Origin of the sequence: Pseudomonas sp. 22072, assembly GCF_052046095.1 — a bacterium.
Taxonomy (GTDB): Bacteria; Pseudomonadota; Gammaproteobacteria; order Pseudomonadales; family Pseudomonadaceae; genus Aquipseudomonas; species Aquipseudomonas paracarnis.
Genome location: NZ_JBQEQE010000033.1, coordinates 1 through 48,536 on the forward strand (window position 1 = coordinate 1; position 48,536 = coordinate 48,536).

The following is a 48,536-nucleotide window of genomic DNA, read 5'->3' on the forward strand; positions in this document are numbered from 1 at the left end:
ACCACCACGGTTTCACCGACACTGGCTTGCTCACGCAAGCGCGCTTCGATTTCCCCCAGTTCGATACGGAAACCGCGGATCTTCACCTGATGGTCGACACGCCCCAGGTAATCCACCACGCCATCCGGACGCCCGCGGGTCAGGTCACCACTGCGATACACGCGACTGCCGGGCTTGCCGAACGGGTCCGGCACGAAACGCTCGGCAGTCAGTGCCGGGCGCTCCAGATAACCCCGGGCCACGCCCTCGCCGCCCAGGTACAACTCGCCGGCTACGCCGATGGGCTGCAGGTTCAGTTGCGCATCCAACACGTAGCCACTTCGGTTGCCCAACAAGGTGCCGATGGGCGCGTAGACAGCTCCGCAAGGGTCGCCCTTGCGTGCCTTCCACAGCAGCGGCGTGACCACGGTTTCGGTCGGGCCGTAGCCGTTGAACAGGTATTCAGGCTTCAGCGCGCGCCACGCCAGGTCATAGCTGGCTTGAGCAACGGCATCACCACCGAAGCAGTACACCCGCACTGCCGGCGGGTTGCCGTCGCGCTCGGCATGTTCGGCCAACTGTTGCAGGTACACCGGTGGGAACACCGCCATGGTCACGTTATGGCGATGCATCTGCTCGTAGGTGTATTCCGGCAGCCACAGGCTGTCGTCACGGATCAACACGCTGGCGCCGTTGATCAGCGGGTGCATCCAGCCTTCGTGGGAGCCGTCGAAAGCGAACGACATGAAGTGCAGCTCGCAATCGGCCGGCGAGGTTTCATAGCGCTCGCCGGTAGCGATGATATGCGCCACCAGCGGGCCGTGTGACACCGCCACGCCCTTGGGCAAACCGGTGGAGCCGGAGGTGTAGATCACGTAGGCAAGGTTGTCGCCGTCCAGCGCCACAGTCGGGGCCGTATCGCTGTAACCGGCCCACTCTTCGGTGCGATCAATCGCGAGGGTATCCAGACCCTCGGGGACTGGCAGTTGGTGCAACGCCCGGCTGTGAGTCAGCAGCAGTTGCGCACGGCTGTCTTGCATCATGTACAGCAGGCGATCACGTGGGTATTCGATATCCAGCGGCACATACACACCACCGGCTTTCATCACCGCCAGGAACGCCACCATGATCTCGGCACTGCGCGGCATGGCGATGGCCACCCGCACTTCCGCGCCGACGCCACGGGCGATCAGGGCACGGGCCAGGCGATTGGCCTGGCGATCCAGTTCACCGTAAGTCAGGGTTTGAGTATCGAATTTAACCGCCACTGCGTCCGGGGTTTGCCGGGCGCGATCGCCGACCAATTCATGCACCAGGCGCTCGGCTGAGAAGCCGGCGTCGGCCTGGTTCCACAGCTCAAGAATCTGCTGTTGCTCATCCTCGCCCAGCAAGCTCAATTGGCTGATGGGTTGCTGTGGGTCGATCACCATTGCCCGCAAGAGGTTCTGCCAATGCCCGGCCATGCGCTCGATGGTCGCCACAGCGAACAGATCGGTGGCATAACTCAGAGAGGCACGCAGGGCCGTCTGGCTTTCTTCCACATCCAGCGCCAAGTCGAACTGGGCCACGCCTTCGTCCAGATCCAGGACTTCGACGTGCAGGTCGGCCAGGCGATGCAGATGGCTGTCGGCAGCGCTCACACGGTGGTTGAACAACACTTGGAACAACGGGCTAAGGCTAAGGCTGCGCTCCGGTTGCAATGCCTGCACAAGCTGTTCGAACGGCAGGTCCTGGTGAGCCTGGGCCTCCAGGGAGCGCTGACGCACCTGGTGCAGCAGTTGCTCGGTGCTCATTTGCCCGTGGATATCGGCCTTGAGCACTTGGGTGTTGACGAAGAAGCCGATCAACCCCTCGGTTTCCAAGCGGTTGCGGTTGGCAATCGGCACGCCCACGCGCACATCTTCCTGGCCGCTGTAGCGATGCAGCAACGCCTGGTAAGACGCCAGCAGCAGCATCGGCAGCGTGACGCCAGCGTGCTGCGCCAGTGCGCGCAAACTGCCCAACAACTCCGGATGCAACTCGATACCCAAGCGTGCGCCGCGATGGCTTGGCTGTGCCGGGCGCGGCTGGTCGAACGGCAACTCCAGCACCGGTTGCTCGCCGCTCAACTGCTCGCGCCAGTAGGCCAGTTGACGCGCCTGCTCCCCCGCCTCCATCCAACCGCGCTGCCACACGGCATAATCGGCGTACTGGATCGGCAGCGCCGGCAATTGCACGTCCTGGCCTTGGCTGTTAGCGGCATACGCCTGCACCAACTCCTCGACCATCAACTGCATCGACCAGCCGTCAGAAACGATGTGATGCTGCACCAGTACCAGCACGTGGTCGTCCTCGGCCAGGCGCAGCAAGGTGACCCGCAGCAGCGGCCCACGCAGCAGGTCGAAAGGCTGGGCGATCACCTGCGCGACCCGCGCCTTGAGGCCGGCATAGTCGCTGTCGACCTGCTCGATATCGACCCGGCCCTGGGCGTCAATGACTTGAACCGCGCCGGTGGCGTCCTGACGGAAATACGTGCGCAGGCTTTCATGGCGAGCCAGCAAGCTATCAAAGCTCTCTTGCAGCGCGGTCAGGTCCAACGGCCCCTGCAAACGCAAGGCGCTGGGGATGTGATACGCGGCGCCGGCCGGGTCCAGTTGCCAGAGGAACCACTGGCGCTCCTGGGCATAAGACAGCGGCAGAGGCTGCGTGCGGTCGGCCTTGATCAACGCCGGCGCGGTGACGCCCTCCTCGCCCAAGGCCCGCACGAAATCACCCAGTAGCGGCTGTTCGAACAAGGCCTTGAGTGGGACTTCCAGCGCCAGGGCCTGACGCACCCGTGACACCACCCGCGTGGCCAGCAATGAATGCCCGCCCAACTCGAAGAAATGATCGTCGAGGCCCACCCGGGGCAATTCCAGTACCTCGGCCCAGATCGCCGCTACCTGCTGCTCACGCGGGGTGACGGGCGCTACATGGCCCTTGAGCGACAGGCTGGCATCCGGTTTGGGCAATGCCTTGCGGTCGAGCTTGCCGTTGGGGGTCAGCGGCAGGCTGTCGAGGAACAGCCACTGCGCGGGCACCATGTAGTCCGGCAAGCGCTCGCGCAGCGCGGTTTTATAGACCTGCGCCGCCTGCGGCGCGGCGCTGACCAGGTAAGCGATCAGCCGGTCGTTATCGGCTAGCACCACGGCTTCGCGTACGCCGTCGAACTCACGCAAGCAGGCTTCAATTTCACCCAGCTCGATACGGAAACCCCGGACCTTGACCTGATGGTCGACGCGGCCGATGTATTCCACCAGGCCGTCGGCCCGATAGCGTGCCAGGTCACCAGTACGGTACAGGCGTTCGCCCGGAACCCCAAACGGGTTGGGCACGAAGCGTTCAGCGGTCAGCGCCGGCTGCCCGTGGTAACCCCGCGCCAAGCCGACACCGCCGATCAGCAGCTCACCGGACACACCTTGGGGGCATGGCGTGAGACCGGCATTGAGGATGAACAAGCCGGTATTGGCGATGGGCCGTCCAACGAACGGCAATGCCTGGTGCAAACGATGAGCCGCCGACCAGATGGTGGTTTCCGTCGGGCCATAGAGGTTCCACAGTGGGCCTTGCAGGTCGAGCATGCGCTGGGCCAAATCGACGGGCAGCGCTTCGCCACCGCACAGGCAGGCGATGCCACGCAGTGAATGAGCCCGTGGGCTGTCGAGCAACATGCGCCAGGTCGAAGGCGTGGCTTGCAGCACATTCGCCGCCTGACGCTGGGCCAGATCGAGGATCGCCTCGGGGTCGAGGGCCGTTGCCTGGGTGCTCAGCACCACGGTACCGCCGACACTCAGCGGCACATACAGCTCCAGGGCGAAGATGTCGAACGAGAAGGTGGTCAGCGACAACAGCCGCGCATCCTGGCCGATACTCAACGTGCCGGCCATGCCGCTGGTGAAGCTGCACAGCGCCTTGTGACGAACCATCACCCCTTTGGGCTTGCCAGTGGAGCCAGAGGTGTAGATCACGTAGGCCAGATGCTCCGGTGTCACGGCAACCTGGGGATTGTGCTGCGCTGTGCCGGCCTCCTCCACCATCAGCACCTGCACGCCGTGCGGCTGAGCCAGGTGCCCCAGCAGGTGCGGTTGGGTCAGCAATACCCGGGCGCGGCTGTCTTCAAGCATGTAGGCCAGGCGCTCTGCCGGGAATTGCGGGTCGAGCGGCACATAGGCGCCACCGGCCTTGAGGGTCGCGAGCAAGCCAACCACCATGTCCAGGGAACGCTCCACGTGTACTGCAACCAGCACGTCCGGGCCGACGCCCATGTCGATCAGACGATGGGCGAGCCGATTGGCGCGACGGTTGAGTTCGCCGTAGCTCAGGCGCTCATCATTGAAATGCAGCGCGATGGCGTCGGGTTGCGCCGCGGCCTGGGCCTCAAACAACTGGTGTACACAGCGTTCGCGTGGGTAGTCGGTGTCGCTGCGGTTCCAGTCGTGCACCATGTGCTGCCATTGCGACGGGCTGAGCATCGCCAGGTCGTCCAAGGCCACCGAGGCATCCTGCAGGACCGCGCGCAGCAGGTTTTGCCAATGCTCGGCCAGGCGTTCCACGGTCGCCGCGTCAAACAGATCCGTGGCGTAAGTCAGCGAGGCCCAGAGACCGTCCGCCGACTCCTCGGTTTCCAGGTTCAGGTCGAATTGCGTGCTGTGACCGGCCCAATCCACGGGCTGCAAATCCAGGCCGGGCAATTGCACCGGGGCTGAACGCAGGCTGTCCTGATGGTTGAACATCACCTGGAACAGCGGGTTATGGCTCAGGCTGCGCTCGGGCTGCAACACTTGCACGAGCTGCTCGAACGGCAGGTCCTGATGGGCCTGCGCCTCCAGGGCACGCTGCTTGACCTGGGCCAGCAACTGGTCGAACGGCATCTGCCCGTGCACGTCAGCTTGCAGCACCTGGGTGTTGACGAAAAAGCCCAGCAGTCGCTCGGTTTCGAAGCGATTACGGTTGGCGACCGGTACGCCGACACGCACCTGTGCCTGGCCGCTGTAGCGGTGCAGCAAGGTCTGGAACGAGGCCAGCAACAGCATGAACAGCGTCACGTCCTGACGCTGGGCCAGGGCCTTGAGTTCAGTCAGCAGCGCACGCTCCAGATGAATCTGGCGGCGCGCGCCACGATGGCTCTGCACTGCGGGGCGTGGATAGTCCAGCGGCAGGTCCAGCAACGAATGTTCGTGCCCCAGACGAGCGCACCAGTAATCGAGCTGGCGTTGTTGTTCCCCAGCCGCCATCCAGTCGCGCTGCCACTGGGCGTAGTCGGCGTACTGGATCGGCAAGGCCGGCAACCCTGCGTCGCCTTGGTACAGCGCCACCCACTCGTCGATCATCACTTGCATCGACCAGCCGTCAGAGATGATGTGGTGCTGGGTGATGACCAGCACATGGTGATCAGGCGCGACGATCAGCAACTTGACGCGCATCAGCGGGCCGTTGCGCAGGTCGAACGGGCGCTGGATCTCTTCGGTGACAGCCTGCTCGATAGCGCCGGCGTCGACCTCTTGTTGTTCAACCGGCACTGCCAGGCTTGGGTGGATGACTTGCACGGCGTGCTCGCCCGACTCCACGAAGGTGGTGCGCAGTGGTTCATGGCGCTGCACCAGGGCCTCGACGGCGCGCTCCAGCGCCGCGATGTGGAGTTCACCGCGCAGGTGCAAGGCGCTGGGCACATGATAGGCCGCGCTGGTGGGATCCAATTGCCAGAGAAACCACTGCCGCTCCTGGGCAAAGGACAACGCCAGCGGCTGCTCACGGCCAACCGCCTGCATCACAGGCGCGGTATCGGCCTGCACGCCTGCGCACGCCGCTGCGAAAGCGGCCAGCGTCGGCTGTTCGAACAGGGCCCGCAACGGCACTTCCAGCTTGAGATCGTGGCGCACCCGGGAGATCACTTGGGTGGCCAGCAAGGAGTGGCCGCCGCGTTCGAAGAAGTGATCTTCCAGGCCAACCTGCTCGACCTGCAACACTGCTTGCCAGATCGCCGCCAACTGGATTTGCAATGGACTTTGCGGCGCCACGTAGGCGGCGCTGGCCTGGTTCAGGTCGGGTGTGGGCAGCGCACGGCGGTCGAGCTTGCCGTTGTGGTTCAACGGCAAGGCATCGAGGACCACCCAATGGCCCGGCACCATGTAGTCCGGCAACGTCTGGCGCAAGCGCGCCGCCAGTGCCTGTGCCTCCAGCGCTTGGCCTTCGGCGGGCACCACGTACGCCACCAACTGCACGCCGGTCGCGCTCGGCTGCGCAAGCACGGCGGCTTCTCGCACATTTGGCAAGGCTTGCAGGCTGGCTTCGATTTCGCCCATTTCGATACGCAGGCCACGAATCTTCACTTGATGGTCGATACGCCCGACGTACTCCAGCGCACCCGCCGGGTTGTACCGGGCCAGGTCGCCACTGCGATAAAGCCGCGCACCGGGCATGGCGGAAAACGGGTCCGGCAAGAAGCGCTCGGCGGTCAGCGCCGGGCGGTCGAAATAGCGTTGCGCCAAGCCAACCTCGGCACCAATGCACAGCTCGCCCACGCCATCGGTGGCCAACAGCTCGAAACCGCTGTCGAGTACATACAGGCCGCGCCCGGCAATCGCCTGCCCGATTGGAACGCCGTAGGCGTCGTTGGCATCGGCCAATTGGCACTCATGCACGCTGGAGACCACCGTGGCTTCGGTCGGCCCGTAGGTGTTGACCAGGCGCACATTGCCCAAGCCCGCGGCGTACCACGCACGCACGCCCTCCACTGACATGGCTTCACCCCCCACATGTACCTGGCGCAGCTTGCCCAGGGAGCGACGGTGCTCGGCGCACTCTTGCGCCAACAGGTACCAGTAGGCGGCGGGCAGATCGGCCAGGGTCACGCCCTGCTCGACAATCTCTTGTGCCAGTTGCCCGGCATCCCAGAGTTCATCGCCACGCATGATCAACGCCGCGCCCGCACACAGGGGCGGGAAGCACTGTTCGACAAAACCATCGAAACTGAAGGTCGCAAACTGCAACACGCGGTCCTCGGCGCTCAGTCGGCTGTACAGCGTGGCGCTGTCACAGAACTGGCCAAGGGCGGCATGGTCGATGGCCACGCCCTTGGGCTGGCCGGTGGAGCCAGAGGTGTAGATCACATAGGCCAGGTCAGCCGCCGCCGCGTGATTAGGCGGATTGGTCGTCGGGTAGCCGGTCAGTTCGTCGCCACTGGCGCTGAAATCCATGCGGGTCAGGCCGCGGGGCAAAGGCAAGTCGGCGAGCAAGCCGGTTTCGCTGAGCAGCACGTCCAGGCGGCTGTCGGCGAGCATGTAGGCCAAACGTTCCGCCGGGTATTCAGGGTCCAGCGGTACGTAGGCCGCCCCGCTTTTGAGCACTGCCAGCAGGCTGACGATCAATTGCGGGCCACGCCGCGAAGCCAGGCCCACCCGTTGACCGGGGCCGACACCAAGCGCCAACAGGCGATGGGCCAGGCGGTTGGCGCGCTGGTTCAACTGGGCGTAGCTCAAGCTGGCGTCACTGGCCTGCACAGCCAGGGCGTCTGGCGTCGCCTCGGCCTGGGCTGCGATACGCTGATGCACGCGCTCGTTGGCCTGGGGCGCTGCGGCTGAGCGGCTCAGAGCGAGCATCTGCCGTTGCACAGGGGCGTCGAGAAGGCGCAGGTTGCCCAGCGGCATGTGAGCGTCTGCGAGCAATTGCGCCAGCAGGTGTTGCAGGTTGGCGCTCAACTGCGCCACGTGCGCCTCGCTGAATTGGGCACGGTCATAGCTGAACTCCAGGCGCAGGCAGGCGCCCAGTTCGATGCCCAGGGTCAATGGATAGTGCGTGCGCTCATGGTGGTACAGGTGACCGAAGGTCAGGCCGGCCGGTGCGCCTTGCTTGAGCGCCTCGGCGACCGGGAAGTTTTCGAACACCAGCAAGGTGTCGAACAGCGCGCCTTGCTGGCCGGCCCAGCCCTGGATGTCGTAGAGCGGCACATGTTCATGGTCGCGCAGGCTGAGGTTGAGCACTTGCAGTTCGCTGAGCCACGCCGCCGCCGACTGGGCTGGCGAGGCTGCGCTGATGATCGGCAAGGTGTTGATGAACAGGCCCAGTTGCTGCTCGATCCCCGGCAGCGGTGCGGAACGCCCGGCTACGGTGGCACCAAAAGCAACGCAGTCCTGGCCGGTGTAACGCTGCAGCAGTAGGCTCCAGGCGCCTTGCAACACGGTATTGAGGGTGACTTTTTGCTCGCGTGCAAAGTCGCCCAGGCGGCGGGTAAAGTCGCTGTCCAGTGCCACGTGATGGTCAGCCATGCCAACCGCGTCCACCGGCTTGCGCAACGCTTGCGCCAGCAGGGTCGGCGCCGGCAATGCCGCCAGGGCGTTTTTCCAGAACGCTTCGCCCGAGGATTGTTGTTGCAGCCAGGCGAGGTAATCGCGGAACTGCCCGAGCGGCGCCGACACTGCCTGCCCCGCATAGTGAGCGATGACTTCACCGAGCAACTGCGCGTTACTCCAGCCGTCCATGAGGATGTGGTGGCTGGTGAAGATAAAGTGCCAGGCCGCACCGGCACCGCGCACCAGCGTCAGGCGAAACAGCGGCGCGGCATTCAGGGCAAAACCGCGTTCGCGTTCGGCCTGGGCCAGGGTGTCGAAATCGGCGTCGGGGTCTTCGATCACTTGCAGTTGCAGGTCGACCTGGCGCTGGATCAGCTGATGAGCACTGTCCAGGCCCAGCCAATGGAAGCTACTGCGCAGGATGTCGTGACGATCCAGTGCAGCCTGCCAGGCACGCCCGAAAGCGAGCAAATCGAGGCCCTCGATGTCCAGGCGCAACTGGTTGATGTAGGCCTGGGCCTCGGGTTCCAACAGGGTGTGGAACAGCATGCCTTGCTGCATCGGCGACAGCGGATAAAGGTCGGCAATCGCCGGCCCGGCCACGGGCAAGGCATCCAGTTGCTGCTGGGTGAGGCGTGCCAGCGGGAAATCCGACGGGCTCACCTGGCCTGCCGGCGTGGCACAACAATGCTCGATCAGCACCCTGAGTTCAGTTGCGTACTCGTCCGCCAGACCTTGAACAGTTGCCGCCTCGAACATCTCCCGGCTGAACCCCCATTGCAACGACAGCTCGCCGCCATATACCTGACCTTCCAGCGTCAGCCAGTTGGCCAGCGGCGCCTCTGGATCCTGGGCCTGGCCACTGCCCTGACTGGCCGGCACGAACAGTGCCGACTCGTTGAACTGACGGTCGAACTGGCCCAGGTAGTTGAAGGTGATGCGCGGCGCGGTAAGGTTCGCAAGGCTTTCCTGCGCGTGTGGCGCGCCCAGGTAGCGCAGCAGGCCGTAGCCCAGGCCTTTGTCGGGCACGGCGCGCAGTTGTTCCTTCACCGCCTTGATCGCCTCGGGCAACTCGCCTTCGGCGTGCAGACGCACCGGGTACAGGCTGGTGAACCAGCCGACGGTGCGGCTCAGGTCGATGTCGTCAAACAGATCTTCACGGCCGTGACCTTCCAATTGAATGAGCGCAGCAGGTTGCTCGCTCCAACGGCTGATCACCCGCGCCAGGGCGGTCAACAGCAGGTCGTTGACCTGGGTGCGATAGGCCGCTGGCGCGTCTTGCAGCAGTCGGCGGGTGTGCTCGACGTCGAGGCGTGTTTCCAGCTTGGCACCCAGGCGGTTTTGCAGGCCGCCTTCGGGGTGATCACACGGCAGCTCGGCGCCGATGGATTGGGCTTGCCAGTACGGCAGTTGCTCCTCGACGGTCTGCGCGTGGCGGTGCAACTGTTGCGCCCAGCGCTGGTAGGCACTGGTTTTTGCCGGCAGCACCTGTTCGCGGTAGGCCTGTTGCAGGTCTTCGAGCAGGATGCGCCAGGACACACCATCCACCACCAAGTGATGGATCACCAACAGCACACGCTGGCTGCCATCGGCCATGCTCACCAACGCGGCGCGCAGCAGTGGACCTTGGGCAAGGTCAAGGCTGCGCTGGGCTTCATCACACAGCGCCGCCAGTTCAGCGTCGGTGCCGGCCTGGCATTGCCACAACAGCGGTTCGCTGACATAGGCAGCATGGCTCTGCTGCCAGCCGCCAGCCTGCTGCACAAAGCGCAGGCGCAAAGCGTCGTGATGCTGGATCAACCGCGCCAGCGCGGCCTCCAACCGTGCAGGCTCAAGCACCTCACCGGGCACCAGTAACAAGGATTGATTCCAGTGATGCCGCGCCGGGATCGGCTGGTCGAAAAAACTGTGTTGGACGGGCGTCAGCATCACCTCGCCACTGACCGGGCCCTGGTCGATCAGGCTGACCTGCTCAAAGCGCGCCACCAGAGCCAGGCTGCGGATGTTCTGGTACTGGAACAGGTCACGCGGGCTCAGGCGAATGCCGGCCTGACGGGCGCGGCTGACCACCTGGATAGAGATGATCGAATCGCCGCCCAGCTCGAAGAAGTTATCGTCCTGGCCGACCTGCTCAACGCCCAGCACGTCGCTCCAGATGGCAGCCAGGGCTGTTTGCAGGTCGCCTTGGGGGGCGACAAATGCCTGCTGCTGCGCCGCATCCGGCACTGGCAACGCCTTGCGGTCGAGCTTGCCGTTGGCGGTCACCGGCAGCTTGGGCAGCGCAATGAAATGCGTCGGCACCATGTATTCCGGCAAGCTGCTGAGCAACCATTCCTTGAGGCCCGTTGGCGCCTCGCCTGCGTGTACAAGATAGGCGACCAACTGCTTGCCGCCCTGTACCAGTACCACGGCTTCGCGCACGTGTGGATGCTGCATAAGGCGTGCTTCGATTTCGCCCAGCTCGATACGCAAGCCGCGCAACTTGACCTGATGATCGAGACGGCCGAGGTATTCGATTACCCCATCGGCACGTTGGCGCACGCGGTCACCGGTGCGATACAGGCGTTCGCCTGTCACAAAGGGGCTGGGTACAAAACGTTCGGCGGTGAGCGCCGGGCGCCGATGGTAACTGCGCGCCAGGCCGACGCCGCCCAGGTAGAGTTCGCCACTGACGCCGGCCGGCACCGGGTTGAGTTGCGCGTCCAGCACGTAGGTGCCGAGATTGGCGATGGGGCGGCCGATGGGCACGCTATCGGCGCCTTCGTCAATGCAGGTCCAGTGCGTGACGTCGATGGCCGCCTCGGTCGGGCCATAGAGGTTGTACAGCGCCGCAGCGGGCAACTTGGCGAACACTTGCTGTTGCGCGTCCAGGGGCAAGGCTTCGCCGCTGCACACAATGCGCGTGAGGCTTGCGCACGCCTGTACGCCCGGCTCATGGATAAACGCCTGCAACATCGACGGCACGAAGTGCAAGGTGGTGATGGCGTGTCGGCCAATGGTGTCAATCAGGCGCGTCGGTTCACGGTGTTCGCCAGGCGCTGCGACCACCAGGCGGGCGCCGGTCATCAGCGGCCAGAAGAACTCCCACACCGACACGTCAAAGCTGAACGGGGTTTTCTGCAACACCGCGTCATTGGCGCCCAGGCCATACGCCTGTTGCATCCAGCTCAAGCGGTTGACCAAGGCGCGATGGCTATTGCCGGCGCCTTTGGGCTTGCCGGTGGAGCCCGAGGTGTAGATCACGTAGGCCAGGTTGAGGGCATGCAAGGCCACGTTCGGTGAATCGCTGCTGTAGCCGTCGAGCCATAGCGCCGGCTGGTCCAGGGCAATTACCTGGATACCGGCGACGGGCAGCGACGCCAGCAGGCTTTGCTGGCTGAGCAGCAACTGAATGCCACTGTCTTCGATCATGTAGGCCAGGCGTTCCCGGGGGTACTCAGGGTCGAGGGGCACGTAGGCGCCACCGGCCTTGAGAATCGCCAGCAGGCCAACCACCATTTCGATGGAGCGCTCGATGCAGATACCTACCAGCACGTCGGGCCCTATGCCCTGCTCGCCCAGGGCATGGGCCAACTGGTTGGCGCGCGCATCCAGTTGGGCGTAGGTCAAGGTGGTGGTACCGAACACCAGTGCCGGTGCATCGGGACTGCGCCGTGCCTGGTCTTCGATCAGGTGATGAATCCCGCGCTCGGTCGGGTACGCCTCGGCGGTCTGGTTCCAGGTGTGGACCAGCCGTTGCTGTTCAGCCGCGTCAAGCATGGGCAATTCGCCAATGCGCTGTTCGCCATCGAGCACCATGGCTTGCAACAGACTGACCCAATGCCGGGCCATGCGCTCGATGGTGGGCGTATCGAACAAGTCATTGGCGTAGGTCAGCGCGGCATGCAGGGTGCCGGACTTTTCATAGGTGTCCAGTGTCAGATCGAACTGGGTGGTGCGGCCTTGCCATTCCACCAGGGCCAATTCCAGCCCCGATGCGGTGCTGACCGAGGCGATGTCGGCGACTACCGGCTGATGGTTATACATCACCTGGAACAGCGGCGTGTGGCTCAGGCTGCGCTCGATTTTCAGCGCTTCCACCAGCCGTTCGAAGGGCAACTCCTGATGGGCCTGGGCGCCCAGAGCATGCTCCTTGATACCTTGCAGCAACTCGGCAACCCGCGTTTGCCCGGTCAGTTCGGTGCGCAACACCTGGGTGTTGACGAAGAAACCGATCAGGCCCTCGACTTCGGTGCGATTGCGATTGGCAATCGGCACACCGACACGGATATCGCTTTGGCCGGTATAGCGGTGCAACAGCACATTGAAGGCGCCGAGCAGCAGCATGAACAGAGTGACGTTATGTTTTTGCGCGCAGCTGCGCAGTTGCGCGGCCAGTGCCGGCTCAATCGCGAAGTTATGCCGTGTGCCCTGGTAGCTGGGCATGGCCGGGCGCGGGTGGTCGGTGGGCAGCTCCAGAACCGGATGCTCATCGCCCAGGCGAGCCTGCCAATATTCCAATTGGCGCGCCTGCTCGCCCGCTTCCAGCCAGCGGCGCTGCCACAGGGCGTAATCACTGTACTGGATGGGCAGCGCCGGCAGTTGGGGCGCTTCGTTGCGCTCATGGGCGTCATAGCAGCGGATGAACTCGTCGATCAGCACATTCATCGACCAACCGTCGGAGACGATGTGGTGCAGGGTCAGCAGCAGCACGTGTTCCTGCTCGGCAAGCTTGAGCAGTTGCACGCGCAGCAGCGGCCCATGCTCCAGGTCGAACGGCAACAGCGATTGCCGGGTGGCGGCGGCGTTGACGGCCTGCTCCCGCGCATCGACGGCCAAGGCCGTGAAGTCCAGGTGCTCGACGGTTACCGACGGCTCCACCGCCACCTGCGCCAGCCGCTCATCGGCCTGACGCTGGAACACCGTGCGCAGGGTTTCGTGCCGCGCCACCAGGCTGGCGAACGCTTGCTGCAGCGCTGGCAGGCTCAGCGCGCCGCTCAAACGCACTGCGCCGGGCAAATTGTAGGCGCCGCTGGCCGGGTCCAACTGCCATAGAAACCACATGCGCTGCTGCGCGTAGGACAGCGCCTGGCGGTCCTCCACCTCCACCCCTGCCGGAATCGGAAACCTTGAAAAATCCACGCCTTCTTTCTGCAAGGCTTGCAGGAACAGTTGGCGCTTTTCCAGGGGCAGCCCGATAAACCGGCGAGCAAGTTTCAAGGAGTCTTCAGCATTCATTTCTTGGAATCCGGGGCAATAGGCGGGAAGCACAAAGGCACGTCGTCCCTATAAAACGAACCGGGCGGGGAAAAATTAGCGGGGGAATGGGGGGCGCCGCACAGGCTGTCATCGGGGGTTACATCAATCTCCGCGAAGCCGCACGAAGCTGAGCTAGCATTGACGAACACCACTTTTTGCAACTACATTTAGTTACACGCAGGGAACGCCGTGTCCAAGAATGAAAAGCTGCTCGCCAAACTGCTCAATGAGCACATGGCATTTACCTGGTCTGAGCTCGTCACGTTATTACGCCGATTGGGATACACACAGATTGAAGGGGCCGGAAGCCGGGTCAAGTTCGACATGGGCGACCCCAGTGCAATGATCACCCTGCACAAGCCTCACCCCGGCAACGAACTGAAACACTACATTCGGCGCCAGATCATCGAACAATTGAAATCAGGAGAACTGATTCAGTGAACAACCAACTGAAACACAAAGGCTACATCGGCTCCATCGAAGCCAGCCTCGAGGACAACTGCCTGTTTGGTAAAATCCTGTTCATCAAGGCATTGGTGAGCTATGAAGGCAAAACTGTGGCTGAACTGGACGCAGCCTTCCGTGGCGCGGTGGATGATTATCTCGCTACCTGCCAGAGCCTGGGGCACACGCCGGAGAAACCGTGCAAAGGTTCATTCAACGTACGCGTCGGGCATGACTTGCATTTGGCCGCTGCCCTGGCGGCAAACCGTAAGAAAGTGACATTGAATGATCTCACGCGTCAGGCGCTGAACGAATTTCTGCAGCATCACTACCCAGAGCCATGCCCGACGATTGGCTGACTATCCCAACCGCCGGTAACCCACTACCGCCGAGCCCGCTACCACCGCCCCCGCCGCCAGCGCCACCCAAAACCCGCTGGTGGCGCCAAAGTGGTCGATCATCCACCCCGAACTGGCGGCGCCAATGGCCACGCCGATGCTCAGGCCGGTGATCAGCCAGGTCATGCCTTCGGTAAGGCGGCTGGCCGGGACGATCTGCTCCACCATGGCCATCGACACAATCAAGGTGGGCGCGAAGAACAGCCCGGAGATAAAGATTGCAGCGGCCAAGCCGGGAATATTGCTCACCAACAGCAAGGGCAAGGTGGTCAACGCCGTGGCTACGCCGCAGTACAGGAACTGGCGTGGCAACGGTGCCTTGAGTTTGAGGGCACCGAAGGCCAACCCCGCCAGGCACGAACCAATGGCATACACCGACAGCACGATACTCGCCGCCGCCGGCTGGCCTTGATGCTGGGCGAAAGCCACGCTGACCACATCCACCACGCCGACGATCACGCCCATGGCCAGCAGCAAAATCATCAGGATTAATACCGACGGCGAAGCAATCAGCCAGCGACCGTGTGCTCCCTGATGCGCGTGTACCGGTGGCTCGGTTTGCCGTTGCAGCACAAAGGTGGTGACGCCCACCGCCAGCAACAACGCCGCCACCAGGGGCCCGGCTTCTGGGAACACCGCCACGCTCAACCCCACCGAAATGGGCGGGCCGATGATGAAGCACACCTCATCAAGTACCGACTCCAGGGCAAACGCGGTTTGCAGCCTGGGCTGGCCACGGTACAACTCGGTCCAGCGCGCTCGCACCATGGCCGACATATTGGGCATGCAGCCCGCCAGCGCGGCGAACAGAAACAGCGTCCAATTCGGCGCCTGCAACCGCGTACACAGCAGCAACATCAATAGCGCCCCGCCTCCGATCAGCGCGGCAATCGGCAGCACCCTGCCCTGGCTGTAGCGGTCCACCCAACGTGACACTTGCGGCGCGCAAATCGCCGTGGCCAGGGCAAACACTGCCGCCACCGAACCGGCCAGACCATAGCCGCCATGCACCTGGGACAGCATGGTGATCAGGCCGATGCCGGTCATGGATATCGGCATGCGTGCCAGCATGCCAGCGAGCACAAAGGCCCGGGCACCAGGGACCTGGAATAATTCAGCGTAGGGGTTTGCCATCCTGCTTGACCTCTTGCTCGACGCCCTGGGCTTGCTATCTGAAACCATCAGGGCAGAATACATACGGTGCGTATGTGGCAAATCATGCTTAGCATACGCAGCGTATGTCAATCACTTAGCCAAGAGACGCCCATGAGCCGAGCCCGAGCTGAAATGATCGAAGACACCCGCGCCCGCCTGATAGCGAGCGCGCGCCGGGCCTTCGCCACCCAAGGCTATGCCAATACCTCGATGGATGACTTCACTGCCCGCGCCGGCCTGACGCGCGGTGCGCTGTATCACCACTTTGGTGACAAAAAAGGGCTGCTGGCGGCGGTGGTCGCTCAACTCGACAGCGAGATGGACGCGCGCTTGCAACGCATCTCGGAGCAGGCCGTAGAGCCTTGGAGTGGTTTTTGCGAGCGCTGCCGGGCCTATCTGCGCATGGCCCAGGACCCGGAAATCCAGCGCATTGTATTGCAGGATGCACCGGCGGTACTGGGCGACACCGGCTCCCAACAACACTGCGTGGAGTCCTTGCGTCAATTGCTGGAGGCCCTGATGCAAGCGGGCCTGATGCCTACGGCACCCAGTCACGCACTGGCGCAGTTGATCAACGGCAGCCTGGTCAATACCGCGTTGTGGATTGCCCGGGATGAACACCCGGGCACACGACTGGAGGAAGGCTTGCAAGGCCTGGAGCTGCTCCTGCAGGGGCTGAGCCTCACACCAACCGTTTGATCTGCTTATGCCGCCACACCAGGCGGTAATAGGCGATCTGCAACACCAGCATCGCCAGGTAGGTCACCGGAAATGCCATCCACACTCCTTCCAATCCGAAGTGGGCGTTGAACAGATAGGCCATTGGCAGTTCCACGCCAAGCACGCAGAAGATCGAGATCGCCACCGGCATGAGCACCACGCCGCTGGCGCGCATGATGCCGCCGATCACCGCCTGGAAGCCGAATACCAGAATGCTCCAGAGCATGATGTGCAGCAGGTGTTCGGCCCGTACCCGTGCGCTGTCGTCGGTGATGAACAGGCCCAGCAACCAGTGGGACAGCCCATAGCCGAGCACGATCAAGCCACCGGTGAGGCACAGGTTGATCACAAGCCCCGTGCGCAGGATCGGCCCGATACGCTCCAGGCGCCCGGCGCCAATCGCCTGGGCGCCGAGGATCGAGGCGGTGATGGCAATCGACAGCGCCGGGAACTGCACATAGTTGACGATCTGCGTCACCGCGCCATAGGCCGCCGTGGCCTGGGAACCGTGGCCGTTGACCAGGGCCAGGATGACCAGCTCCGACAGCGAGAGCACCACCATCTGCAAGCCCGTCGGCAGGCCGATGCGCAGGACTTTGCCGAGGATGACGCGGTCCAGGCGCAAGGCGGCAAGCAACTCGCGGTCTGGTGCCATCACGTGTTTTTTGTGGCGCAGGCGCAGGACCAGAAACAGCATCGCCAAAGCGTTACCTACCAGCCCCGCATACACCGCACTCTGGATGCCCATGGGCGGCAGGCCGATCCAGCCGCGAATCAGCGCAGGCGTCAGCAGCAAGCCCACCAGGGTCGAGACCATCAATGCCAGCAACGGCGAAATCGTGTCGCTGACCCCACGCAACAGTTGGGTATAGAGGATGAACACCAGCAGCAACGGCATGATCAACATCATCATCTGGGCGTAGCCCACGGCATCGTCGAGCACATCCACCGGCGTGCCCAACGCCTGCAATGCCGGGCGCGCAAACAGGCTGCCCAGCACGGCGGCCACCAGGCCCACCAACGCGCCCAGGGTCAGGGTGGCACCGGTAATCACCTTGACCATCCCGGTCTCCTGGGCGCCCCATGCCTGGCCGATCAACACCGAGGCGCCCGCCCCCAGGCCGATCACCAGGGCGATAAAGAAAAACACGATGGGAAACATCCCCGACACCGCGGCCAATGCCAGGGTGCCCAGCATCTGGCCAACGTAAATGCCGTTGAGGGTGCCTGAAAAGCTTTGCAGGAAATTGGACAGCACCATCGGTGCCAGGAACAACAGATAGATTTGCCACAGCGGGCGTTGCTGGGTAACGTCCATAAGGGGTCGAGTTCCGGTATGTTTAGCTACAGAAGGCATTGCGCGACAACCAGGCCAGGTAGCTCCTCACGTCCGGCGGCCAGTGCGCGATCTTGCTGGAAAAGTCGGCCTGGTCTTGCGCAAACAACGCTCGCGAGGCGTCTTCAAAACCCGGCAGGTTACCGCCGATGGCGCTCATGAAGCGGTAGCTGGCTTCCTTGGCCTGGCGTGCCTTATCGGCGCCGGCCTGGCCGGTACGCGCCTCATCCACTAACCGGCGTAAGGCGGCCGAGGCACCACCGCGCTGCTGGCCGAGCCACTCCCAATGACGTGGCAACAAGGTGACTTCGCGGGCGACCACGCCCAACTTCGGGCGGCCCACCGAGGGCGTGGCGGGCGGCTCATCCTCGATGTGGGCCTGGGCAGGTTGCTGCGGCGCATAGCCCGCCGGCCACGGGTAGTCGACCTGCCTGCCGGTGGCATCATCGAAGACCAGGAAGCTACCGGCGGGCAACGCTTGTTCGGCAAGTGCCTCGGCGACTGCGGGGTAAGTACCGGCAGCAATGCGCTGATGAACTGCGAAAGCCGTGCAGAGTGGGAAAATTTGCGTAGGCATTTTTTATTACCCGGATTTTATTTGTTTTACCCGGATCATATTAGTCAACATTTACCGACTTGCAAGGCTGCAACACAGAGATTTTTCCGTGAACATTAGTGGTTGTCGAATCCCTACCCCCAAACGCCTGCGAGGACCTGCGCAACGCAGGGCGGTGGCTGCTGATTCGTGCTTGAGCAACTCCACCACCATCGGCAAGCGGCTCGGCCCCATCCCTTTGGCCCAAGATTTACCCATTTATCCATCTCGGTTGCGTCTTGAATCAACAGCACCACGGGACTGCTTTACATTCTCTCAAGAGTCGCGTCCTGATTGGGCTGAAGCACTTTTTGGAACATGACTTTTCATCATCAAGAAACCGATAAGCGGCCATCGTCTCGGCCAGTCGCCGACAAGCCGCGGGAATGCTGCTACTTGGGTGATCGGCCATCCTCGCCAAAGTCCAGGCCAACAAGGCCAACCCGCAGATGCATGTAATGTTGCTTGACGACGGCTTCACCCCTGAAAAGTTGCCGTTTTCGCGTTTGGCAAGCGGTGTCGCAAGTCACTTTTTTCCGGCAGCCCCGCGATTACTGAGTTTGGCGCGCTGCCGGAAAAATCTGGGACTTGGGCTTACAACCCCAAATACCTGTCAACTATGACAGTAGACGTGGCTCGATATTAGCTTGTAACTTAAAGCTGCAAGATAAAAACATTACTCACAAATCGAGAGAGAATTTATCATGGGTTATCCAGCAGATACTGCATATAGAGGTTTTATCATTCGCCAACATGATCCTGCCTATCAAGCGAATTCATTTCAGGGCTTTGACATTAACGGGAACGCTATTACTCTCCTTAACGCAACCGCAGATCAAGTAAAAGTTTTAATTGATCAGCGCCTTGATCAAGGCTCGGGAAGACACAACTAGTTAACACATCTTCCGGCTTCAGCTAATAAGTCTAGCGGCTCGACAACATCGGCCGCTTGGCCCGACTACATCACTCGTTTCTGGATCACATTAAGTGCCCGAAGAAAAATTTCAGGCATTTTCAGTACCTAGATTCTTTTAGAGAGGCCATTTTGTACAAGGGCTTAAGTTGACATGCTGATCCGCCTAACGTACATAATTTCTATTCGGGCGCTTGCATTTTCAGCCAATGTGAGCCGATGGCTTTGCCTGGTTGCAGTTAATGGGAGCCAGACATTTCGCTGAGTGCGAGCCCACGTGTTTTCAAACGCAAGCCATTACAATTACGCTTCAATTTTCAAGGTCAGTTTGGGGGACTCTCCCTGTTCATTTTTAATTATGTAATGCAGCGTTATTCTCTTACCAATCCAGTCGACAGAAGGTGACCAGAGCCCGACAACACCCACTACCGACAAGACCCGTGCGCAGGTGAAAGCCATGCAGGGTTACTTGCAGACAGCGATTTCGATTGATTGGGACCAGGTTAACCAGGCGCGACCGGAGTGGAATGCGCGGTGAGGTCGGTCGATTGAGCGTTGAGGCTTGAGCCCAGCGCAATCGTGACGCGGAGCGTCACAGGGCGCACTTTCCATGGCGTGTCTCCTTAACGCGCGGCTAACACGGCCAGCTCTTCGCGGGTGCTGCTAATGCCAGCACCCGCCTTAAGCAACTCATTCACCGCCTGTACACCCCCGTCCTCGCTGATGCTGCGGCACGCCGGCAAATGCAGGACCACTTGCAATCCGGCTTTGAGCAATTGCAACGCGGTGGTCTTGACGCAATAGTCCAGCGCCAGCCCGCCCACAATCACGCGGGCCACGCCGTGGGCCTTGAGGTACTCGATGACGCCGGTGGACAGTTTGTCGTGCAGGTCGTGGTAACAGGCGCCGTAGGGGTGCAGGTCGGGCTCGACACCTTTCCAGATGAAGTAGTCGTAGTCATAGGGCGTGGGCAATTCATCGAGCAGGGTGAACCCTTCGGTACCCGGCACGCAGTGGCTGACCCAGGTCACATCGGCATGGGCCAGGCCGGTGGGTTGCAGCATCTCGCTGTGCTGCGCAACCACCCAGGGTGCGTGGGGGGTGTGGGCGTCCTTGCTGCCGATGCGGTGGCCGGCGAGACTGGCCATGTAATTGAGTTCGGCACCAATGCCGTCGCCACCGGCCACTGGCAACTCGTTGGGACACAAGGGCGTGAAGCTCTTCTGGGCGTCGACGTCAAATGAAGCGATGGCGGCTTTCGAAAGGCTCATGGTCGTTCTCGGGTGGTCTGCACGTACGACCGCCTCCGGGCGAGCGTAGAAATCTTGAAGTATGGGACAGTTTACTGCGGGGATCGATGCGTTGCTGACTTACCCTATTCTCAAGCACGCTGAAGTTCAAAGGTGGGAGCTGGCTCGCCTGCAATGACGGGAGTGAATCCACCAACGCTATCGCAGGCAAGCCAGCTCCCACAGTTGGGTCAGCGTTAACTGCTAGTTCAGCCAATTGCCGCCATCAACGTTATAGGTCTGGGCCACCACATAGTCGGCGTCCGTCGACGCCAGGAAGATCGCCATGCCAGCCAGGTCTTCAGCTGTGCCCATCCGCCCAAACGGCACCTCATCCCCTACGCGCTTTTTCTTCTCGCCAGGCGCCAGCCCTTCATGCCTGGCGAACAGCGCATCCACCCCATCCCAATGCTCGCCGTCCACCACACCGGGGGCGATGGCATTGACGTTGATGCCCTGCTTGATCAGGTTCAAGCCCGCCGATTGCGTCAGGCTGATCACCGCCGCCTTGGTCGCGCAATAGACCGCCACCAACGGCTCGCCCCGCCGCCCGGCCTGGCTGGCCATGTTGATGATCTTGCCGCCATGCCCTTGGTTGATCATCTGTCGGGCTGCGGCCTGCAGGGTGAACAGGGTGCCGGCGACGTTGATCGAGAACAGTCGTTCAAAGCTGTCGCGGGTGATGTCGACGATGGGCGCCAGGTCGAACAGTGCGGCGTTGTTGATCAGGATATCGAGCTTGCCGGCGTGGCTCACCACCGTGGCGATCGCCGCGTCGATGGAGGCTTGGTCGGTGACATCCATCGACACCGCGTAAGCCTTGGGCCCCAGTTCGGCGGCGGTGGCCTGGGCCTGCTGCAGGTTGATGTCGGCGATGGCCACGGTGGCGCCTTCAGCGATGTAGGCCTGGGCGAACGCACGGCCAATGCCTCGCGCCGATCCAGTGATCAGCGCGCTTTTGCCTTCGAGTCGTTTCATGGGGGGTCCTGTAAAGGTTATTGCCGGTAGCCGGTGAACACCGCCGAGAACAGCTTGCCGACCTTTGTTGTGGAGCCTCGATTACAGCAGCTTGACCTGCCGCCTCACAAACGGCTGGCGAATGCGAGGCTGATACTTTTTTAACCTGAGGCACAGGATCAAAAAAGTATCAGCCTCAGGCGAAACCAGGGCTAGCGCAGCGATTGCCAGTGCGGGTATTTTGGGAAAATTGCACCGCCACAAGAGGCAGCACCATGCCCGTCAGCCCCGCCACCCTGTTCGAGCATCGCCCTGCCGAGCTTGAGGTGATCCTGACCGAACCGGAACATGGTTTTCGCTGGTTCGAACATGACTATCCCTATGAACTGGCACGCTGGAACCACCACCCTGAATTCGAAATCCACCTGATCCGCCAAGGCAGCGGCAAGCTGGTGGCGGGCGACTATATCGGTGCATTCAGCGCCGGGCACGTCGCGCTGATCGGCCCTGGCCTGCCCCACGACTGGATCGGTGACCTGGCCCCGGGCGAATACCTGCACGGGCGTGATGTGGTGCTGCAATTCGACGGCGCCGCCCTGCTCGCTCTGCGCACCACCCTGCCTGAGCTCGGTGATTTACAGTCACTGTTTGCACGGGCGCGACGGGGCATCGAATTCACCGGCGAGACCGCAACGAGCGCGGCACGGCTGATGGAGGCCATCGGCTGCGCCCATGGGCTGCAACGCCTGGCCCTGTTCCTGCAATTGCTCGACACCCTGAAGAACGCACCGCCTGCACAGGCCAATACCCTGGCCAGCCCGTGCTATGCACCGACGCTGGATGCGCGCAGCGCCGAACGTATCAACAAGGCGCTTGACTACCTGATGCGGGAACTGACCGGCGATGTACGCCTGTCGGACATCGCCCGGCAACTGGACATGAGCGAACCCGGCTTTTCGCGGTTTTTCAAGCGCAACACCGGCCACGGCTTTATCGACCTGATGCGCAAGTTCCGCGTGCAGCGTGCCTGCCGCTTGCTGTTGCACAGCCAGATGTCAGTGGCGGACATCTGCTTTGAGGTGGGCTACGCCAACCTGTCGAATTTCAATCGCCACTTTCGTATCGAAATGCACCAGACGCCGAGTGAGTACCGGCGGCAGGCCGCACTTCAATTATTCACCCCGGTTACCCATCACCCGCCGCCTTACTCGCCCGCCCCTTGAGCCAGTGCCTGCTGTGCCAGACGGGCAACCTGCAACTCAATCATGGCACGCTCGCGCTCCTGGTCTTCCAGAAACCAGGCGGCAGACAACCCGGCATGAGCCACCACCCATTGCAACAAACGCGGACGTGAGAGGCCGGCCGCCAGGGCGATAACCCCAACCTGGCGGCTGAAACGCAGTGGATCGCTACTGGTCGGCAAGTCCGGATTGCAGATCAGATTAGCGTAATCGTAACCGCGCTCGCCCATCACCCGCTTTGGATCAATCGCCAGCCAGCCACGAGGGCCAAAGTCGAGGATATTGTCGTGATGGCAATCACCGTGCAGTACCACAACCTCCTGTTGCGCAGCCAGCAATGTCCGGGCCGTCGCCGCGCAGTCGCGTAAGGCACCGCCCTCCTGTTCGGCGGCGTGCCACAAGGATCTGAACCACTCATCCAGCCCAACCAACCCTTCGGGCGGCGACACACGAGGCGCATGCGGCCGGGCCAGGGTTGCGCAGGCGATCTGGCTGGCTTCGTCGTCCTGACCATTGAGGGCCATGCGCATCAAGGAACCTGGGCCCGTGGCGCGTTCCATTAACACTGCAGTGTGGTCATGGGCGAACACCCGTGCCGCACCGTCACCGGCCCACCAACTCAGCAGGCGGCCGCCGAGTTTTTCCTCAGGGGTATGAGCAATTTTCAACATCGCCGGCACGCCCTTCCAGCGGACCGGCAACAGGTGGCTGCCGGGTGTGACGATAGGCTCTCCATCGGCACTCAGCTCCCAGGCACGCAGGTAGTGTTCGAACATCAGATTCCTCCACAGGGGTGACGCATCAGGATGACAGAAATCCCACTGTTTTCCTGACCAAAGCGTCGGCTAATTGCTCTTTTTTCTAGATAGTTCAAGCCATTGACCCAAGTTGGTACAACCTGTGCAAACGTTTGCGGAACGAACTTGACCGCCAAGTTCACTCCTCCCCGTCTAATCGGGTTTAAACCGCGTAAGAATAAGGACTTTCAATGCACCCCACCTCAAAGCCTCGTGCTGGTCTTGGCGTTTCGTTGCTACTGGCTGCCGTTACGGGAGTACTCAGTGCACCCATTTTGGCGCAGGAAAAGCCCGTGGATGACTCAGCACAGGGCGAAACCCTCAGCCCTGAAGCCAACCCCCCGGCGAAAAAAGGCGTGTATCTGTCCGAGTGGTTTAACCAGGACCTCACGCTGATTGGCAGCAAAGACATCAGTTTCGGCCCCAAGCCTCAAGATGACGTCTACCTGGAATACGAGTACTTCGGGCGCAAGGGCCCCTTTGAGTTGTACGGCTATATCGATGTGCCGAAGATCCTCACCATCGGTAACAGTAATGACAAAGGTGTGTGGGACCATGGCTCGCCGGTGTTCATGGAGCATGAACCGCGGATCTCCATCGACTACCTCGCAGGACGCAGCCTGGCAATTGGCCCATTCAAGGAATGGTATGTGGCCTTTGACTGGATCTACGACCACGGCAGCCGCAAGGAAAACCGCGCCAACACCCTGTACAGCGGCCTGGGCACCGATATCGACACCCACTCGCGAGTCAACCTGTCGGCCAATTTCTACGGGCGCTACCAGTGGGAAAACTACGGTGCCAGCAATGAGTACTCCTGGGACGGCTACCGAGCGCAGATGAAGTACATCGTGCCCATCGGCAAGTTCGACAACGGCGCCTCGCTGACCTACATCGGTTTCACCAACTACGATTTCGGCTCGGACCTGCACAAGGACAACCCGGCGCGCACCGCCAACTCCCTGGTGGCCACCAACGTATTGCTGTACTCGTTTACCCACCTGCGCTTTACCCTGGTCGGCCGTTACTTTCACAACGGCGGCAACTGGGAGGATGGCAGCGAGTTGAATTTCGGCGAAGGCAACTTCCGCGCACGCTCAGACGGCTGGGGTTACTACGCTGGCGTGGGCTATCAATTCTGATCAAGGAGCTTTAGATGAACGCATTGACCCGTGTCTCGCTGGCCGTCGGCCTGGCCCTATTGCCTCACGTGGTGCTGGCGGATAACCCGCCACCGATCAAACCCAAGGTGATGCTGATCACCATGTTCGCCCCCGAGGCGCAAACCTGGATCGACCGCCTCGAACTTAAACAAGAGGTACGCGTTCCGGGCTTGTCCGCCGAATATCCCGTGATTCGCTGCAACACCCAAGACGTGTGCCTGCTGGTAACCGGCATGGGCCAGACCAACGCTGCCGCGTCTACCCTGGCCCTGGCCTTGTCGCCCAAGTTCGACCTGCGCCAGAGTTACTTCCTGATCGCCGGAATCGCCGGTATCAGCCCCAAGCACGGCACCATCGGCACCGCCGCCTGGGCTCATTACCTGGTGGAGTTCGGCACGCAGTGGGAGCTAGATTCACGGGATGCACCCAAGGACTGGCCGACGGGCTATATCGGGATCAACACCAAGGGGCCCAACGAAAAACCACCGTTGGACTACAAGACCGAAGTGTTTGAGCTCAACCAAAAGCTGCAAGCCAAGGCGTTTGCCTTGTCGCACAAGGTGGAGCTGACAGAAAGCACAGAGTCCGCCGCCTGGCGCAAACACTACCCCGCCGCCCCGGCCAACCAGCCGCCGCAAGTCACCCGCTGCGACACCCTGGCGGGCAACACCTGGTTTTCCGGTACCCGGTTGAGCGAACGTGCCGAAGTCTGGACCAAGTTGCTCACCGACAACAAAGGCGAATACTGCACCACCCAACAGGAAGACAACTCCACCTACGAAGCGCTGCTGCGCGCCAGCCGCGAAGGCTTGGTGGATATCCAGCGCCTGGCCGTGGTGCGCGCAGGTTCCGACTTTGACCGGCCTTACCCTGGCTACAGCGAAGTGGACAACCTGCTCAAGTATGCGGACCAGGGTGGGTTTGTACCGGCGCTGGAAAACCTGTACCGCACGGGCAACCCGTTGGTCCAAGCGATTGTGAAGAACTGGTCGGCGTGGGAAAAAGGCGTTCCCGAAGCCGAATAAAGATCAACACTGTGGGAGCGGGCTTGCTGTGGCGAGCAAGCTTGCTTGCGCTGGGGTGCGTAGCGCCCCCAAAAAAGCCGGCTCCAGCTGCGCTGTCGAGCGGGAGCAAGCCCGCTCCCACATTTCTATCCATCACGGCAGGAAGATGATTTTGTCTGGGCTGCCGTTGTTCACTTCTGCATAGCACTGAACACCCTCCGCCAACGCCACTTCACGCAACCCTGTAGGCAGCGGCAACAGGCCTTCATCAAAGAAGCGCCCAAACGCCTCCAGCATCACCGCGCATTGTTCGCAGCTATAGAGCAAAGAGTTGATCCCCACCACCGACCCGCCCTTACGGTACAGCGCCAGGGCCGGTAACTGCACATGGCCGTCAACCGGTGCGGCGATGATGGCGATGCGGCCGAACGGTGCCAGCCCCGCCACCGCGGCAGGCAGCCAGAAACCGGTAGTGTCAAAGATCACGTCGGCGCCGCCCTTGAACACGGCCTGCACTTGCGCGCCCAATTCCTCCGGCTTGCCCAAGGCAATCGCCTCCAGCCCTTGGGCCTGCAACATCTCGAGCTGATCGGCCTTGCGCACGGCCGCCAATACCTGCGCACCGCGTATCTTCGCCAGCGCCAACGCCGCACTGCCGACCGCGCCGTTGGCGCCGATCACCAGCAAGCGCGTGCCCTTGCCAACGCCGCTGCGCTCCAGGGCATCCCAGGCGGTGGTATAGGGCACACCGAGGCTGGCCGCCTGGGCAAAGCTCAAGTGCGTAGGTTTGTACGCCATGCCCTTGGCTGACACGCGTAGGTATTGGGCATGGGAACCGTCAGCGAAAAAACCCAGGTCACGACCGGTGCCCCAGACCTCCTGGCCGAGCAATGCCTGCGGGCCTTCCACCACCACGCCTGCGAAGTCACGCCCAGGGATGCGTGGCAGCGTGGTGTAGGGGAAACGGCCAAGCACGTTTTTGACGTCGCTGGGGTTCAGGCCCGCCGCGTTGACCTTGACCAGCACTTCGCCGGCAGACGGTACCGGCATGGGCACCTCCAGCAGGCGCAGGTGGGCGAGGTCGCCGGTGGCGGCAAATTGCAGTGCGTTCATAGAGGGCATCCGTGGAAGGAAAAAGGGATCAGGACAACCAACCACTGACCAACTGCCGCGCCATGGGCCAGAGCTTTTCGCCGAGCAGCATGCCCATCAGGCCGACCAGTGCGATAGCGGGCGGTGCAGGCGAGCGGAAGTCCAGCGCGCCGTAGATCACGCCGACAAACAGGCCGATGGCCAAGGAAATCAAATAGCTCATGAACGCTGCGCCCGGTTGATTGATGGGCTCAGTCTAGGGCGCGTCTACCGTGGGTATCGGCCAAGTGCTTCAGGATTTCGGCCAACCCCTGTACTGCGACGGCGATACTCCCAGTTCACGTCGGAACATGTCACTGAAGCTACTGGGCGAATAGCCCAGGGTGCGCGCTATGCCGCTCACCGAATGGCCCTGGATCAACTCCGCCGCCGCCGTAGCCAACTGCACCTGACGGCGCCACTGGGCAAACCCCATGCCCAGGTGCTGCTGGAACAACCGCGCCAGGGTGCGCACGCTGGCGCCCGCGGCCTCGGCGTGCTGCTCGAACGGGATGTCCAGGGAAGGCGACGCCATGACGGCCTGGCACGCATTGATCAGCCGACGATCAGCCGCCACCGGCATGGCGATGCGAATAGGCGAGCGCCGTGCGCGTTGCAACTCCAACAGGGCCAGGCCTACGACAGCCTCGTAATAGGCCGCATCGCCGTGATCGCCCTGCTCCACCAATGTCACGATCAACTCACGCAACAAGCGGCCCACTTCTATGACCTGCACCTGGCTGTCCAGGGTCGCCGCCAACGCCGGGCGCAGGTAGATATTGCGCATCTGCAAATCGGAGACCACGCGGATCCCGTGCTCCACCCCCGGTGGCAACCACACCGCACGCTGGGGCGGCACTACCAGGGCTTCGCGGGGCGTCTCGACCCACATCACTCCGCTCATGGCGTAGAGCAACTGGCCCCAATCGTGACTGTGCGGCTCTACGTACAACCCACGCGAGTAGGTACGCGCCAACGGCTGCACGGGAACGGCGTGATCACTGAGGTCGGGGGGCGCGGCCAGGGCCATTGCGGGTACACATCAATCGGGTCGGGTGACCATGGTAAAGACTGGTCGCCGGCAAGCGTACTGTTTTTACTCATCCTGCAGGCACCGGGTGGCCGGGCCTGCAGGTCAATCCTGTCAACCGTGGGCTGACTTGGCGCATTCGCAACCCGTCGCCGCCGCGCAGGGTTCACCATGAGCATGGTGCTCGGCACAGCCCTGGCAGCAATAGCCCTTGCCGTCTTTCATTATTGCGTCAGCGCCCAATACACATTTGCAGTGAGGGCAAGCACAGGTTTGATCTGGCATGGTCAGACTCCTTTTTCATGGTCGTCCGATGCGGCGAGCGCCGCACCTTAAGCAGTGACCCTGGGCAAGCAAGCATGGTTCAGCGCCGTCAGTCGGCCCGGCGGCTATTACTGCGGTACATGAACACCAACGCCAGGGCAAGCAATAGCATGGCGAGGATACGGCTGCCCGACAGCTCGATCGCCGGGTTGCCCAGCCAGCCAAAGTTGTCGATCAGCATGCCCATGCCCAGTTGCCCGACAATCACCGCCACCGTGGCGACGGCTGTGCCGACCACAGGCACCGCGCCGACCATCACCATCATGTACACCACGCCAAACAGGGCACCGGTCAATTGCCACTTTGGCACCTCCAGCAGGCTGACGGCCTGGGCCGGCTCGAAGAAAAATATCAACAGCGTCGTGGTCAGCGCGCCCACCGCGAAGGTCAACAGACTGCTGCGCAATACCCCCACCGTCTGGCCCAGACGCCCATTGATAGCGGCCTGCACACTCAGCACCGCCCCCGCTGCAATCACCACCACCAACAACATAAACAGATTCATCGTCTTAACCTCGTGCAATCAGAACCAGAGCCGCCACAATCAACGCCAACGCGATCCAGCGCTCGCCATTGACCCGTTTGCGCGCCGTGCCGAACCAGCCGAAGTGGTCGATCAACACACTCTTGCCCACCTGGCCCGAGAGGATCGCGATCATGGTCATCGCGATGCCGATGTGCGGTGTGGCCAGGGTCAACACCACCACGTACATCGGCCCCAGAAACCCGCCGATCAGCTGCCAGCGTGGCAGTTGCGTGAATGCTGGACCCTTTTGCGGGCCGCTGAACAGCAGCAGTAAAAACAGAATCGCCGTGCCAACGCCAAAGATGCTCAACGTCGCCCACAAATGCCCGACCTGCGCGCCCAATGGCCCGAGCAATCCGGCCTCCACCGACAGGCCCATGCCCGCCAGAATCACCAACGGCAACAGCAGCAGCCGTAGAAGGTTATTGCTCGGCCTGGCCTGCGCCAGGCCTTCGGTAGAACGTGCCTGCATACATCACCCGTGTATCAAGAAAGGAAAAACATGGCGCGCATTATCCGGTGGCCGTGCTGTGCGATAAATGGGAGTATGCGGACAACACCTTTGCGCAAAACGCACAGCCTGGAGAGACGATGCAGGGCTTGAATGAACTGAGTTTCAAGGCGCTACGCCTGTTTGTGGCCGTGCTGGACCAGGGCAGCTTTTCCGAAGTGGCCCGCCGCGAAAGCCTGGCGCCCTCCTCCATTTCGCGGCAGATTCAACTGATGGAACAGGCCGTCGGCCAGCAATTGCTCTACCGCCATACGCGTGCCGTCAGCCCCACCGAAGCTGGCCGCCTGCTGGGCCGTCACGCACGCTTGCTACTCGAGCAGTTGGAGACGGCTAACCAGGCCCTGCAGGAGCAAGACAGCGAACCCAGCGGTCTGGTGCGCATCAACGCGCCCATGGCGTTCGGCCAGCGTCACCTTTCACCCTGGCTGGGAGGGCTGTGCCGGCGCTACCCGAAGCTGCAACTGGATATCCAGCAGACCGACACCTTCGTCGACCCGCTGCAAGACGGCACCGACCTGCTGTTTCGTATCGGCGTGCTCAATGACTCGGGCATGCAGGCGCGCATCTTCGCGCCGCAACGCTTTCGCATCGCAGCCAGCCCCGCCTACCTGGCCCAGCATGGCACGCCGCGCCACCCCGACGAACTGGCCCACCACCACTGCCTGGCCTACAAAGGCATCACCGGTCAGCAGCGCTGGTTCTTCCGCCGCGGCCAGGGCGATTGGACCCCCTATAGCGTCAGCGGCCCCATCACCGGCAACCACGCCGACACCCTCACCCACGCCGCCGAACAGGGCCTGGGCCTGGTGGTGTTTCCTTCCTGGCTGATTGGCGAAAGCCTGCGCGCCGGCACCTTGCAGGCGGTGTTGAGTGAGTATGAGGTCGCGACAACCCTGGAGCCCCAACAGATCGCCGCGTTGTGGCCGGGCAGCCGCAGGCTCTCATTGAAGGTGCGCACGGTGATCGACTATTTCGTGGAGTGTTTTGGGACGGTGCCGTATTGGGATCGGTGAGTGTGACCGCCCCCTGATGGAGCGCAAACTGTTCGAAGGCGGTGTTGAGAAAACGAGCACATGACTCAACCCTAGCTCAGAACAACCACTGCCCGATCAACCACGCATTCGCCCCACTGATCACCGCGAACAGAAACCACGCCAGCAGCCGCGTGGGCAGCCGGTTGACGAATGGCCCCATCAATTGCTTGTCGCCAGTCATGCGGATCAGCGGGTACAGCGCAAAGGGCAACTGCAGGCTCAGGACCACCTGGCTGAGAATCAGCAGCTTGCCGATAGCATCGTCACCCATCAGCCATACCCCGAGAAACGCCGGGATCAGCGCCAGCCCACGGGTAATCAGGCGGCGCTGCCAGCAGGGTATGCGCAGGTTGAGGTAACCCTCCATGATCACTTGGCCGGCAATGGTGCCGGTAAAGGTCGAACTCTGGCCCGAAGCCAGCAAGGCGATACCGAACAGAATGCTGGCGAAAGCACCGCCGACCAAGGGATCGAGCAGGTGATAGGCGTCCTGGATCTCCACCACATCGGTATGGCCGGTCTTGTAGAAGGCTGCAGCCGCCAGCACCAGGATGGCGGCGTTGACCAACAGCGCCAAGGCCAGGGAGCCGATGGTGTCGATACGCGCCAGCTTGACCGCGTCCTGTTTGCTCGCCAGGTCCTTGCCGATCAGGCGGGTCTGCACGATGGAGGTGTGCAGGTAGAGGTTATGGGGCATGACCGTCGCGCCGAGAATACCGATGGCCAAGTACAACGGCGCCGCATCGCTGATAGCCGACAGTGACGGAGTGAAGCCACTGAGCACGTCGGGCCAGTAGGGTTTGATCAGCACCAGTTCGATGAAAAAGCACACGCCGATGGTGGCGACCAGCGCCAGCATGATCGCTTCCAGGCGGCGAAAACCACGATTTTGCAGGGCCAGGATCAACAGCGTATCGAAAGCAGTGATGACAATACCAGTGGTCAGCGACACGCCCAGCAACAGGTGAAACGCCAGGGCGCAGCCGAGCACTTCGGCAAGGTCTGTGGCGATGATGGAGATTTCCGCCAACACCCACTGGGTACGAGCAGAGCGCTGGCTGTAGCGCTCACGGCACAGTTGCGCCAGGTCCTTGCCAGTTGCGATACCCAGCCGTGAACACAGGCACTGCACCGCCATCCCCGCCAGGCTGGCCAGCAGCACCACAAACAACAGGCTGTAGCCGTAGCGTGAACCGGCTTCAATGGCCGTTGCCCAGTTGCCGGGGTCCATGTAGCCGATGGAGATCAACAGGCCGGGGCCAGCGAACATCAGCACCCGTTTAAAAAACGAGGCCTTGGGATCAACAGCGACAGAGCCGGCCACTTCCGGCGGGCAGAACGGGGCGGTAGCGATTTTCGGCAGGCTGAATTTCACGCGGTATTCCAGGCAAATACACAAGACTTGGGCAGCAGCTTATCAGTCGGACGCGACCGTGCGCATCACCGTGTCTCGCGGCAGGTCAAACGCTTCCACCACTTGCACCACCAGCTCCAGTTCCTGGTTAAGCGCCTCGCGCTCCATGCGCTGGCGAATCACGCCGATCACCAGTACCGCCAGGGTGGTGATCGAATATGCCGGGCCGGAAAACGCTCGCACCCCGCTGACCAGCAACATCGCCGCAGCCAGCGCCTGGCCCACCACCGGAATCGCCGTGGCCGCACCACGCCGCAGGATAAACCCGGTCAGCCCGGCCAACGCCGTGCCGCTCAAGGCGGTGGTGGCCGAACGCCCCAGATCGAAACGGTTGAACAGCCCCTGCTCTTTCTGTGCAGCCGCCTTGAGCTCGGCCTCGAACGCCTGGCGATCAGCGCGACTGAGTTTGTCCTTATATTGCTCGATCAGTGTTTCTGCGACCTGCCCTTCGATCTCTGCCAGCGCCACGTGTTCAAGTGGTTGGTCGAACTTGATGCCCAGGCGTTGCGCCACATCTTCGGCAATCTGGCGATAGCCCACGCCATGGCCACGGGCCAGGTTCATAAAGCTATCACCGCCCATGCGCTGCAATTCAATGGCCAGTTTCAACGGCTCGCGCACACTGGCATCAATCGCGGCACTGCGCTTTTGCGCCATCAGTTCAGCAAGAAACTTCAGCTCCTCCGGCCGCGCTTGCACCAATGCCGGGTACAGGTCCACGTCCGCTTCGGCAAAACGCACTTCACTGCTGCGCGAGTCCACACGGATCATGCCGCGCCGCTCCTGCAGCAAATCGGTGTACTGCACCACCGTCTTCAACTGCGGCCAATAGGCGGCATGATCGAAGCTGGCCAGGTGCACATTGGTGACCTTGGACTTGAGCGCGGGCGTTACGTCAATCGCATAGCGGCCAATGCAACGCTCGGTATCGGGTTTCATGGCCAGCGCCCAGTCCTTGCTGGAGTGGCAGTTGATCAACCGCCCCTTGAGCGGCGCCGACACATCATCCCAGGGGCTCGATGTACAAATCGCCCCGCCCATCAACAACAGGTTATCGAGCGGCAGTTCGCGAGCAATCTCGGGGCTGGCCAGCAAGCTCTTGACCAGGATACGCGCGCCCAGGGAGTGGCCGATCAGGTTGATACGCCGTACCGGCAGCGACTGGTCGTGCAGGTAGCCGGCCAGCTCTGGCAATAACGTCTTGGCCACTTCATCGACCCGTGCCTCGACACTTTTGTAATGGTCGAGAAAATAGGCAATGGCCTTGCCCACGCCCACCGTCGCCGCGCCCAGGCCGCCACCGCCGAGCAGCGAGGCGAGCACGTCCTTGAACGGTGCAAACAGGTTTTCCAGAAAATGCCCCGCCGGCCAGAACAACATCAGGTTGGTCGACCCTTCGATACCGGCCAGTTGCTCCTTGAAACTGCCCAGTTGCTGACGGTTGAAGAATGCCGAATAACCGTGAACATAGAGATTGAGCACATCCCCCTGGGGCTCGCCACACAAGACGAACGTGGGTTTGCGGGTGCGGTGCATTTCATCCCACTGGTGTTGCATGGGGCGGTGACTCCTGGCGGAAGGGATGGCGATAGTAACAAACAGAGCCGACAAGGAAGGTGAATCCTGACCAGCGTTCGCCACGCTCAGGACAATTGGAATAGCCTGAATCTGGCGAAGAGCCCAGCTACTTCAACAGGCAAAGTTGTCAATTTTGACCTGGCCATCCGGAAAAGTGGCGATGATTTCCAGCTCGCCCCCCATCGCACGTATGTAGTCACGCAACGTGCTGATGTACATATCAGTACGACGCTCCATCTTCGAAACCGCTGCCTGGTTGATATTCAATGCCTTTGCCAGGCTTGCCTGGCTCAGTTGCTGGGCTTTGCGCAACTCATGCAGCGGCATTTCTTTCAAGTGTTGCTGAAATATCTGCTCGGCATCGGCGTGCGCCTCAGGTGTCATGCGAGCTTTCAGTTCCGCGAATTTCTTAGCCATGGTCACGGCCCTCTTTACGCAATGAGTCTAAATGTACGTCGTACAGCTTCTCTGCCAAGGGTACGTACTCGTGGTACCAACGGTGCTGTGCGGTTTTATCGCCACCTATCAGCAACACTGCACAGCGCCGAAAATCGAAGGCATACAACACCCTGTAAGGTCGCCCTGCATGCTGTACCCGCAACTCTCGCAGGTTGCCGTGCCGAGCACCCTTGATATCGCTGCTATGGGGAAAGCGCAGCCCAGGCCCGAACAGCCCCAGCAAATCAACACTGGCAGCCACCGACGATTGCTCCTTTGCATCCAAGCCATCCCACCACTCTTCGAATTCATCCGTGTATTCAATGTCCCAGACCATGCAAATATGCCACCCAAGGAATATAAACTCAAGTGCATAACTTTAGGCCGGCGTCGGTTGGTCGCCAGCCGTGTTCCGGAAGAAATTGTATTCACATCCTTCAGGCTGCCCGGTGAGCAATAAATGCCCTGCTTTCATGAACCAACGTACTTCTTCAAAAAATCTTCCAAAAAAAACCGCCCTTTCGGGCGGTTCAAAAAACTCGGCCGTGATCAAAAACCGAGGGAGAAACTCACGGTCACTGCGTGGTCCTTGTCGTTACGCGAGAGTTGGCCCGAATAGCCCAGGCCCAGTCTGCCGTTCTGGCTGATCTGGTAATCCAGCCCCGCTTCCACCACTGCGCTGTCCTTGGCAATCGGCACGCCTTGGGTGCTGAACGAGCCACCGCCATTGATAAAGCTCAGGTCGGCGTCGGGCTTGGTATCACCGAAGGCATGGCGCCAGCCGATGCTGCCCCGTGGGGTGATTTTCGAGCCGTTGCCCAGGGTGATGGTCTGGCCAATGCGCACGCCCAGGGTCGAGTAGGTGATGTCCTGGTCGGCATCGCCACGCAGGGCTGCCGAACCGCCTTTTTCCTTGATGGTGTCGCTGTCGTAGTTGACGTAGGCCAGGCCGGCGAACGGCTCCAGCGCCACGCTAGGGGTTTGAATGGTGTAGCCGACTTCACCGAACACCTGCGCACTGCGTGCCTTGTAATCGGCTTTGAGGCGTTGGCCCTCGCCACCGACGGCCACGTTGCGCTTGCTTTCGACGTCATGCCAGCTGTACGCCACGCCCATCCGTGCGGCGAAGGCTTCCTGCTGGTAGGCGGTGTAGGCCATCAGGTGGTAGCTGTCCACATCAGCGCTGGAATTGCGGCGCTTGGCGTCCAGGTCGCTGCGGGTGTAGCCGGCGGCCACGCCCATGCGCCAGGCGTCGTCCACTTGCTTGTCGGTGCCGAGCAGGAAGCCGCTGAGGTTGCGGTCCAGCTTGGCGGTGTTGCTGTCACCGCCCATATGGCCCCAGGTGCCAAGCACGCGCATCCAGCCGACCATCTCGCCGTGACAACCGGCGCTGCTCAGGTGGTTCTCGCTAGGTGCCAGGGCATTGCGCGGGTCGTCCTCGCGGTAGCAACCGGGTTGGCGCAGACGCTCGTTGACCGCGTCACGCACATAACGCGAATCTTCAAGCATGGCGCTGGCGGTGCTGGCGTGGATTTCGCCGGACAAGCTGTCGAAGGCTGCACGTGCCGCTGCCACATCTCCATTAAGCAGTGCGTTTTGCACCGCTGCGCCACCGACTGCGGTGCCTGTGCCCAACGCCGCCGCCACGCCGCGCTGGTTACCAGTGGCCGCCACGCTGGCGTAACTGACGTCGTTGCGGCTGACCGCCAGGGCCACTTGGGTTGGGCTGTAGTTCAACGCGGTAGTGAGGAACGCCAGGTTCTCCAGATTGGTGGTGGCAAAGGTACCGTTGACTGCGCCCGCGGTCAGCAGGGTGTAGGTGGTGGCGCCGGCATAGGGTGCCAGGTTGACCACATTCAAGGTGCCGCCCAGGTTGGCGGTGCCGCCCACGGCCAGGGAGCCGGTGGTGGATGGGGTGATCACCAGGTTCAGCGCACCGGTACTGGCGTTGGTAAAGTTGCCGGCCACGGTCAGCTTTCCGCTGTCGGGTGTCACCGAGCCGTTGTTGACCAGCGAACCGACACTGCCGTTACCGGTCAGCCCCGCACCGTTGGCCACGGTGACTTGGCCGCCGAGCACGGCGCCTGGGTTGGCCGCGTTGCCCACTTGCAACACGCCCTCTTCCACCGCCACGGTGCCGCTGAACGGCTGGTTGCCGGTCAGCAACAGCGCGCCTGCGCCTTGCTTGATCAGCGCACCGGTGCCGCTCAAGGTGCCGCTGAATTGGCCATTGGTGCGTTGGGCAAACAACAACCGCGCGTTGTTGAGGATCCTGCCACGCAGGCTGGTGGTGGTGCCCGCCAGCGTACCGCCACTGACGGTAGTGCTGCCGGTGTAGGTATTCGCGCCAGTCAGCAGCAAGGTACCGGCATCCAGTTTGTTGATGCCGCCGGTCCCCACCAGCGGAGCATCAATCTGAGCGGTCACGCCGGAATTGACCCGCACTGGCGCCAGGCTGCCATCCGCCGCATTGGTCGGGCTCAAGCTGCCGCCTTCGCCGGCCGTCAGCACGTAGCCGGCGTCCAGCACTTGCAGGCCGGTGAAGCCTTGGTTGCCAACCACGGTCACGGTGCCGCCCTGCCCGCCAAATACCGCGAACTGGTTGGTGGACGCCTGCCCCTGGGTGCCGGTCGGGTCAGTCCAGTTGGTGCCCGGGCCCCAGGTACCACTGCCACCGGTAATGGTGCCATCGGGGTTGGTGGTGCCGCCGTTCCAGAACTGGATTTGCCCTGGCGCGGTTTGCACCACCAGGTTGAGCTGGTTGGCCAGCGCCGTTTGCAGGCTCAGGTTGCCCAGTGCCACCGGCAAGGTGCCAAAGGTGAGGCCGTTATCGGTCAAGCTGCCGCCGTAGCGGAACAGTTGGTACACGCCGACGCCGAAGCCGCCGGTATCGCTGACGTTGAGAGTGCCGTCCAGGGTCAGGTTGCCCGCCACGTTCACCGCCGTACTGGAAGCACCCGGTGCGCCGAGGGCGAAGTCCAGGGTGGTGCCCGATGACAAGGCCAGCGAACCCACCGACAGCGGCGTCGCGGCGCCGGCCTGGAGCACCGAGCCGTCTGCCATGTTCACCGCACCGCCCAGGGTGCCGCTGCCGCCGAGGGTCGCGCCGCTGGCGACTTGCACTGCGGCGCTGTTCAAGGTGCCGTTGACCAGCAGGCTGCCGGTGTTGACGTTGGTAGTACCGGTAAAGGTGTTGTTGCCAGTCAGCAGCAACGCTCCGGTGCCGGTTTTGTTCAGTACACCAGCGCCGGTAAGGTTGCCGGTGTAGGTGCCGTCAATGGCTTGCTCGAAGGTCAACGCCGCGTTGTTGGCGATGGCGCCTTGCAGGCTGGTGGTGTTGCCCGTGGTGGTGCCGCCGTTGAGCGTGGTACCGCCGCTGTAGGTGTTGGCACCTGTCAGCAACAAGGCGCCGCTGCCGTTTTTCACCAGGCTGCCAGTGCCGCTGACCACGCCATTGAGGGCCAGGTCGTGGCTGCCGGCCAGGGTCAGCGGGCCACCCAGGTTGAGGGTATTGGCCAGTTGCAGGTCGGTGCTGCCATCCAGTTGCGCCGCGCCGCCGACCGTCAAGGCACCACTGCCCAGGGCAGCATTATTGCCAAGGATCAATTGACCGGCGTTCAGGCCAGTGCCGCCGCTGTAGCTGTTGACGCCATTGAGCGTCAGCGCTGCCGCACCGTTTTTCACCAGGCTGCCGCTGCCGCTGATAACCCCGTCCAGGGTCAGCGCGTTGCTGCCTGCCACCGCCAAGGCACCGTTGAGTACAGCCGCATTGGCCAGGCTGACCGCCGCGTTGCTGTCCAGGGTGGTGCCGCCGGCCGCCGTCAGAGCGCCTGTGCCGAGGGCACTGTTGTTGCCCACCACCAGGGTGCCGCCATTCAGCGCGGTACCGCCGGTGTAGCCATTATTGCCGTTGAGTACCAGGGTGCCACTGTCGAGCTTGGCCAGGGTGCCAGCTCCGTTGAGGGTCACGCCCAGGGTCGCGGTGGCGTTCGGGTCGACGCGCACCGCGGTGTTGCCGGTGCCGCCATTGACCAGGTTGAGTACGCCCGCTGTGCCAGTGCCCAGGGTGTAGCCATCGGTGACGAACTGCATGCCGGTGATGTTCTGCGTGCCGTCCACCGTCACGTTGCCCGCCGCGCCTTGGAACACCGCGAAGCTGTTGACCCAGCCCTGGTTGAGGGTGCCGTCGACATTGGTCCAGTTGGTATTGCCGGCGTTCCAGGTGCCGTTGCCGCCGTCAATCGCACCGTTGCCGATCAGGCTGTTGCCATCCCAGAACTGCACGGTGGTGTTGGGTGCAGTCACCAGCAGGTTGACCTTGCTGGTGATCGCGGTCTGCACTTGCAGATCACCCGGTACCACACTGCCTGGCAGTGTGCCGAGCGCCAGGCCGTTATCGGTCAAGGCCCCGGTGTAGTTGATGAGGTTGTAGACGCCGCTGCCAAAGCCGCCGATATCGGTGACATTGAGGTTACCGTCCAGAGTCAGGTCGCCGCCGACATTCAGCAGGCCTGTGCCGCCGCCCAGCACCGGAGTGTCGAGGCCAACATCCAGGTTCGAGTTGCCACCCAGCACCAACGAGCCCACCGACAGTGTGCTGCCGGAGGCCAGGCCGATGTGCCCACCGTCGGCCACGGACACCGCGCCGGCCAATGAACCGCTGCCGGCCAGGGTTGCGCCGCTGTTCACCGCCACCGTGCCGCTGGCCAGGGAACCTGTGACATTCAAGGTACCGCCGTTGACGTTGGCCGCGCCGCTGAGGGCATTGGTGCCGCTCAGGTTGAGCACCCCGCTGCCGTTTTTATCCAGGTTTCCGGCACCGTTGAGCGCGCCGCCAAAGCTGTTATCGAGGTTGCTGCCTCCCACCGCCAGCGTAGCGCCGCCCGCCACCTGCACCGTACCGGTGCCAGCCAGGCTGTTGAGGTTGGCATTGCCACCCAGGTTGAGGCTCGCGCCGCTGCCGACAGTGACGCCGGAGGTGGTGCCCAGCGCACCGTTACCCGCCGTGGTCACGCTGCCGGCCGCCACGGTCAGTGGGCCGCTGAAGCTGTTGTTGCCAGTCAGCAGCAGGTCCGCCGCGCCATTCTTGATCAGCGCTGCATTGCCAGCGAGTACGCCGGCCAGGGTCAGGTTGTTGCTGCCAGCGACGCTGAGGTCGCCATTGAGGTTGACCGCATTGGCCAGCACCAGCGGCGTGCTATTGGCCAGGGTCGCCGCACCGCCGACGGTCAGCGCGCCCGAGCCCAGGGCCGTGGTGCTGCCGAGGGTCAGCGTACCGGCATTGAGTGCCGTGCCGCCGCTGTAGGTATTGGCGCCGCTCAGGGTCAGGTTGGCGCCACCGGCCTTGCTCAACGAACCACTGCCGTCCACCACGCCGTTGAGGCTCAGGTCGTTGCTGCCGCCGACGGTGAGCGCGGCATTCAGGCTGGTGTTATTGGCCAGGGCCAACGCCGTGTTGGTGTCCAGGGTGGCTGCCCCATTGACCGCCAAGGCACCACTGCCCAGGGCCGACGCATTGCCAAGGGTCAGGGAGCCGGCATTCAACTGCGTGCCGCCCAAGTAGGCATTGGCGCCGTTGAGCGTGAGGTCGCCCGCGCCGGTTTTGGTCAGCCCACCGGTACCGCTGACCAGGCCGTTCAGGCTCAGGTCGGCGGTGCCTAGAATGCCCAGGTTGCCGGCCAGATTGACCGTATTGGCCAGGGCGACCGCCGTGCTGCTGTCGAGGGTGGTGCCGGCGGCCGCGTTCAGGGCGCCACTGCCCAGGGCCGTGTTGGAGGCCAGGATCAGGCCGCCTGCGTTGAGTGCGGTTGGGCCGGCATAGGTGTTGTTGCCACTGAGGGTCAGGTTGGCGATGCCATTCTTGATCAGGCTGCCCGTGCCCGCCACGGTGCCGGCCAGAGTCAGGGCATTGCTGCCGCCGAGGGTCAGGCTACCGTTGACGTTGAGCGCATTGGCCAGGCTGACTGCGGTGTTGCTGTCCAGGGTGGTGCCGTTGGCGGTGGTCAAGGCGCCGCTGCCCAGGGCACTGTCATTGCCGACCACCAGCGTGCCGCCATCCAGGGCGGTGCCGCCGGTGTAGCTGTTGGCACCGTTAAGCACCAGGGTGCCGGTGTCGAGCTTGGCCAGGGTGCCGCCGCCGTTGAGCGCGACGCCCAGGGTGGCAGTGACGCCGGGATCGACACGTACGGCGGTGTTGCCGCCCACGCCGTTGAACAGGGTCAAGGCGCCCGCTGCCCCGCCGGCCAGGTTGTAGCCATCGGTGACGAACTGCAAACCGGTGATGGCTTGCGCGCCGTCAACCGTGACAGTGCCCGCCGTGCCTTGGAACACGGCAAAGCTGTTCGGGGTCCAGGCTGTATTGAATGCGCCGTTGACGCCGGTCCATTGGCTGGCGCCTGCACTCCAGGTGCCGCTGCCGCCTTCGATGGTGCCATTGCCCGTGGTTTGGCTGCCGTCCCAGAACTGCACGTTGGTGCTGCCGTTGACCAGCAGGTTGACCTGGTTACCGATAGCGGTTTGCAGGTCCAGGTCGCTGGCCGGGATGTTCACCGGCAGGCTGCCCAGCAGCAGGCCGTTGTTGGTCAGGCCGCCGGTGTAGTCGATCAGGCGGTAGATACCCGCACCGAAGCCGCCGATATCCGTGACGTTGAGGGTGCCGTCCAGAGTCAGGTTGCCGTTGACCTGCACCAGCGCCGTGCCGCCCGTGGCGGGCGCGCCGAGGCCCGCATCCAGGTTGGAGTTGGCATTGAGCAGCAGCGAACCGGTGGTGAGGGTCGCGCCGGAATTGACGGCCAGGTGGCCGCCGTCGGCGATGCTCACGTTGCCCAACAAAGTACCGGTACCACCGAGGGTGGCACCACTGCCCACCGCCACATTGGCGCTGGCCAGTGAGCCATTGACGAGCAAGCTGCCGGCGTTGACCTGGGCATCCCCGGTCACCACGCTGAGGCCACCGAGGGTCAAGGCGCCTGTGCCGTCTTTGGTCAGGTTGCCGAGGCCTGCCACGACCCCGTCGAAAGTGCTGTCGAGGTTATTGTTGCCGACGCTCAAGGTGCTGCCGGCTCCTACTGTGGCAAGCCCGGTACCCGTGAGGGCGCCCAGGCTGGCGCTGCCGCCCAGGTTCAAGGACGTACCGCTCGCCAGGTTGACCCCGGCGCCGACACCCAGTGCTCCGTTGCCCAGCGTGGTGAGGCTGCCCGATTGCACATCGAACAGGCCGTTGAAGGTGTTAGTGCCGGTCAGGCTCACATCCGCCGTGCCGGTTTTGACCAGGCTACCGCTGCCGGCCAGCACGCCGGCCAGGGTCAGGTTGTTGTTGAGAGCGCCCACGGTCAGCCCGGCGTTGAGGTTGACCGCATTGGCCAATACCAGCGGCGTGCTGTTGGCCAGAGTAGCTGCACCGTTTACGTTCAAGGCGCCGGTACCCAGGGCCGCTGCTGTACCCAGGGTTAATGTACCGGCGTTGAGGGTGGTGCCGCCCTGGAAGGTGTTGACGCCATTGAGGGTCAGGTTGGCCGCGCCGTCTTTGCTCAGGCCAGCCGTGCCGGTGACCAGGCCACCCAGGGTCAGGTCATTGCTGCCGGTGACGGCGAGGTTGGCGTCAAGCACGACGCCATTGCCCACACTCAGCGCTGCCGTGTTATCCAGGGTCGCCGCGCCGCCAACGGTGAGGTTGCCCAGACCAAGGGCGGTGGCGCTGCCCAAGGTCAGCGTACCGGCGTTCAGGGTGGTGCCACCCAGGTAGGCGTTGGCGCCGCTGAGGATCAGATTGGCCGCGCCCTCCTTGGTCAGGCTGCCCGCACCGTTGATTGCGCCGCCGAGCGTCAGGTCAGCGGTGCCGCCGATGCCCAGGTTGCCAGCCAGATTGATCGCGTTAGTGGTAGTAACCGCCGTGCTGGCGTCCAATGTTGTGCCGCCGGCGGCGTTCAACACGCCCGCGCCCAGCGCCGTATTGCTGGCCAGGATCAGCCCGCCTGCGTTCAAGGCCACAGGGCCCAGGAAGGTATTGGTGCCGCCGAGTGTCAGGTCTGCCGTGCCGTTCTTCACCAGACCACCGATGCCACTGATGGCGCCATTGAGCGCCAATGCGTTGCTGCCGCCGACCGTCAGGCTGCCGTTGAGTACCGCATCATTGCCCAGGGTTACGGAGGCGTTGCTGTCCAGTGTGGTGCCCGCCGCAGCAGTCAGGGCGCCAGTACCCAGCGCGGTGTTGCTGCCGACCACCAAGGTACCGCCATTGAGCAAGGTGCCACCGGTGTAGCTGTTGGCGCCATTGAGCACCAGCGTGCCGGTATCGAGTTTGTTCAGAACGCCCGCGCCGGTGATATCGACGCCGAGGGTGGCAGTCGCCAGTGGGTCGACGCGCACGGCGAAGTTGCCGCTGCCGGTGCTCAACTGCCCACCGGTGCCATTGACCAGGCTGTAGCCATCGGTGACGAATTGCAGACCGGTGATGGTTTGTACGCCATTCACGCTGACAGTCCCCGCAGCACCTTGGAACACCGCAAAGCCACCGCCCCAGGTCTGGTTGGAAAGGCCGTCGGCCGAGGTCCAGTTGGTGCCCCCCGCTGTCCAGGTGCCGTTGCCACCGTCGACAGTGCCGTTGGCAAGGGTGTTGCTGCCGTCCCAGAAACGAATATTCGGCGCCGCTACCACCAGGTTGACCTGGCTGCCCACTGAGGTCTGTACCAGCAGATCACCCAGGCCATAACCCAGCGGCACCGTGTTGACGTTCAATGCGCCGGTCAAGCCGCCGGTGTAGTTGATCAAGCGATACACGCCGGCGCCAAAGCCACCGGCATCGCTCACATTAAGGTCGCCGGCCAGATTCACGTTGCCACCGACATTCATCAGCGAGGTCAGCGACGGTGCGCCAAGCGCCACATCCAGACTGGCCCCGGCACTCATGTTCAGGCCGCCAGCCGACAAGGTCGTGCCACTGCCCAGCGCCAGGTGCCCGCCGTTGTTGATATTCGCCGTACCCAATAGCGAGCCACTGCCGGTGAGGGTGCCGCCGGTATTCACGTTGACCGACGCGCTGCCCAGGGAACCATCGACATCCAGAGTGCCCGCGTTGATCGCCGTGTTACCGGTGATGCCATTGATTCCGTTGAGCGTGAGCGTGCCGGTACCCACCTTGATCAAGCTGCCCGCGCCGCTGAGGTCACCGTCAAAAGTACTGCTGGTGTTCACGCCACCCACGGTGAGTTCCAAACCGCCGCCGACTGCCACGCCACCCGCACCGCTGAGGCCGGCCAGGCTGGAATCGACGCCCAGGTTCAGTGCGGCGCCGGTACTGACATTGACGCTAGAGGTGTTGCCCAATGCACCGGTGCTGCCGGTGGTGACGCTGCCAGAGACAATATTCAATGGCCCGGTAAACGTGTTGTTGCCGCTCAAGGTCAGGTCAGCCAAGCCATTTTTGATCAGCGCACTGGCGCCGCTGATCACACCGCTGAGGTTGAGGTCATTGCTACCCGCGAGCGTCAGGTCACCATTCAGGGCAATCCCGTTGCCCAGGGTAAGGGCAGCACTGTTATCCAGGGTTGCCGCACCGCCGACCGTCAAGGGGCCTGCGCCCAATGCGCCTGCCGTGCCCAAAGTCAACGTACCGGCGTTGAGGCTGGTGCCACCGGTGAAAGTGTTGGTGCCGTCAAGGGTCAGGTTGGCCAGGCCATCCTTGATCAGCGCACCCGCGCCGCTGACCACACCGCCCAGGGTCAGCCCATTGGTGCCGCCGACGGTCAGCCCGGCGTTGAGGACAATGCCATTGCCCAGCGCCACCGCCGAGGTGCTGTCCAGGGTTGCGGCGCCGCCGACGGTCAAGTTGCCCAGGCCAAGCGCCGTGTTGCTGCCGAGGGTCAGGCTGCCTGCGTTCAGGGTAGTGCCACCCAGGAAGTTATTGTTGCCGCTGAGTGTCAGGCCGGCCGCGCCGTCTTTGGTCAGGCTGCCCGCACCGTTGACCGTGCCGCCCAGGGTCAGGTTGGCGCTGCCACCGATTCCAAGGTTACCGGCCAGGTTGATCGCGTTGGCCAGCGTCGTACTGGTACTGGCGTCCAGGGTCGTGCCCCCGGCTGCATTCAACGTACCCGCGCCCAAGGCACCACTGGCGCCAACTACCAGCTTGCCGCTGTTCAGCGCAGTGTTGCCCAGGTAAGCGTTCGCTTGATTGAGGATCAGATCCGCCGGGCCGTTCTTGATCAACCCGCCAAGGCCCGCCACCACGCCGCCAAGGGTCAGCGCGTTGCTGCCGCCGAGGGTCAGGTTACCGCCCAGGTTGAGGTTATTGCCCAGGCTCACTGCTGCACTGGCATCCAACGTGGTACCCGCCGAGGCGTTCAACACACTGGCGCCGAGCGCAGTATTGGAGCCAACCACCAGCGAACCGGCGTTGAGGGCCGTGGCGCCGGTGTAAGCATTGTTGCCCGTAAGCACCAGGCTCGATACGCCCTCCTTGATCAACCCGGAACCACCGCTGACAACCCCGCCAAGAGTCAGCGGGTTCACGCCGTCTACGGTCAGATTCGCGTTCAAGGTAATCGCATTGCTGGTTGTCAGCGCAGCATTGCTTTGCAAAGTACCTGCACCCGCCACGGTCAAGGCACCGGTGCCTAGCGCGGTGGCATTGCCCAGCGTGAGCGTGCCGGCGCTCAAGGTAGTACCACCCTGGAAGGTGTTGGCGCCGCTGAGGATCAATTCGCCGGTCCCGGCTTTGTTCAAGCCAGTATTGCCCGAGATCAGGCCGCTCAAGGTCAGCCCGGTAGCAGCCCCCTGCACCGTCAGTCCACCGGTTCCGAGGGTCATCAGGTTAGCCAGCGTCAAGCCGTTGCCAGTGGCCTCGATAGCACCGCCGTTAGACGTGAGCACACCGCTGCCAAATGTCGCGTTGTTATTGAATTGCGCCACACCCCCATTGAGCGTAGTGCTGCCGCTGACCAACGGCCCCTGCAACGTCCAGGTGCCACTGTTGATGGCCAGGTTGTTGAAGTTGACATAGTTGGCGCTTGAAGCCGTGCCGGTGCCTGTACTGCCACCACCGACGCCCGTCGTGTTTTCAAGGATCAGCGAGTTGCTGCCGCCTGCGCCACCGTCCACCTGGCCGGTGGGCGCGAACGTCAGGTTCACGCCGATCAGTCCGCCAAGGCTTAAGCCGAGGCCGCCGCCACTGGTCACCTGCGACCCCGTGACCGCTGTAAACGTGTTGGTACTGGCGGTCCCCATCGAAACGCCGCCAGAGATAGTGCCGGTGTTGCGGAACGTGTTCCCCGTAGCAGAGCTCTCGAACGCCACGCGCCCGGTCAGTGCGCCGTTGTTGGTCATATTGACCTGCCCGCCACCCTGCACCGCTACCACCGGGGTATCGGAGGCAAACAACGTCAGGCCGAGCAAGGAGGAAGAACCAATGACGCCGTTGTTGACGATCGTGGTGGTGCCGCCTGCGCCGTTGGTGGCGTTCAGGGCCATGCCATCCAACGAGGCCAGGTTCAGCCCCAGCAACGCGCCAGTACCGCGCATGATGCCGGTGGCACTGTTGGTGATGTTCAACACGCTGGCTGCCGTGTTGCCGATCACCACCCCACCGCTCAGCACTGAAACCAGTCCGAGGAGTGCCGGGTCAATGGTGCCGGAGTTGTTCAACGTGGCGTTGTTGCCGGTCAGGGTCAGTGCTTTGCCGCCCAGCGTTGCGTTGAGTTGCGCCCCGGCATTGACGTTGACCGTCAGGTTGTTGACCGCGCTGCTGAAGGTATTGAGGAACAATGGCAATGACGGCACGCCCGTACAGGTCACCGTCGCGCCGGCCGCAGGACTTGCCGGGCTGCAGGCGGCAAACACATCCGGGCTCGCCAGCCCCATCACCAGCCCGGCCACTCCCAGGCGGATCGCAAGAGAAAGCGCAGAAATACGAGGTAAAGCGGCAGTCGCAAGTCTTCTATCCACGTTCTACTCCTTGTGGTCCAAGCCTTTCATCCGTGACTGCGTGCACGCCTTGCTTCAACGATCCACACGCATCGAATTCGAAACACCTGACCGTGGTGACTACTGATCCAGTTTTTCGAAACGTTAGTAGACCTGCGCGAAAGCCATTGAATTAAATGGTATTAATACTTTCGTAAAATCGGCGTAAGAATGGGATGAGAGCCAACATCCATTGACTGTCGCGACAAAAATACAAGTTTCAAAATGTGAAAAAGCGCTCTAATAGCGCTCTATTTCCCCTGCTGTGGAATATTTTTGTGGCCAGAGATTGCTCCCGCTCGGGTGCGCAGCGCCCGCAGTTTTTTGGGGCCGCTTCGCAGCCCAGCGGGAGCAAGCTCCCTCGCCACAATGGCCCCCCGAGTTGATCTACGTAAACGATGGAGTTCGTGATGCCCCATGAAGGCAACCTGTTACAAGCAGCCGTGGTGTTCCTGTTCGCCGCCGTGCTGGCCGTGCCCCTGGCCAAGCGCCTGCAATTGGGCGCGGTGCTGGGCTATCTGTTTGCCGGTGTGATCATCGGCCCGTCGGTTCTCGGCCTGATCGGCAACCCGCAAAGCGTGGCGCAGTTCTCTGAACTGGGCGTGGTGCTGTTACTGTTCATCATCGGCCTGGAGCTGTCGCCCAAACGCTTGTGGGTGATGCGCAAGGCGGTGTTCGGCGTCGGTCTGGCCCAGGTCCTGCTCACCGGTGTGGTGATGGGCGCGGTCGCGCTATGGCTGTTTGGCCAGTCGTGGAACAGCGCCATCGTGCTGGGCCTGGGCCTGGCGCTGTCGTCTACGGCGTTTGGCCTGCAAAGCCTGGCCGAACGCAAGGAGCTCAACCAACCCCACGGGCGTCTGGCCTTTGCCATCCTGTTGTTCCAGGACATCGCCGCCATCCCGCTGATCGCCATGGTGCCGTTGCTGGCCGGCAGCGATCATCCGACCACCGAAGCCCAGGGCCTGCAACATGTGTTGCAGATCCTCGGCAGCATCGCAGTGGTGATCATCGGCGGGCGCTACCTGTTGCGCCCGGTGTTTCGCATTGTGGCCAAGACCGGCCTGCGCGAAGTGTCCACCGCCACCGCGCTGCTGGTGGTGATCGGCACCGCCTGGCTGATGGAGTTGGTGGGCGTGTCCATGGCCCTGGGGGCCTTCCTCGCCGGCCTGCTGCTGGCGGATTCGGAATACCGCCACGAACTGGAATCCCAGATCGAGCCGTTCAAGGGCCTGCTGCTGGGGCTGTTTTTCATTAGCGTGGGCATGGGCGCCAACCTCAGTTTGCTGCTCAGCACGCCGCTGGTGGTGATCGGCCTGACCCTGCTGCTGATCGGCTTGAAACTGCCGCTGTTGTACGCCGTCGGGCGGATGGTGGGCGACCTCAATCGCGAAAGTGCCCTGCGCCTGGGCGTGGTGCTGGCGGCGGGGGGTGAGTTCGCCTTTGTGGTGTTCAAAATCGGCCGCGACCAGGGCCTGTTCGAACCGCAGCTGTACGACGTGCTGGTGCTCACCATCACCCTGTCCATGGCCGTGACTCCGCTGCTGTTGCTGGTGTGCCCGAAGCTGTTCAAACCCAAGGCCAAGCCGGTGGAAGTGCCCGAGGAATACCGCGCCATCGAAAGCGATGCGCCTCGCGTGGTCATCGCCGGCATGGGCCGGATGGGCCAGATCGTGGCGCGAATCCTGCGCGCGCAGAACATCTCGTTCATCGCCCTCGACACCTCGGTGGAAACCATCGAGCTGACCCGCAGTTTCGGCGGCATGCCGGTGTTCTACGGCGACCCCCAACGCCCGGAAATCCTCCACGCCGCCAAAGTCGATCAAGCGGAATTCTTCGTGATCGCCATGGACGACCCGGAGATCAACATCAAGACCGCCGAGCTGGTGCGCAACCTCTACCCGCACATGAAGATCATCGCCCGCGCGCGTAACCGCCAGCACGTACACCGCCTGGTGGACCTGGACGCTTCACCGGTGCGCGAAACCTTCTACTCCAGCCTGGAAATGAGCCGCCGTACCCTGGTCGGCCTCGGTTTGAGCCAGGCCCAGGCCGATGCGCGCATCAACCGCTTCAAGACCCACGACCAGCAGGTACTTGCCGCCCAACACGCGGTATACGACGACGCGGCCAAGGTCATGCAAACTGCCCAGGAAGCCCGTGCGGAACTGGCGCGCTTGTTTGAAATGGACAGGCTTGACGAGGAATCCTCCGACAAGCTGTGATGGGCTGGATGAACGAAATTGCGAATTTTCTGACAGAATACGCCGCAATTTCGTTCAACCCCGGAGTGCTTCATGGCCACGTTCACCAAAACCGCAATGCTGCTCGCCCTAGCGCTTACCGCCGGCAGCGTGTTCGCTGCCACCAAGCCCGCCACACAGACAATCTCCACCTTGGGTGGCAAGTTCACCTTCAAACTGCCCAAAGCCTACAGCGCCGACACCCTGCCCTCCGGCACGGCGCAAGACGGCACCGCTGACACCCAAGGCACCCTGTACGCTAACTCAACGACGAAAAGTGTGGTGATCGTCGCCGAAACCGTGCGCAACGATGGAGCAACTATCCAGGATAACGACCCGAAGTTCCTCGACGGCGCCGTGGCTGATTTCGTCAAAGACCAGAGCGCCGCCATGCCCGACTTCAAGAAACTGGGGGAGAAGAAACTCACCTACAAGGGCCTGGGCCTGCGCCAGGTGGACAGCAGCGCTACCCAAGGCGGAGGCAAGACCTTGAACTCCACGTTCCTGGGTGGTTCGGGCAACCATTTGCTGGTGATCCAGGCGATTTCCCGGGCTGATGATGTGAAGGGGCATGCGGCGTTGGTGAAGCAGATTACGGGCGGCAAGTAGCCCCCTCTTCCAGCCAACACAAAACCCATGTGGGAGCGGGCTTGCCTACGATGGCGGTGTGTCAGTCACTGAATCTTTTACTGAGCCACCGCTATCGCAGCATAGGTATCTACATAACTCTGTAAGCTCAGCGGTAACCACGATGCGAAGCGAGCCGCTCTTGATCTGCTTTTGATCTTAGGCGCCCCGTTAAACCACGCTGGCCGGAATT

27 protein-coding genes and 2 pseudogenes are annotated in these 48,536 nt (G+C 62.6%); 10 read left to right on the forward strand and 19 right to left on the reverse strand.

Features of this window, described 5'->3' with window-relative positions; all coding sequences use genetic code 11:
* On the reverse strand, positions 1 to 13,502 hold a 13,502-nt coding region (locus ACTJLA_RS23905), incomplete at its 3' end, for a non-ribosomal peptide synthase/polyketide synthase (protein ID WP_440842264.1).
* Between the two features lie 210 nt (positions 13,503 to 13,712).
* On the opposite strand from ACTJLA_RS23905, the gene ACTJLA_RS23910 reads away from it, so the two are divergent.
* Complete coding sequence (locus tag ACTJLA_RS23910; protein WP_014718823.1) at positions 13,713 to 13,964, forward strand: type II toxin-antitoxin system HicA family toxin; 252 nt, start codon at positions 13,713 to 13,715, stop codon at positions 13,962 to 13,964.
* The gene (locus ACTJLA_RS23915) at positions 13,961 to 14,326 is read left to right on the forward strand and encodes a type II toxin-antitoxin system HicB family antitoxin (protein ID WP_014718824.1); all 366 of its coding nucleotides are present in this window, start codon (positions 13,961 to 13,963) and stop codon (positions 14,324 to 14,326) included. Before ACTJLA_RS23910 ends, ACTJLA_RS23915 begins: the two co-directional genes overlap by 4 nt.
* Here ACTJLA_RS23915 and ACTJLA_RS23920 read toward each other — a convergent pair whose 3' ends face one another.
* Entirely contained in the window at positions 14,327 to 15,499 is a 1,173-nt protein-coding gene (locus tag ACTJLA_RS23920; RefSeq protein ID WP_198791737.1) for an MFS transporter, read from the reverse strand.
* 132 nt (positions 15,500 to 15,631) lie between these two features.
* Here ACTJLA_RS23920 and ACTJLA_RS23925 point away from each other — a divergent pair, with 132 nt between their 5' ends.
* Positions 15,632 to 16,219, forward strand: a complete 588-nt coding sequence (locus tag ACTJLA_RS23925; RefSeq protein ID WP_054918657.1) for a TetR/AcrR family transcriptional regulator — start codon at positions 15,632 to 15,634, stop codon at positions 16,217 to 16,219.
* Here the strand turns inward: ACTJLA_RS23925 and ACTJLA_RS23930 are convergent.
* The 3 genes and pseudogenes from ACTJLA_RS23930 to ACTJLA_RS23940 form a co-directional block, all read right to left on the reverse strand.
* On the reverse strand, positions 16,203 to 17,558 hold the full coding sequence (locus tag ACTJLA_RS23930) for an MATE family efflux transporter (RefSeq protein ID WP_314544314.1): 1,356 nt from the start codon (positions 17,556 to 17,558) through the stop codon (positions 16,203 to 16,205). The genes ACTJLA_RS23925 and ACTJLA_RS23930 overlap by 17 nt on opposite strands.
* Positions 17,559 to 17,580: 22 nt before the next feature.
* Entirely contained in the window at positions 17,581 to 18,153 is a 573-nt protein-coding gene (locus ACTJLA_RS23935) for a DUF2239 family protein (RefSeq protein ID WP_314544316.1), read from the reverse strand.
* 206 nt (positions 18,154 to 18,359) lie between these two features.
* Positions 18,360 to 18,604, reverse strand: a pseudogene (locus tag ACTJLA_RS23940) (transposase DNA-binding-containing protein); the annotation flags it as partial.
* Positions 18,605 to 19,496: 892 nt separating this feature from the next.
* Here ACTJLA_RS23940 and ACTJLA_RS23945 point away from each other — a divergent pair.
* A pseudogene (locus tag ACTJLA_RS23945) lies at positions 19,497 to 19,622 on the forward strand (ABC transporter substrate-binding protein); the annotation flags it as partial.
* Positions 19,623 to 19,707: 85 nt separating this feature from the next.
* Here ACTJLA_RS23945 and ACTJLA_RS23950 read toward each other — a convergent pair.
* The gene (locus tag ACTJLA_RS23950; RefSeq protein ID WP_060765234.1) at positions 19,708 to 20,355 is read right to left on the reverse strand and encodes an isochorismatase family protein; all 648 of its coding nucleotides are present in this window, start codon (positions 20,353 to 20,355) and stop codon (positions 19,708 to 19,710) included.
* 222 nt (positions 20,356 to 20,577) lie between these two features.
* The gene (locus tag ACTJLA_RS23955) at positions 20,578 to 21,351 is read right to left on the reverse strand and encodes an L-iditol 2-dehydrogenase (protein WP_054918665.1); all 774 of its coding nucleotides are present in this window, start codon (positions 21,349 to 21,351) and stop codon (positions 20,578 to 20,580) included.
* Positions 21,352 to 21,605: 254 nt separating this feature from the next.
* Here ACTJLA_RS23955 and ACTJLA_RS23960 point away from each other — a divergent pair, with 254 nt between their 5' ends.
* Positions 21,606 to 22,553 (forward strand): AraC family transcriptional regulator, encoded by a 948-nt coding sequence (locus ACTJLA_RS23960; RefSeq protein WP_054918667.1) that lies wholly within the window; start codon positions 21,606 to 21,608, stop codon positions 22,551 to 22,553.
* On the opposite strand, the gene ACTJLA_RS23965 is transcribed toward ACTJLA_RS23960, so the two are convergent.
* Positions 22,535 to 23,347: an aminoglycoside phosphotransferase family protein gene (locus ACTJLA_RS23965; protein WP_440842270.1), complete on the reverse strand. Its 813-nt coding sequence runs from the start codon at positions 23,345 to 23,347 to the stop codon at positions 22,535 to 22,537. The genes ACTJLA_RS23960 and ACTJLA_RS23965 overlap by 19 nt on opposite strands.
* 212 nt (positions 23,348 to 23,559) lie before the next feature.
* Here ACTJLA_RS23965 and ACTJLA_RS23970 point away from each other — a divergent pair, with 212 nt between their 5' ends.
* Together ACTJLA_RS23970 and ACTJLA_RS23975 are read left to right on the forward strand one after the other, a co-directional pair.
* The gene (locus ACTJLA_RS23970; RefSeq protein ID WP_032872109.1) at positions 23,560 to 24,510 is read left to right on the forward strand and encodes a nucleoside-specific channel-forming protein Tsx; all 951 of its coding nucleotides are present in this window, start codon (positions 23,560 to 23,562) and stop codon (positions 24,508 to 24,510) included.
* A 14-nt stretch (positions 24,511 to 24,524) separates the two neighbouring features.
* Positions 24,525 to 25,556, forward strand: coding sequence for a purine-nucleoside phosphorylase (locus ACTJLA_RS23975; RefSeq protein WP_034127319.1), 1,032 nt, complete (start codon positions 24,525 to 24,527; stop codon positions 25,554 to 25,556).
* Between the two features lie 132 nt (positions 25,557 to 25,688).
* On the opposite strand, the gene ACTJLA_RS23980 is transcribed toward ACTJLA_RS23975, so the two are convergent.
* The 6 genes from ACTJLA_RS23980 to ACTJLA_RS24005 all read right to left on the reverse strand — a co-directional run bounded on the left by ACTJLA_RS23980 (position 25,689) and on the right by ACTJLA_RS24005 (position 29,018).
* Positions 25,689 to 26,648, reverse strand: coding sequence for a zinc-binding alcohol dehydrogenase family protein (locus ACTJLA_RS23980; RefSeq protein ID WP_314544329.1), 960 nt, complete (start codon positions 26,646 to 26,648; stop codon positions 25,689 to 25,691).
* 28 nt (positions 26,649 to 26,676) lie between these two features.
* Complete coding sequence (locus ACTJLA_RS23985) at positions 26,677 to 26,850, reverse strand: DUF1427 family protein (RefSeq protein WP_014718843.1); 174 nt, start codon at positions 26,848 to 26,850, stop codon at positions 26,677 to 26,679.
* Positions 26,851 to 26,919: 69 nt separating this feature from the next.
* Positions 26,920 to 27,696: a helix-turn-helix transcriptional regulator gene (locus ACTJLA_RS23990; protein WP_314544335.1), complete on the reverse strand. Its 777-nt coding sequence runs from the start codon at positions 27,694 to 27,696 to the stop codon at positions 26,920 to 26,922.
* Between the two features lie 114 nt (positions 27,697 to 27,810).
* Complete coding sequence (locus ACTJLA_RS23995) at positions 27,811 to 27,981, reverse strand: putative metallothionein (RefSeq protein ID WP_019816816.1); 171 nt, start codon at positions 27,979 to 27,981, stop codon at positions 27,811 to 27,813.
* A gap of 88 nt (positions 27,982 to 28,069) precedes the next feature.
* Positions 28,070 to 28,525 carry a DMT family transporter gene (locus tag ACTJLA_RS24000; RefSeq protein ID WP_314544338.1) on the reverse strand — a complete coding sequence of 152 codons (456 nt, stop codon included), beginning with the start codon at positions 28,523 to 28,525 and terminating at the stop codon, positions 28,070 to 28,072.
* Positions 28,526 to 28,529: 4 nt separating this feature from the next.
* A complete protein-coding gene (locus ACTJLA_RS24005) occupies positions 28,530 to 29,018 on the reverse strand; it encodes a DMT family transporter (RefSeq protein WP_014718846.1) in 489 nt (162 codons plus the stop codon).
* Positions 29,019 to 29,137: 119 nt separating this feature from the next.
* Between ACTJLA_RS24005 and ACTJLA_RS24010 the strand changes: the two genes are divergently transcribed.
* Positions 29,138 to 30,070: a LysR family transcriptional regulator gene (locus ACTJLA_RS24010; RefSeq protein ID WP_054918678.1), complete on the forward strand. Its 933-nt coding sequence runs from the start codon at positions 29,138 to 29,140 to the stop codon at positions 30,068 to 30,070.
* 76 nt (positions 30,071 to 30,146) lie between these two features.
* On the opposite strand, the gene ACTJLA_RS24015 is transcribed toward ACTJLA_RS24010, so the two are convergent.
* The 5 genes from ACTJLA_RS24015 to ACTJLA_RS24035 all read right to left on the reverse strand — a co-directional run bounded on the left by ACTJLA_RS24015 (position 30,147) and on the right by ACTJLA_RS24035 (position 45,458).
* Positions 30,147 to 31,466 carry an Nramp family divalent metal transporter gene (locus tag ACTJLA_RS24015; protein WP_003191984.1) on the reverse strand — a complete coding sequence of 440 codons (1,320 nt, stop codon included), beginning with the start codon at positions 31,464 to 31,466 and terminating at the stop codon, positions 30,147 to 30,149.
* 42 nt (positions 31,467 to 31,508) lie between these two features.
* The gene (locus ACTJLA_RS24020; protein ID WP_054897040.1) at positions 31,509 to 33,062 is read right to left on the reverse strand and encodes a DUF726 domain-containing protein; all 1,554 of its coding nucleotides are present in this window, start codon (positions 33,060 to 33,062) and stop codon (positions 31,509 to 31,511) included.
* 132 nt (positions 33,063 to 33,194) lie between these two features.
* Complete coding sequence (locus ACTJLA_RS24025; RefSeq protein WP_057977105.1) at positions 33,195 to 33,500, reverse strand: XRE family transcriptional regulator; 306 nt, start codon at positions 33,498 to 33,500, stop codon at positions 33,195 to 33,197.
* Positions 33,493 to 33,858, reverse strand: coding sequence for a type II toxin-antitoxin system RelE/ParE family toxin (locus ACTJLA_RS24030; protein ID WP_034127312.1), 366 nt, complete (start codon positions 33,856 to 33,858; stop codon positions 33,493 to 33,495). The genes ACTJLA_RS24025 and ACTJLA_RS24030 overlap by 8 nt, the downstream gene beginning before the upstream one ends.
* Positions 33,859 to 34,070: 212 nt before the next feature.
* A complete protein-coding gene (locus ACTJLA_RS24035) occupies positions 34,071 to 45,458 on the reverse strand; it encodes an autotransporter-associated beta strand repeat-containing protein (RefSeq protein WP_314544349.1) in 11,388 nt (3,795 codons plus the stop codon).
* A gap of 428 nt (positions 45,459 to 45,886) precedes the next feature.
* Here ACTJLA_RS24035 and ACTJLA_RS24040 point away from each other — a divergent pair, with 428 nt between their 5' ends.
* Positions 45,887 to 47,698, forward strand: coding sequence for a monovalent cation:proton antiporter-2 (CPA2) family protein (locus ACTJLA_RS24040; protein WP_034127310.1), 1,812 nt, complete (start codon positions 45,887 to 45,889; stop codon positions 47,696 to 47,698).
* Positions 47,699 to 47,770: 72 nt separating this feature from the next.
* Positions 47,771 to 48,325 (forward strand): hypothetical protein, encoded by a 555-nt coding sequence (locus ACTJLA_RS24045; RefSeq protein ID WP_054897036.1) that lies wholly within the window; start codon positions 47,771 to 47,773, stop codon positions 48,323 to 48,325.
* The last annotated feature ends 211 nt before the right edge of the window (positions 48,326 to 48,536 follow it).

Bases quoted from the DNA above. Each gene is read 5' to 3' on its own strand.
- ACTJLA_RS23920 (WP_198791737.1), bottom strand. From the start codon at position 15,499: ATGGCAAACCCCTACGCTGAATTATTCCAGGTCCCTGGTGCCCGGGCC.
- ACTJLA_RS23925 (WP_054918657.1), top strand. From the start codon at position 15,632: ATGAGCCGAGCCCGAGCTGAAATGATCGAAGACACCCGCGCCCGCCTG.
- ACTJLA_RS23930 (WP_314544314.1), bottom strand. From the start codon at position 17,558: ATGGACGTTACCCAGCAACGCCCGCTGTGGCAAATCTATCTGTTGTTC.
- ACTJLA_RS23935 (WP_314544316.1), bottom strand. From the start codon at position 18,153: ATGCCTACGCAAATTTTCCCACTCTGCACGGCTTTCGCAGTTCATCAG.
- ACTJLA_RS23950 (WP_060765234.1), bottom strand. From the start codon at position 20,355: ATGAGCCTTTCGAAAGCCGCCATCGCTTCATTTGACGTCGACGCCCAG.
- ACTJLA_RS23955 (WP_054918665.1), bottom strand. From the start codon at position 21,351: ATGAAACGACTCGAAGGCAAAAGCGCGCTGATCACTGGATCGGCGCGA.
- ACTJLA_RS23960 (WP_054918667.1), top strand. From the start codon at position 21,606: ATGCCCGTCAGCCCCGCCACCCTGTTCGAGCATCGCCCTGCCGAGCTT.
- ACTJLA_RS23965 (WP_440842270.1), bottom strand. From the start codon at position 23,347: ATGTTCGAACACTACCTGCGTGCCTGGGAGCTGAGTGCCGATGGAGAG.
- ACTJLA_RS23970 (WP_032872109.1), top strand. From the start codon at position 23,560: ATGCACCCCACCTCAAAGCCTCGTGCTGGTCTTGGCGTTTCGTTGCTA.
- ACTJLA_RS23975 (WP_034127319.1), top strand. From the start codon at position 24,525: ATGAACGCATTGACCCGTGTCTCGCTGGCCGTCGGCCTGGCCCTATTG.
- ACTJLA_RS23980 (WP_314544329.1), bottom strand. From the start codon at position 26,648: ATGAACGCACTGCAATTTGCCGCCACCGGCGACCTCGCCCACCTGCGC.
- ACTJLA_RS23985 (WP_014718843.1), bottom strand. From the start codon at position 26,850: ATGAGCTATTTGATTTCCTTGGCCATCGGCCTGTTTGTCGGCGTGATC.
- ACTJLA_RS23990 (WP_314544335.1), bottom strand. From the start codon at position 27,696: ATGGCCCTGGCCGCGCCCCCCGACCTCAGTGATCACGCCGTTCCCGTG.
- ACTJLA_RS23995 (WP_019816816.1), bottom strand. From the start codon at position 27,981: ATGCCAGATCAAACCTGTGCTTGCCCTCACTGCAAATGTGTATTGGGC.
- ACTJLA_RS24000 (WP_314544338.1), bottom strand. From the start codon at position 28,525: ATGAATCTGTTTATGTTGTTGGTGGTGGTGATTGCAGCGGGGGCGGTG.
- ACTJLA_RS24005 (WP_014718846.1), bottom strand. From the start codon at position 29,018: ATGCAGGCACGTTCTACCGAAGGCCTGGCGCAGGCCAGGCCGAGCAAT.
- ACTJLA_RS24010 (WP_054918678.1), top strand. From the start codon at position 29,138: ATGCAGGGCTTGAATGAACTGAGTTTCAAGGCGCTACGCCTGTTTGTG.
- ACTJLA_RS24020 (WP_054897040.1), bottom strand. From the start codon at position 33,062: ATGCAACACCAGTGGGATGAAATGCACCGCACCCGCAAACCCACGTTC.
- ACTJLA_RS24025 (WP_057977105.1), bottom strand. From the start codon at position 33,500: ATGGCTAAGAAATTCGCGGAACTGAAAGCTCGCATGACACCTGAGGCG.
- ACTJLA_RS24030 (WP_034127312.1), bottom strand. From the start codon at position 33,858: ATGGTCTGGGACATTGAATACACGGATGAATTCGAAGAGTGGTGGGAT.
- ACTJLA_RS24040 (WP_034127310.1), top strand. From the start codon at position 45,887: ATGCCCCATGAAGGCAACCTGTTACAAGCAGCCGTGGTGTTCCTGTTC.
- ACTJLA_RS24045 (WP_054897036.1), top strand. From the start codon at position 47,771: ATGGCCACGTTCACCAAAACCGCAATGCTGCTCGCCCTAGCGCTTACC.